Annotated in this window: 49 protein-coding genes (1 of these 49 only partly in view); 25 read left to right on the forward strand and 24 right to left on the reverse strand. The window is 76.0% G+C overall.

From position 1 onward, the window contains the following. The first annotated feature begins 50 nt into the window (after positions 1-50). From D0Z06_RS08820 to D0Z06_RS08830, 3 genes are read left to right on the forward strand one after another with little or no spacing between them, the layout of a single operon-like run. Positions 51-1,991: a proton-conducting transporter transmembrane domain-containing protein gene (locus D0Z06_RS08820; RefSeq protein WP_117377006.1), complete on the forward strand. Its 1,941-nt coding sequence runs from the start codon at positions 51-53 to the stop codon at positions 1,989-1,991. A gap of 4 nt (positions 1,992-1,995) precedes the next feature. Beyond that, on the forward strand, positions 1,996-3,573 hold the full coding sequence (locus tag D0Z06_RS08825; protein WP_117377007.1) for a complex I subunit 4 family protein: 1,578 nt from the start codon (positions 1,996-1,998) through the stop codon (positions 3,571-3,573). Beyond that, a complete protein-coding gene (locus D0Z06_RS08830; protein ID WP_117377008.1) occupies positions 3,570-5,027 on the forward strand; it encodes an NADH-quinone oxidoreductase subunit N in 1,458 nt (485 codons plus the stop codon). Before D0Z06_RS08825 ends, D0Z06_RS08830 begins: the two co-directional genes overlap by 4 nt. A gap of 7 nt (positions 5,028-5,034) precedes the next feature. Here the strand turns inward: D0Z06_RS08830 and D0Z06_RS08835 are convergent, their stop codons facing one another. Together D0Z06_RS08835 and D0Z06_RS08840 are read right to left on the reverse strand one after the other, a co-directional pair. Further along, the gene (locus D0Z06_RS08835) at positions 5,035-6,150 is read right to left on the reverse strand and encodes a glycosyltransferase family 4 protein (RefSeq protein ID WP_117377009.1); all 1,116 of its coding nucleotides are present in this window, start codon (positions 6,148-6,150) and stop codon (positions 5,035-5,037) included. Beyond that, complete coding sequence (locus D0Z06_RS08840; protein WP_147332005.1) at positions 6,147-7,325, reverse strand: hypothetical protein; 1,179 nt, start codon at positions 7,323-7,325, stop codon at positions 6,147-6,149. Before D0Z06_RS08840 ends, D0Z06_RS08835 begins: the two co-directional genes overlap by 4 nt. Before the next feature lie 235 nt (positions 7,326-7,560). Here D0Z06_RS08840 and D0Z06_RS08845 point away from each other — a divergent pair, with 235 nt between their 5' ends. Together D0Z06_RS08845 and D0Z06_RS08850 are read left to right on the forward strand one after the other, a co-directional pair. Next, positions 7,561-10,692, forward strand: a complete 3,132-nt coding sequence (locus tag D0Z06_RS08845) for an arabinosyltransferase domain-containing protein (protein WP_158579922.1) — start codon at positions 7,561-7,563, stop codon at positions 10,690-10,692. 116 nt (positions 10,693-10,808) lie between these two features. Beyond that, complete coding sequence (locus D0Z06_RS08850) at positions 10,809-11,852, forward strand: decaprenyl-phosphate phosphoribosyltransferase (RefSeq protein ID WP_233517544.1); 1,044 nt, start codon at positions 10,809-10,811, stop codon at positions 11,850-11,852. A 58-nt stretch (positions 11,853-11,910) separates the two neighbouring features. On the opposite strand, the gene D0Z06_RS08855 is transcribed toward D0Z06_RS08850, so the two are convergent. From D0Z06_RS08855 to D0Z06_RS08880, 6 genes are all read right to left on the reverse strand, one after another. Next, on the reverse strand, positions 11,911-12,732 hold the full coding sequence (locus D0Z06_RS08855; protein ID WP_117377012.1) for a DUF1028 domain-containing protein: 822 nt from the start codon (positions 12,730-12,732) through the stop codon (positions 11,911-11,913). Between the two features lie 92 nt (positions 12,733-12,824). After that, the gene (locus D0Z06_RS08860; protein ID WP_117377013.1) at positions 12,825-14,927 is read right to left on the reverse strand and encodes an LGFP repeat-containing protein; all 2,103 of its coding nucleotides are present in this window, start codon (positions 14,925-14,927) and stop codon (positions 12,825-12,827) included. After that, positions 14,924-15,457, reverse strand: coding sequence for a hypothetical protein (locus D0Z06_RS08865; protein WP_117377014.1), 534 nt, complete (start codon positions 15,455-15,457; stop codon positions 14,924-14,926). The genes D0Z06_RS08860 and D0Z06_RS08865 overlap by 4 nt, the downstream gene beginning before the upstream one ends. A gap of 158 nt (positions 15,458-15,615) precedes the next feature. Beyond that, entirely contained in the window at positions 15,616-16,284 is a 669-nt protein-coding gene (locus D0Z06_RS08870; protein ID WP_117377015.1) for a CoA transferase subunit B, read from the reverse strand. A gap of 2 nt (positions 16,285-16,286) precedes the next feature. After that, entirely contained in the window at positions 16,287-17,090 is an 804-nt protein-coding gene (locus D0Z06_RS08875) for a CoA transferase subunit A (protein ID WP_117377016.1), read from the reverse strand. Between the two features lie 42 nt (positions 17,091-17,132). Further along, positions 17,133-17,933, reverse strand: coding sequence for a TIGR03089 family protein (locus D0Z06_RS08880; RefSeq protein WP_117377148.1), 801 nt, complete (start codon positions 17,931-17,933; stop codon positions 17,133-17,135). Positions 17,934-17,992: 59 nt separating this feature from the next. Here D0Z06_RS08880 and D0Z06_RS08885 point away from each other — a divergent pair, with 59 nt between their 5' ends. Further along, entirely contained in the window at positions 17,993-18,517 is a 525-nt protein-coding gene (locus tag D0Z06_RS08885; protein ID WP_117377017.1) for a phosphatase PAP2 family protein, read from the forward strand. Between the two features lie 66 nt (positions 18,518-18,583). Here D0Z06_RS08885 and D0Z06_RS08890 read toward each other — a convergent pair whose 3' ends face one another. Continuing rightward, a complete protein-coding gene (locus D0Z06_RS08890) occupies positions 18,584-20,173 on the reverse strand; it encodes an LCP family protein (RefSeq protein ID WP_117377018.1) in 1,590 nt (529 codons plus the stop codon). Positions 20,174-20,413: 240 nt separating this feature from the next. Between D0Z06_RS08890 and rfbB the strand changes: the two genes are divergently transcribed. The 3 genes from rfbB (at position 20,414) to D0Z06_RS08905 (ending at position 24,932) form a co-directional block, all read left to right on the forward strand. Then, positions 20,414-21,436, forward strand: coding sequence for a dTDP-glucose 4,6-dehydratase (gene rfbB, locus D0Z06_RS08895; RefSeq protein WP_117377019.1), 1,023 nt, complete (start codon positions 20,414-20,416; stop codon positions 21,434-21,436). Next, positions 21,433-22,323 carry a dTDP-4-dehydrorhamnose reductase gene (gene rfbD / locus D0Z06_RS08900; protein ID WP_117377020.1) on the forward strand — a complete coding sequence of 297 codons (891 nt, stop codon included), beginning with the start codon at positions 21,433-21,435 and terminating at the stop codon, positions 22,321-22,323. The genes rfbB and rfbD overlap by 4 nt, the downstream gene beginning before the upstream one ends. A gap of 137 nt (positions 22,324-22,460) precedes the next feature. Then, positions 22,461-24,932, forward strand: a complete 2,472-nt coding sequence (locus D0Z06_RS08905; protein ID WP_117377021.1) for an N-acetylmuramoyl-L-alanine amidase — start codon at positions 22,461-22,463, stop codon at positions 24,930-24,932. Between the two features lie 52 nt (positions 24,933-24,984). On the opposite strand, the gene D0Z06_RS08910 is transcribed toward D0Z06_RS08905, so the two are convergent. The 5 genes from D0Z06_RS08910 to D0Z06_RS08930 all read right to left on the reverse strand — a co-directional run bounded on the left by D0Z06_RS08910 (position 24,985) and on the right by D0Z06_RS08930 (position 31,476). Then, positions 24,985-26,301, reverse strand: coding sequence for an acyltransferase family protein (locus tag D0Z06_RS08910; RefSeq protein WP_158579923.1), 1,317 nt, complete (start codon positions 26,299-26,301; stop codon positions 24,985-24,987). A 269-nt stretch (positions 26,302-26,570) separates the two neighbouring features. Next, the gene (locus tag D0Z06_RS08915; RefSeq protein ID WP_117377023.1) at positions 26,571-28,007 is read right to left on the reverse strand and encodes a glycosyltransferase family 4 protein; all 1,437 of its coding nucleotides are present in this window, start codon (positions 28,005-28,007) and stop codon (positions 26,571-26,573) included. Beyond that, positions 28,007-29,287, reverse strand: coding sequence for a glycosyltransferase family 4 protein (locus D0Z06_RS08920; RefSeq protein WP_117377024.1), 1,281 nt, complete (start codon positions 29,285-29,287; stop codon positions 28,007-28,009). Before D0Z06_RS08920 ends, D0Z06_RS08915 begins: the two co-directional genes overlap by 1 nt. Then, the gene (locus tag D0Z06_RS08925) at positions 29,284-30,477 is read right to left on the reverse strand and encodes an ABC transporter ATP-binding protein (RefSeq protein WP_199522215.1); all 1,194 of its coding nucleotides are present in this window, start codon (positions 30,475-30,477) and stop codon (positions 29,284-29,286) included. Before D0Z06_RS08925 ends, D0Z06_RS08920 begins: the two co-directional genes overlap by 4 nt. Then, complete coding sequence (locus tag D0Z06_RS08930; protein ID WP_117377025.1) at positions 30,478-31,476, reverse strand: ABC transporter permease; 999 nt, start codon at positions 31,474-31,476, stop codon at positions 30,478-30,480. 153 nt (positions 31,477-31,629) lie between these two features. On the opposite strand from D0Z06_RS08930, the gene D0Z06_RS08935 reads away from it, so the two are divergent. After that, complete coding sequence (locus D0Z06_RS08935; RefSeq protein WP_117377026.1) at positions 31,630-32,829, forward strand: class I SAM-dependent methyltransferase; 1,200 nt, start codon at positions 31,630-31,632, stop codon at positions 32,827-32,829. Here D0Z06_RS08935 and D0Z06_RS08940 read toward each other — a convergent pair. Next, on the reverse strand, positions 32,822-34,039 hold the full coding sequence (locus tag D0Z06_RS08940) for a glycosyltransferase family 4 protein (protein WP_304999753.1): 1,218 nt from the start codon (positions 34,037-34,039) through the stop codon (positions 32,822-32,824). The two genes, D0Z06_RS08935 and D0Z06_RS08940, sit on opposite strands and share 8 nt — an antisense overlap. On the opposite strand from D0Z06_RS08940, the gene D0Z06_RS08945 reads away from it, so the two are divergent. Continuing rightward, positions 33,987-35,102: a glycosyltransferase family 4 protein gene (locus D0Z06_RS08945; RefSeq protein WP_117377151.1), complete on the forward strand. Its 1,116-nt coding sequence runs from the start codon at positions 33,987-33,989 to the stop codon at positions 35,100-35,102. The two genes, D0Z06_RS08940 and D0Z06_RS08945, sit on opposite strands and share 53 nt — an antisense overlap. Here D0Z06_RS08945 and D0Z06_RS08950 read toward each other — a convergent pair. After that, positions 35,089-36,480 (reverse strand): IS30 family transposase, encoded by a 1,392-nt coding sequence (locus tag D0Z06_RS08950; RefSeq protein WP_117377027.1) that lies wholly within the window; start codon positions 36,478-36,480, stop codon positions 35,089-35,091. The two genes, D0Z06_RS08945 and D0Z06_RS08950, sit on opposite strands and share 14 nt — an antisense overlap. A gap of 189 nt (positions 36,481-36,669) precedes the next feature. On the opposite strand from D0Z06_RS08950, the gene D0Z06_RS08955 reads away from it, so the two are divergent. The 4 genes from D0Z06_RS08955 to glfT1 are packed head-to-tail and all read left to right on the forward strand — an operon-like array spanning position 36,670 to position 40,406. Further along, the gene (locus tag D0Z06_RS08955) at positions 36,670-37,809 is read left to right on the forward strand and encodes a glycosyltransferase family 4 protein (RefSeq protein ID WP_233517545.1); all 1,140 of its coding nucleotides are present in this window, start codon (positions 36,670-36,672) and stop codon (positions 37,807-37,809) included. Between the two features lie 52 nt (positions 37,810-37,861). After that, positions 37,862-38,725 carry a galactan export ABC transporter permease subunit Wzm/RfbD gene (wzm, locus tag D0Z06_RS08960; protein ID WP_117377028.1) on the forward strand — a complete coding sequence of 288 codons (864 nt, stop codon included), beginning with the start codon at positions 37,862-37,864 and terminating at the stop codon, positions 38,723-38,725. Between the two features lie 2 nt (positions 38,726-38,727). After that, positions 38,728-39,492, forward strand: a complete 765-nt coding sequence (gene wzt, locus D0Z06_RS08965; RefSeq protein ID WP_199522217.1) for a galactan export ABC transporter ATP-binding subunit Wzt/RfbE — start codon at positions 38,728-38,730, stop codon at positions 39,490-39,492. Further along, entirely contained in the window at positions 39,489-40,406 is a 918-nt protein-coding gene (glfT1, locus tag D0Z06_RS08970) for a galactofuranosyltransferase GlfT1 (RefSeq protein ID WP_233517546.1), read from the forward strand. Before wzt ends, glfT1 begins: the two co-directional genes overlap by 4 nt. On the opposite strand, the gene D0Z06_RS08975 is transcribed toward glfT1, so the two are convergent. Both D0Z06_RS08975 and glf read right to left on the reverse strand, forming a co-directional pair. Continuing rightward, positions 40,366-42,333, reverse strand: coding sequence for a glycosyltransferase (locus D0Z06_RS08975; RefSeq protein ID WP_117377030.1), 1,968 nt, complete (start codon positions 42,331-42,333; stop codon positions 40,366-40,368). The two genes, glfT1 and D0Z06_RS08975, sit on opposite strands and share 41 nt — an antisense overlap. 8 nt (positions 42,334-42,341) lie before the next feature. Continuing rightward, entirely contained in the window at positions 42,342-43,529 is a 1,188-nt protein-coding gene (gene glf / locus D0Z06_RS08980; protein ID WP_117377031.1) for a UDP-galactopyranose mutase, read from the reverse strand. Between the two features lie 104 nt (positions 43,530-43,633). Here glf and D0Z06_RS08985 point away from each other — a divergent pair, with 104 nt between their 5' ends. Genes D0Z06_RS08985 through D0Z06_RS09000 form a run of 4 tightly spaced genes read left to right on the forward strand, consistent with a single transcriptional unit; the run spans position 43,634 to position 47,415 of the window. Next, positions 43,634-44,572: a glycosyltransferase family 2 protein gene (locus D0Z06_RS08985; RefSeq protein ID WP_233517547.1), complete on the forward strand. Its 939-nt coding sequence runs from the start codon at positions 43,634-43,636 to the stop codon at positions 44,570-44,572. After that, complete coding sequence (locus D0Z06_RS08990) at positions 44,557-45,660, forward strand: mannose-1-phosphate guanylyltransferase (RefSeq protein ID WP_117377033.1); 1,104 nt, start codon at positions 44,557-44,559, stop codon at positions 45,658-45,660. Before D0Z06_RS08985 ends, D0Z06_RS08990 begins: the two co-directional genes overlap by 16 nt. Positions 45,661-45,683: 23 nt before the next feature. Continuing rightward, positions 45,684-46,454: an SDR family NAD(P)-dependent oxidoreductase gene (locus D0Z06_RS08995; RefSeq protein ID WP_117377034.1), complete on the forward strand. Its 771-nt coding sequence runs from the start codon at positions 45,684-45,686 to the stop codon at positions 46,452-46,454. Between the two features lie 58 nt (positions 46,455-46,512). After that, the gene (locus D0Z06_RS09000; protein WP_233517548.1) at positions 46,513-47,415 is read left to right on the forward strand and encodes a DNA-3-methyladenine glycosylase family protein; all 903 of its coding nucleotides are present in this window, start codon (positions 46,513-46,515) and stop codon (positions 47,413-47,415) included. 115 nt (positions 47,416-47,530) lie between these two features. Here D0Z06_RS09000 and rfbA read toward each other — a convergent pair whose 3' ends face one another. From rfbA to cofD, 4 genes are all read right to left on the reverse strand, one after another. Next, positions 47,531-48,403, reverse strand: a complete 873-nt coding sequence (gene rfbA, locus D0Z06_RS09005; protein ID WP_117377036.1) for a glucose-1-phosphate thymidylyltransferase RfbA — start codon at positions 48,401-48,403, stop codon at positions 47,531-47,533. 139 nt (positions 48,404-48,542) lie between these two features. Beyond that, positions 48,543-49,151: a dTDP-4-dehydrorhamnose 3,5-epimerase family protein gene (locus tag D0Z06_RS09010; RefSeq protein WP_117377037.1), complete on the reverse strand. Its 609-nt coding sequence runs from the start codon at positions 49,149-49,151 to the stop codon at positions 48,543-48,545. A gap of 28 nt (positions 49,152-49,179) precedes the next feature. After that, the gene (locus D0Z06_RS09015; protein ID WP_117377038.1) at positions 49,180-50,283 is read right to left on the reverse strand and encodes a coenzyme F420-0:L-glutamate ligase; all 1,104 of its coding nucleotides are present in this window, start codon (positions 50,281-50,283) and stop codon (positions 49,180-49,182) included. Next, a complete protein-coding gene (gene cofD / locus D0Z06_RS09020) occupies positions 50,276-51,226 on the reverse strand; it encodes a 2-phospho-L-lactate transferase (protein WP_117377039.1) in 951 nt (316 codons plus the stop codon). The genes D0Z06_RS09015 and cofD overlap by 8 nt, the downstream gene beginning before the upstream one ends. A gap of 241 nt (positions 51,227-51,467) precedes the next feature. On the opposite strand from cofD, the gene D0Z06_RS09025 reads away from it, so the two are divergent. After that, on the forward strand, positions 51,468-51,806 hold the full coding sequence (locus tag D0Z06_RS09025) for a WhiB family transcriptional regulator (protein WP_117377040.1): 339 nt from the start codon (positions 51,468-51,470) through the stop codon (positions 51,804-51,806). Between the two features lie 295 nt (positions 51,807-52,101). On the opposite strand, the gene D0Z06_RS09030 is transcribed toward D0Z06_RS09025, so the two are convergent. Continuing rightward, positions 52,102-53,133, reverse strand: a complete 1,032-nt coding sequence (locus D0Z06_RS09030) for a hypothetical protein (RefSeq protein ID WP_117377041.1) — start codon at positions 53,131-53,133, stop codon at positions 52,102-52,104. A gap of 102 nt (positions 53,134-53,235) precedes the next feature. Between D0Z06_RS09030 and D0Z06_RS09035 the strand changes: the two genes are divergently transcribed. After that, the gene (locus D0Z06_RS09035; RefSeq protein ID WP_117377042.1) at positions 53,236-54,117 is read left to right on the forward strand and encodes a phosphotransferase; all 882 of its coding nucleotides are present in this window, start codon (positions 53,236-53,238) and stop codon (positions 54,115-54,117) included. Positions 54,118-54,193: 76 nt separating this feature from the next. On the opposite strand, the gene D0Z06_RS09040 is transcribed toward D0Z06_RS09035, so the two are convergent. Continuing rightward, entirely contained in the window at positions 54,194-54,649 is a 456-nt protein-coding gene (locus D0Z06_RS09040; RefSeq protein WP_117377043.1) for a metallopeptidase family protein, read from the reverse strand. A 195-nt stretch (positions 54,650-54,844) separates the two neighbouring features. On the opposite strand from D0Z06_RS09040, the gene D0Z06_RS09045 reads away from it, so the two are divergent. The 4 genes from D0Z06_RS09045 to D0Z06_RS09060 form a co-directional block, all read left to right on the forward strand. Next, positions 54,845-55,195, forward strand: coding sequence for a DUF3499 domain-containing protein (locus D0Z06_RS09045; RefSeq protein ID WP_117377044.1), 351 nt, complete (start codon positions 54,845-54,847; stop codon positions 55,193-55,195). 194 nt (positions 55,196-55,389) lie between these two features. Next, positions 55,390-56,754: a phosphomannomutase/phosphoglucomutase gene (locus tag D0Z06_RS09050; protein ID WP_117377045.1), complete on the forward strand. Its 1,365-nt coding sequence runs from the start codon at positions 55,390-55,392 to the stop codon at positions 56,752-56,754. Continuing rightward, entirely contained in the window at positions 56,751-56,954 is a 204-nt protein-coding gene (locus D0Z06_RS09055; protein WP_255419340.1) for a Trm112 family protein, read from the forward strand. The genes D0Z06_RS09050 and D0Z06_RS09055 overlap by 4 nt, the downstream gene beginning before the upstream one ends. Further along, positions 56,951-57,465 carry the start of an SIS domain-containing protein gene (locus tag D0Z06_RS09060; RefSeq protein ID WP_117377046.1) on the forward strand. Its footprint extends 631 nt past the window's final position, so the window shows 515 of its 1,146 coding nt (coding positions 1-515); it begins with the start codon at positions 56,951-56,953; its stop codon lies beyond the right edge, outside the window. Before D0Z06_RS09055 ends, D0Z06_RS09060 begins: the two co-directional genes overlap by 4 nt.

Genomic DNA, 57,465 nt, shown 5'->3' on the forward strand with positions numbered 1-57,465 from the left:
CACGGCCGCGGAGCTGCGCGGGTGACCGGCACGGCCGCGGAGCCGCGCGGGTGAGCGCCGCCGTCCTCGCCGCGCTGACGGGGCTGCCCACCGTCGCCGGTGCCGCGCTGCTGCTCTGCGGACGGCGCGCCGACCGGGCCGCCGCGCCGGTGGCCGTGGCGGTGACCGCCGCGACCCTGGTGCTGGCCGCCGCGGCCGCGGCGGGCCGGCCGGAGCTCTCCGCCCCGTTCCTCACCACCGTCGAGGGCGGGGACCTGCGGCTGGTCGTCGACGGGCTGTCGGCCGTCCTCGTCGTCCTGGTGGCGGCGGTCGCCCTGCCGGTCACGGTGTTCGCCGCCGCCGGCCTGCCCCGCGACACCGCCCGGGCCCGGTTCGCCGGCCTCCTGCTGCTGTTCGTCGCCGCCATGCTGGTCACGGTCACCGCGGCCACGCTGCCGGCGCTGCTCCTGGCGTGGGAGGTCATGGGGGCGACGTCCTACGCGCTGATCGGCTTCCGCTGGGACGAGCCGGGCAAGCTCGCGGCCGGCACCGTGGCCTTCCTGACCACGCGCGCCGCCGACCTCGGGCTCTACGTCGCCGCCGGGGCGGCCCTGGCGGCGACCGGCAGCCTGGCGCTGCCCGACCTCCGCGCCGCCGCCGGCGGCTGGGCCGACCTGGCCGCGGCCGGCGTCCTGGTCGCCGCGCTCGGCAAGTCCGCGCAGCTGCCGTTCTCGGCCTGGCTGTCCAGTGCGATGCAGGGGCCGAGCCCGGTGAGCGCCCTGCTGCACTCGGCCACGATGGTGGCGGCCGGTGGCTACCTGCTGCTCCGGCTGCACCCGCTGCTGGCCGGGACCGGCTGGGCGGCGACCGCGGCCGCCTGGGCCGGCGCGCTCACCGCGCTCGTGCTCGGGCTGGTCGCGCTGGCGCAGACCGACGTCAAGCAGCTGCTGGCGGCCAGCACCGCCGCCCAGATCGGTTTCGTGGTGCTGGCCGCCGGGGCCGGCGCCACGGCCGGCGGCACCGCCCAGCTCGTCGCGCACGCCGCGGTCAAGGCCGGCCTGTTCGTCGCCGCCGGGGCGTGGCTGACCGCCCTGGGCACCCGGGAGCTGGCGGGGCTGCGCGGCGCCGCGCGCCGGTACCCGGGGGTCGGGGCCGCGGTGACCGTGGCCGCGCTCGCGCTGGCCGGGGTCCCGCCGCTGTCGCTGTGGGCGAGCAAGGACGAGGTCCTGGCCGGGGTGGAGAGCACCGCGCTGCACGCGGTGGGCCTGGCCGCGGCGGTCGTGGCCGCCGGCTACTCCGGCCGGCTGCTGGCCGTGGTGCTCGCCCGGCCCGGCGGGGAGGAGGCCTTCGACAGCGAGGAGCCGGGGACCCGCCGGGTGCCCGCGGCCACGACCGCGGTCGCCGCCGCGTTCGCCGTGCCCGCCGCCGGGCTGGGGGTGCTCGCGCTGCCCGCGGTCGCCGAGGCGCTGCGCCGGCTGCTCGGCGCCGAGGGGGAGCCCGCCCCGACGGGAGGCGCGCTCGTCCTGTCGGGTGCACTGGCCGTCGCCGCGCTCGCCGGCACCGTGCTGGTCGTGCGGGTGCGCCCCGGGCTGGTCCGCGCCGCCGAGCGCGGCCCGCTGCACCGCTGGGCAGGGCTGGGCCGGCTGCTCACCCCGCGGCCGGGCCTCGCGCTGGCCCGAGCACTGGCCGTGGCCGACGACCGCGGCCTCGACCGGGCGGTGCACGCGGCGGCCGGGGGCGTCCGCCGGCTGGCCGCCGCGGTCGCCCGGGCCGACGACGGCGTCCTGGACCGGGCGGTCACCGGGGTCGCCCGGGCGACCCGCCGGGCGGCCGACGGCTCCGCCCGCGCCGACGGCGGCCTGGTCGACGGCGCCGTCCGCGCCACCGCCCGGGCGGTGCGGCGGGCCGGGACGGCCGCCCGCCGCCCGCAGACCGGCCTGCTGCACCAGTACTACGCCCAGGCCGCCGCCGGCCTGGGCGTCCTGCTCCTCCTGCTGCTCGTCGCGAGGTGACCCGGTGCTCCTGACCGTCGTGATCTTCATGCCGCTCGCCGTGGCTGCCGTGCTCGCCGCCGCCCGCGGCCTGCCCGGCCGGACGGCGAGCGCGGTGTGGGTGGTGGCCTCGGCCGTCGACCTCGCGCTCGTCGCCTGGCTGTGGTGGCGTTTCGAGCCGGGCACCGGTGCCTCCGGCGTCGTGAACGGGTTCGCCTCCGAGGTGGACCTGCGGTGGATCCCGACCGTCGACGCGGGCTACCACGTCGGTGCCGACGGGCTGTCGCTGCCGCTCATGGCGCTCACCGGCGTGCTGTTCCTCGCCTGCGCGGTCTACTCGCTGCGGGAGACCGACCGGCCGCGGACCTACGCGGCCCTGTTCCTCTTCCTGCAGACCGCCTGCCTGGGCACCTTCGCCGCGCTCGACCTCATCCTGTTCTTCGTCTTCTTCGACCTCACCATCGTCGGGATGTACTTCGTCATCGCCGGGTGGGGGCACGGCGACGCGCGGCGCAGCGCGCTGACGTTCTTCCTCTACACCTTCGTCGGCTCGCTGGCCCTGCTGGTCGGCTTCATCGGCCTGTTCCTCGGCAGCGAGCCGCGCACCTTCGACATGGTGGCGCTGGCCGCCGACCCGCCGCTGGCCGGATCCCCCGTCGCCGGCGGCCTCGTGCTGCTGGCGATCGGGCTGGGCCTGGCGGTGAAGACCCCGCTGTTCCCGTTCCACACCTGGCTGCCCGACGCGCACACCGACGCCCCCGCCACCGGGTCGGCCGTCCTCGCCGGGGTGCTGCTCAAGCTCGGCACCTACGGCTTCGTGCGGATCGCCATGCCGATCCTCCCGGAGGCCTGGCAGCGCTGGGCGACCGTCGTCGTGGTGTTCGGCGTGGTCAGCGTCCTGTGGGGCGCGCTGGTCGCCCTCGCGCAGACCGACGTGAAGCGGATGATCGCCTACACCTCGGTCAACCACATGGGGTACGTGCTGCTCGGCCTCGGCGCCGCCGGCATGGTGGCCGCCGCCGACGAGGGGGCGCGGACGGTGGCCACCGTGGGCGCGGTCTACCAGATGGTCAGCCACGGCCTGCTCACCGGCGCGCTGTTCCTGCTGGCCGGCGTGCTGTGGTCGCGCGGGCACACCTACGCCTTCGACCGCTGGGGCGGGCTGGCCCGCCCGGCCCCGCTGTTCGCCGCGGCGCTCGCGGTCGCCGCGTTCGGCTCGCTCGGGCTGCCGGGCCTGTCCGGGTTCGTCGCCGAGTTCCAGGTCTTCACCGGAGCCCTGGAGGCGGCGCCGGTCGCGACGGTGATCGCCGTCCTCGGCATCCTGGTCACCGCCGGGCTGTTCCTGCTCGCGCTGCAGCGGCTGCTCACCGGGGAGACCACCGCGCCGTCGCCCGGCCGAGGGCCGGAACCGGCCGGCGGGGGCGAGGGTGCCACCGCCGTGCGGGAGCGCACCGCGGTGCGGGTGGCCGACCTGCGCGCGCCCGAGCTCCTCGCGATCGTGCCGCTGCTCGCCCTCTCGGTCGTCCTCGGGCTGCTCCCGTGGGTGCTGCTCGACGTCATCGAGCCGGCCGCCGCCGCGGTGGTGGAGCTGGTGGGCCGGTGAGCGGCGGCGGCGAGCAGTGGGGCGCCCTCCTGCCGGAGGGTCTGCTCCTGTTGGGCGCCGTCGCCGGGCTGCTCGTGGGCCTGTGGACCCCCCAGCACCGCCAGGCCCGGGTGCGCTGGGTGGTGACGGCGGCCTGCCTGGCCGCGGCCGCGGTGGCGGCCGCGCGGCTGCCCGGCCCGGGCGAGCGGGTCTTCGACGGCGTGTGGGTGGTCGACACCACCACCGGGGTGGTCCGGGTGGTCGTCGCCCTCGCCGTCCCGGTGCTGGTGTGGCTGGCCGTGCCGACGCTGGCCGGCCACCCGCGGGAGACCGAGGCCTGGGTGCTCATGGTGCTCGGCGGCCTGGGCGCGGTCGCCCTGGCCGGGGCGGGGGACCTGCTGCTGCTCGTCGCGGGCTACCTGCTGGCCAGCGTGCCGCTGTACGCGCTCGCCGGCTTCGCAAAGGACGCGCCCGGCGTCGAGGCGGCGATGAAGTACTACCTGTTCGGCGCCTTCTCCGGGGTCCTCCTGCTGCTCGGCGTGGCCGGCCTGGTGCTGGCCGGCGGGGCCGGCGGCTACGAGCACCTGGCCGGGGCGCTGCCGGGCGCCTCGCCGGCGCTGGTGGCCGTCGGCGTGCTCGGCGTGCTCGCCGGGGTGGGCTTCAAGGCCGGCGCCGTCCCCGTGCACTTCTGGGTGCCGGACGTGGCGGCGGGGACGCCGCCGGCCGTCGCGGCCTACCTGACCACCGTGCCCAAGATCGGCGCGGTGGCGGCGGCCTACCGGCTGGTCGACGAGCCGCTGGCCGGGGCGCCGGTCGACGTGCCGCTGGTGGTGGCGGTCGTCGCCGCGGCGAGCATGACCCTGGGCAACCTGGCCGCCCTCGCCCAGACCCACCTGCTGCGCCTGCTGGCCTACTCGACGGTCAGCCAGGTCGGCTACCTGTTCATGGTGGTGGCCGTCGCCGGGCGCTCCGCCCTCGCCCCGGGTGCCCTGGCGGTCTACCTGGCCGGCTACGCGGTCACGAACGTGGGCGCCTTCGCCGCGGTGGCGGCGGCCCCGGCGGCGCGCACGATCACCGACTGGGCGACCGCCGTGGGGCGGCACCGCTGGCTGGTGGTCAGCCTCGTCGTCTGCCTGCTCGGCCTGGTCGGGACCCCGCCGACGGCGGTGTTCGTCGGCAAGCTGGCGGTCTTCGCGGCGGCGTGGGACGGCGGCCTGGCCTGGCTGGTGGTGCTCGCGGCGGTGAACACCGTGGCCAGCCTCTTCTACTACCTGCGCTGGTTCGCCCCCGCCTTCGCCGGCGTCGCGGCGGCGCCCGGGGTGGGGGAGCCCGGCCCGGGCAGCGGGCCCCGGACCGCCGCCGGCACGGCCCAGCGGATCCGGCCAGGACTGCCGGTGGGGGTGCTGCACGCCGCGGCGGCCGGGTCGCTGGCCCTCGGCCTGGCCGCCGGCGGCTGGCTCGCGGTCGTGGCGTGACGGCCGGTCAGGCCCGGCCGGCCACCTCGAGGAACAGCGCCTCGTAGGCGTCGAGCACCGTGCCCAGCGCGTACCGCTCCCGGGCCCGCGCCCGCCCGCGCTCCGGGTCGGGGGGCTCGGCGGCCAGCCGACGCAGCCCGTCGGCGATCGCGCCGACGTCCCGCGGGGGGACGACGACGCCGAAGCCGGTCTCCTGCACCGGTGTCCGCACCCCCGGCAGGTCGCTGGCCAGCACCGGGACCCCGGCCATCATCGCCTCCACCTGCACGATGCCGAAGGCCTCGAAGGCGTTGACCGACGGCAGCGTGAACACGTCGAGCGAGGCGTACAGGTCGGCGATCCCGTCGTCGGTGAGGAACCCGAGCAGCCGGACGCGCGGGTCGCCGTCGACGACCCGGCGCACCTCCTCGACCACCGACCCGCCGGCCACCTCGGCGAAGTCACCGCCGATGAGCAGCCGCGCGTCGGGGTCGTCGAGCGCCCGGAAGGCCCGCACCAGGTGCTGCAGCCCCTTCTCCTCGACGATCCGGCCGAGGAATCCCACGTGCAGCCCGTCGCCCTCCCGGAACCGCGGGGTGCCGGCCGGCCGCTCCCGGCAGGGCGGGGGGATCGCCGCCGTCCGCCCGGCCATGGCCGGCCACAGCCGGCTGTGCCGCGCGTAGTCGTCGCTGGACACGACGACCCGGTCGCTGCGCCGCAGGGTGCGCCGGCTGGCCGCGTCGACGCCGAGGGTCTGCACCCGGTTGAGCGCCCCCGGCGGCAGGCTGACGTCGCAGTGGTAGGTCGTCACCAGTCGCCCGGCCCCGGTCAGCAGCCCGGACTCGGGCATCGGCAGGTGCAGGTTGGTCACCGAGGCGGTGCGCGCCGCGGCCCGCACCCGGCCGACCAGCGCGGGGCTGAGCACGCCCTTGCCGAGGCGGGCCACGACCGGCGCCCGGTCGACCTCCACCCCCCGCAGCTCCTCCCGCTCGGGCAGGTCGCGGTCGTGCCGGCTGGTCACCACCCGCACCCGGTGCCCGCGGGCGGCCAGGCCCTCGGCGACGTCCCGCGCGACGTTGGTCAGCCCGCTGACGTAGGGCGCGTAGTAGTCCAGGGCGACGAGCAGGTCCAGCGTCGGGGTCATCCCCGGTCTCCGTTCGGGTCGGCGCCGGCGGCGGCGGGGCTGCGGGCAGGGACCGGCGGGCGGCGCAGCAGCAGGGCGAGGCTGACCACGAAGGCCGCCCCGGAGCCGATCGCGAACGCCAGGCCCGCGCGCGGGACCAGCCCCGGGACGGCGGCGAACACGACCGCGGCCACGGCCAGCCCCGCCGTCCAGGTGAGCGCGACGTCGCGGTGCCGCGCGGCGGCCAGCAGCGCCTGGGCGGTCACCAGCAGGCCGAGGTAGAGCCCGCTGCCGGCCGCCAGCAGGGCCATGGCCCCGCCGTCGAGGACGTAGCGGTCGCCGAAGAGCAGCCGGACCAGCAGCGGGCCGGCGACCCACCCCAGCAGGGCCCCGGCGGCGGCCAGCCCGGCGACCGCCCCCGCCGTGCGCAGCGCGAGCCGGCGGACGCCACCGGGGACCTCGGCGGCCCCGGTCAGCGCCGGCACCAGGGCGCCCTGCAGCGGGACGGCGACGAACAGCGGCAGCCGCACCAGGGTGAAGCCGGCCACGAACTGGGCGGCCAGGACCCGCTCGTCCGGCCCGGCGGCCGCCGCCGTGACCAGGACCGGGGCGGCGTTGAGCAGCGCCTGCCCGCAGAGCGTGCCCACCAGGAGGTGGCCGATCGCGGCGGCCTGCACCGGCGGCCCCGGGTCCGGGGCGCCGGAGCGCCCGCGGCGCAGGAGCCACGCCAGCAGCGGGACGTGGGCGAGCACGACGGCGGCGACCAGCGTCCAGCCGAGGTCCGCGGCGGTGCCGGCGGGGCCGAGGACGACGACGACCCCGGCGAGCAGGCAGCGCACGAGCGCGTCGAGCAGCAGGACGACGCCGTGCGCCAGCAGCCGGCCGCGCCCGAGCAGGAGCCCGCGGAGCACGAACTGCGGCCCCGACGCGAGCACCAGCACCACGAGCGCCCCTAGCAGGGCCGGGCTGCCGCCGAGCACCGGACCGAGCAGCGGCCAGCCGGCGAGCAGCACCAGCAGCGTGAGACCGGTCACGCCCGCGGCTGCCCGGACCGTGCCCGGCGGCAGCGGTGCGCCGTCCGGGCGCAGGTGCACGACGCGGGCGAGCTCCAGCTCGAGGGGCAGGAAGGCCCCCAGCCCGATCACCAGGGCCACCGACCAGAAGGCGCCGAAGACGGCGTACTCGGGTGCTGGCACCGCCCGGGCGACCACGGCAAGGTAGAGGTAGGTGAGAATGCCCGAGACGACGATGCAGGCCGCGACCCAGCTGAGCGAGAACGCCAGCCGCGGGCTCCGGCGGCTCAGGACCCGGCCTCGTGCGCGCCTCGGTGCCGCTGGTGCCCGGTTCCCACGGCGACCACGGTAGCGGCGCGCGCCGGGGCGGGACGACAGGGTGGCGGGCAGGGACGGGGAACGGGGAGGACGGGCGCGCGTGGACGTGATCGACCCGGCGCGGGCGGGTGAGCGGGCCCCGGACCCGGCGCCGGCCGGCCGCCGCGGCCGCGTCCGCTCCCTGCTGCCGCTGCTGGTGGCGCTGGTCGCCGTCCTCGGCGCGGTGCTGCTCCCGCTGGCGCCGGTGCGCATGGCCCTGCCGACGGTGAGCTGGCCGCAGGAGCCCACCCGCCCCACCTCGACGATGCTCGAGCTGACCAACCAGACGCCGCGCGCCCTCGACGTGCGGTTCAGCTGCGCCGCGGTGCGCGCCGCCGGGGAGACCGGGGACGGCCTGCTGCTGTCGACCCTCGTCCCGGGCCAGCCGGCCGCCGACACCGAGGGGCTGCTGGTCACCGCGCGGGACGGCCGGCTGGGCGTGCTGCTGCGCGGCGTCCCGCTGCTCGACGCCCCGGTCCCGGCCGGCGACTGCACCCACCGGCTCCGCGTGGACGGCGAGGGCGCTCTCCTGGAGCGCGACGGCACGGTGCTCGCGTCGGTGGACGAGGACGTGCGGCCGGACGTCGACGTCCTGGCCACCGGGGTCGCCGCGCTGCCGGGGGACGGCGACCTGCGGGTCGTGCTGGAGGTCGACGCCCAGTTCAACACCACCCCGACCGCGGCCAAGCTGGCCCTGTCGGTCACCGTCACCGCCGCCGCGCTGGCCTGCCTGCTGCTGCTCGCCCGGGCCGACCGCCGCCGCGGCCCGCCCGAGCCCGACCCCGGCCGGCCGGCGCGGGCCGGGTGGCCCGGCGCCGTCGTCGACGCCCTGGTCGTCGGTGCGGTGCTCCTGTGGTGGTTCCTCGCCCCCGCCTCCGACGACGACGGCTACTACGCCGCGATGGCCCGCAACGCCGGGGTCGAGGGCCAGGTCGGCAACTACTACCAGCTGCTCAACCAGTCCTTCACGCCGTTCACCTGGTTCTACCGGGCGCTGGGCTGGTGGCAGGAGGTCGGTGACAGCCCGGTCGTGCTGCGCGTCCCGGCCCTGGTCGTCGGCCTGCTGACCTGGGTCCTGCTGCGCCGCTACGTCAGCCGCCCGGGGGCGCTGCCGGCCGCCGTCCGGGACGGCCGCGGCGGCCCCGCGGCCGCGGTCGTCCTCACCGGGGCCACCTTCCTCGCCTGGTGGCTGCCCTACGGGATGGGCGTGCGCCCGGAGGCGATCGTCGGGGTGCTCGCGCTGGCGGCGCTGACCGGCGTGGTCACCGGACTGCGCCGCCGCCGGCTGCTGCCGGTGGGCCTGGGCTTCGCCGCGGCCGCGCTGGCCGCCGCCTGCCACCCGACCGGCCTGGCGGCCCTCGGCCCGGTGCTGGTGGCCCTGCCCCGGCTGGCCGGGCTGGTCCGCGAGGGCGCCGACCGGCTGACCGCGCTGACCCGCACCGCGCTGCTCGTCGCGCCCGGGGCCCTGGCCGCCGTGGCCGCCTTCGCCGACGGCACGCTCAACGACTTCCTCCGCGGGCAGGAGATCTTCCTGTCGGTGCAGGAGCAGGACGCCTGGTACGACGAGTTCCAGCGCTACGCCTTCCTGCTCAGCGAGATCCCGATGGGCTCCTACGCCCGCCGGACCGCCGTCCTGCTCGGTCTGCTGGCCCTCGTGTGGTTCCTCGCCCTGGCCGTCGCCGCGCGGGTCCGCGACGTCGCGGTGCCGCTGCCGCTGCTGCTCGCCGGCTCCTCGCTCGGGGCGGCGTTCCTGCTGCTGTGGATCACCCCCAGCAAGTGGACCCACCACTTCGGCGCCCTGGCCGGCGTGGGCCCGGCGTTCCTCGGGCTCTTCCTGGTCTCGCTGCCCTGGCTGGTCCGCCGGGTGACCCGGGACCGCCCGGCCGGGATCGGCGCGCGGGTCGCCGTCCTCGGGTCGCTGGTGCTGGTCTGCGCGCTGGCGTTCCGCGGCCCCAACCAGTGGGCGTACAGCTGGCTGCCGGGGATGCCGCAGCCCATGGTGGCGCCCTACCTGGGCCCGGTCGAGCTGGGCAGCCCGGTGGTGTGGGCGCTGGTCGTCCTCGCGGTGCTGGGCGCGCTGACCCTGCTGCGCCGACGCACCGGCCGGACCGCGGACCGCACCTGGGTCGCCGTGCCGGTCGCCGTCCTCGTCTTCCTCGGGACGTCGCTGACCTACCTGCTGGGCAGCTTCTCCTACGCCACGCTCACCACCCTCGACGGCTGGTCGCCCTGGGCCGACGCCGTCACCGACCCGCTCGCGACCGACTGCGCGGCCGCGAGCGGGATCGAGGTCCACGACGTGACCGCCGGCGACCCCCTGCCCGCGGCGTCGCAGGTCGCCGGCGACGCCGCGCCGGAGGCCGTCCCGCCGGAGGCGTTCGCCACCGGCGCCGGGTGGTTCGGGGTGAGCCCGCCGCCGTGGGCGGACGGCGGGGCGGGCGGCGGTGCGGCGCCGCAGGTCTGGGGCAGCCTCACCGGCCCGGCGGAGGAGGACACCACCGGCACGCTCACCACCGGGTGGTACGAGCTGCCCGCCGGCGCGGAGGGGGAGGCCCCGGTCGTCCTGGCGGCCGGGCAGCTCGCCGGCGGCAACGGGCTGCAGGCCGAGTACGCGGTCACCGGCCCCGGCGGGACGCCCCGGGTCACCGGCGCGCAGGAGCTCACCGACGCGGTCGGCTCGACGGCCTGGCGCAGCTTCGTCCTCGACCCCGCGGCCGCCGGCGCCGGCGCCGCGGACCTGGTCCGCCTGGTGGCCGAGGACCGGTCGGGCGGAGCCGGCGGCTGGCTGGCCTTCGCCGCCCCGGTGCTGGCGCCGGCGGTGCCGCTCGGGCAGTACCTGCCCGAGGACGCCGCGGTGGCGACCGCCTGGCAGATCGCCTTCCTCTTCCCCTGCCAGCGGCAGCCCGGGATCCGGCTCGGCATCACCGAGCCGGTCACCCACGGCGTCGTGTGGCGCCCCGGCCCGGGCGGCTGGGGCCTCGCGGACAACACCTGGCAGGTGCCGCGCGGGGGGCTGTTCGCGCCGGTGCAGCGCACCTCCGGGGTGACCGAGCTGCCCACCCGGTTCCCCGCCTGGCCCGACGTCCGGGACGTGCAGGTGTTCGAGTTCGACCTGCCCTACCCGACCGGCGGCTACGACCTGACCGTCGACCGGGCCACGCGGGGAGGCTGGTCGGGTCCGCCGACCGGGTGAGCCGGGCGTGTCCTCGCCCACGCGGCACCCGGTCCACTGGCGTCGGCGGCCCGCGACGGGGAGGCTCGGCGGGGGCCGCGCCGCGGCCCGCGACCCGGGAGACGACAGGAGGGCCAGTGGACGTCGAGGGGGAGACCCGCAGCACCGCGGTGCGCCACGACGGCGGCACCCGGGCCGACGGGGGCGGGACGGTGCGCTACCGGGGCAACGTCGTCGTGGACCCGGCGGCCCCCGCCGCCGCCCCGACCCCCGCCCCGGCCGCCGCCCCGCCGGCGCCCCGCACCACCGCCGGCGTGCTCGGCGGGCTGGTGCGCACCATGCGGCCGCGGCAGTGGGTCAAGAACGTGCTGGTCTTCGCCGCACCCCTGGCGGCCGGCTCCATCCTCGACCCCGACGTCCTGCTCCCGACCCTGGTCGCCTTCGGGCTGTTCTGCCTGGTGGCCAGCGGGGTGTACCTGCTCAACGACGTCCGTGATGTGGAGGAGGACCGCCGGCACCCGGTGAAGCGGTTCCGGCCGGTCGCGGCCGGGGTGCTGCCGCCGCCGGTGGCCGTGGTCGCCGGGGTGCTGCTCCTCGCCGGCGCGCTGGTCGCGGCGGTGCTGCTCACCCGCCCCGCGCTCGCGGCCGTGCTGGGCAGCTACGCCGGCATCTCCCTGGCCTACGCCTACTTCCTCAAGGACCAGCCGGTCATCGACCTCGCCGTCGTCGCCTCCGGCTTCCTGCTCCGCGGGGTGGCCGGTGGCGCCGCCGCCGGCATCGCGCTGTCCCAGTGGTTCCTGCTGGTGGCCGCCTTCGGGGCGCTGTTCATGGTGGCCGGCAAGCGGTACGCCGAGCTGGTCGCGGTGGGGGAGCAGGCCGCCACCCGGCGCTCGCTGAAGGAGTACTCGGCCAGCTACCTGCGGTTCGTGTGGAGCCTCTCGGCCGGCGTGACCTGCACGGCCTACTCGCTGTGGGCCTTCGAGCTCCGGGAGGACTCGGCCGGGTTCCCCTGGCAGACGATCTCCATCGCGCCGTTCGTGCTCGCCCTGCTGCGCTACGCCGTGGACGTCGACCGCGGCGAGGCCGGGGCGCCGGAGGAGATCGTGCTGCGCGACCGGGTGCTGCTCGGGCTCGGGACGGTGTGGGCCGTCCTCGTCTGCCTGGGCGTCTTCACCGGCTGACCACCTCGGGCGCCGCGGGGAGCGTGCGGGGGAAGGCTACCGGGGCCCGGGGCCCGGGTCAGCCGAGCAGCCGGGACACCGCCGCGAGCCGCCGGTCGCCGGCCATCGCGGCCAGCCAGGCCGACCAGCCGGGCCGGTCCCGCAGTGCCTCCAGCGCCGCCCGCGCCGCGGCCCGGTCACCCCGGCGGGAGGCGGCCAGCGCGGCGTAGAGGTCCCGGGCGCCCTCGGGGGCGAACAGCGCCAGGTGCTCGTAGTCGCCCTCGTCGTAGGCCCGGTGCAGGTTGCGCAGCATCCGCAGCTGGGCCACCGGGTCGCCCGAGTCGTCGACCCGCAGGTCGATGCGGATCCCGTCGTCCTCCTCGCCGGCCGGCTCGCCGCTGACCACGAGCAGCGCCGCCGACTGCCGGCCGCGCACGTCGCCCCCGGCGTCCTGACCGGCGGTCAGCGCGGCGAGCAACCGGTCGGCCAGGTCCCCGGGCGCGGCGGTCCAGGCCCGCAGCATCGCGGGCAGCACCTCGGCCGAGGCCAGCATGTTGCCCTGCACGCCCACCTGGTCCCCGAGCAGGTGGCCGCTGACCGGGAACGACCCGCGCCCGGTGTCCGCCGCGACGGCGCCGGTGGCGTCGAGGACGGCGATCTGCCGGTCGACGTCCTCGGCCGCGTGCGCCGCCGCCCGGACCAGCTCCGCGGGCTGCCGGCCCGCCTCCAGCCCGGCCAGCAGGCTGCCCCCGAGGCCCCGCCGGCTGCGTGCCTGGACGGCGACCACCCCCACGCCGGGCCGCGCGCCGGGCACGGCCCGGCCGACGGCGAGGATGCACGAGGAGACGGCGATGCCCAGCTCCCCGGTCGCCGGGTCCCGGGCGACGACGGAGAAGGTCACGCCGCCGGCGCCCCGGGTCGCCGGTGCACGACCAGCGCCCCGGATCGCCGGTGCACGACGGTGGCGGGGGGTCCGGCGCTCACGCCCCGAGCCTAGGGGCCGGTGACCTGCCCGCTCGCGCGCGAGTAGGTCAGCGTGCCGCCCTGGAAGCGCTGCCGCAGGCCGCCCTCCACGGTCCGCGCGGGCTCGAGCGGGTAGCCCAGCGGGCCGGAGACCCCGCCGGCCGCGGTCCAGGCCTCGAGGAACGGGGCGGTGACCGGCTGCGCCCCGGTCGCGGGGGACCACAGCACGGTGCCGCGCACGAAGGACTGGGACGAGCCGCCCCCGGGCAGGCCGTACGCCTCCTCGCCGGTCGGGTACCCGAGGGTGCCCCACTCCCAGCCGGTGGCGACCCACGCGGTCCGGATGCCGCCGCGGACCACCTGGGCGCCGGTCCGCTCGGTCCAGTAGACCGACCCGCCGTCGAACACCTGGTAGCAGCCGCCGTCGGCGAGCCCGCACCGGGTGTCGGTCGTCGGGTAGCCCAGCAGGCCGCCCTCGGCGCCCAGGGCGCGCCAGCGGTCGCGGACCGGTCCGCGGAGCACGAATGCCCGGCTGCCGGTCCAGGAGATCGTGCCCCCGCTGAACTCCTGCCGGCAGCCGCCCGAGGGCAGGCCGCAGGTCTCGCCGCCGAGCGGGTAGCCCAGGGCGCCCCACTCGGCGCCGGCGGCCTGCCAGGCGGTCCGGATCCCGCCGTAGACCGGGTGCGCCCCGGTGGCCGGGCTCCAGTAGATCGAGCCGCGCTCGAACTGCTGGTAGCACCCGCCGCCGGCCAGCCCGCAGATCGTGTCGTGCAGCGGGTAGCCCAGCCCGGCCTCCCGGCGGAGGAGCCGCCAGCGCTCGGCGATATCCCCGGACACCACGCGGGCCCCGCTCTGCGCGGTCCAGACGACGACGCCGTGCTCGAACGGCGACAGGCAGCCCCCGCCACGCATCCCGCAGGACTCGTCGGCCGTGGGGTAGCCCAGCGGGCCGTTCTCGCTGCCGGTGCGGGCCCAGCGCTTGCGGATGTCGCCGCGCACCATCCACGCGGGCCCCCCGGCCGTGGCCGCGTAGAGCGCCGCCCCCTGGTAGATCTGGTAGCACCCGCCGCCGGCGAGCCCGCAGACGACGTCCATCAGCGGGTAGCCGACCCCGGCGGTCTCGTACCCGAGCGCGCGGTAGCGGTCCCGGAAGGGCCCGCCCGGGACGATCCACGCGCCGCTGCCCGGCGACCAGTACACCGACCCGCCGGCGAAGCGCTGGTAGCACCCGCCGTGCAGCAGCCCGCAGACCAGCGCGGAGGAGACCTCGCCGAGGGGGCCGGTCGCGCCGCCCGAGGAGGTGTAGCGGGTCCAGATGGCCGAGCCGCCGACCGACTGGGTGGAGCCGAACCAGTCGGTGAAGTAGTTCCAGAAGTTGCGGTTGCCGTACGAGGAGCACGAGTCCCCGGTGCCGTACCCGGCCGTGAGGGCGGCCTGGTTGGGGCGGTAGGGCGTGTAGTTGTACAGCCCGGCGGTGGCCTGGTTGACGATGTAGACGTCCGACCGCCCGCACGTCGCCTTCGGGTGGTACAGGATCGAGTTGACCCGGCCGGCCCGGTAGCCGTACGAGGTCGGCTGGGCCGCGTAGCGCTGGTACTGGCGGGCGGCGCTGTAGAGCTGGTTCACGAACCCCGCGTAGAGCAGGTCGCAGGGCGCGGTATCCGGGCAGGCGAAGCCGGTGGCCTTCTGGTAGCGGGTGGCGCTGGGGTTGGTCCCGGTGACGAGCCCCTGCTCCTTCTGCAGCAGGACCAGCAGCACCCGCGGGTTGGTGGAGCAGGACCGGGCGACCTTGGCGATGATCGTCGCCGCGCTCTCCCGCGCGGCCCCCTGGTAGCCGTCGCAGAGGTCGTCCGCGGCCCGGGTCACGGTGTCCTGGACGTGGTCCTTGAGGCAGGGGCTGCCGTCGGTGCCGCGGACGCAGCGGGCCCCCTTCGCCTCGAGGAAGGCCTGGATCGCCGGGGCGTCCATCGCCAGCGCGTCCCAGAAGACCGCGTCGCTGATGATGTTGCCGGGGTCGAAGTACTGCAGGTCGGCGGCCCGGGTGGTGCCGGCCGGGTCCGGGCCGAGCACGGGGACGGCGACCGCGGCCGCGGCCACGACGAGGCCGACGGCCAGCCGGAGCAGGCGCCTCACGGGACGACGACCTCGAACGGTTCGGAGACCGCGGTGGAGGTGGGCGAGGAGTAGGCGACGCTGCCGTCCCACGTCCCGGGGGCGAGCTGGTCACCCGGGACCGCGAGCAGCGAGCAGGCCGTCGACGTGGCGTCGGCCGAGGCGGGGGAGGAGGTCTCGACGGCGATCCCGTCCCGGGACAGCGTGAGGACGCAGGAGCCGGTGTCCTCGACCACACCGGGGACGTAGCCGGCGGCCTCCACGGTGCCGTCCACCTCGGCCCACCCGGCATAGGTGAGGACCAGGTCCCCGCCGGTGACGGGGGCGGGGGTCTCCACCACCGGGGCGTCGGTCGCGACCGCGGTCGGCTCGGGCCGGACGGGCACGGGCGCGCCGTAGGTGCCCGGGGCGGCGGCCTCGGGGGTCGGCGTCCCGGAGGCGGACGGGACCTCCGCCGCCGGGAGGCGCATCCCCCCGCTGACGGCGAGGCCGGCGCCGGCGACGAGTGCGACGGCGCCCAGGCCGAGGACGATCCGGCGGCTCCGGGCCATGGCTGTATCCACTCCTGCTGTCCCGTGCGGCCGCGAGCGCGGCCGCGGGGGCTGCCGGGGCCGTTCCGGCCACCGGTGGTCGCAGGGAGGTTACTGCTCGGAGTCGCCCGATCACCGCAGCGACATGGGAGTGGGACGGACGAGGCCGTCCCGCCTGGTCAGACGCCGGCCGGCAGGCGCATCCCGGGGACGTCGTCGGGCACGGTCAGGGGGGCGCCGGTCTTCTCCACGACCTCCTCGGGGCTCACCCCGGGCGCGGTCTCGACGAGGAGGAACCCGCCGGGCGTGACGTCCACGACGGCGAGGTCGGTGATGACGCGGTCGACGCAACCCTTGCCGGTCAGCGGCAGGGTGCACTCCTCGACGAGCTTGGGGGACCCGTCGCGGGCGACGTGCTCCATCATGATGATCACGCGGCGGGCGCCGTGGACGAGGTCCATCGCGCCGCCCATGCCGTTGACCATCTTGCCGGGGATGAGCCAGTTGGCCAGGTCGCCGCGGGGGTTGACCTGCATCGCGCCGAGGACGGCGAGGTCGAGGTGCCGGCCGCGGATCATGGCGAAGCTGGTCGCCGAGTCGAAGAACGACGCGCCCGGCAGGATCGTCACCGTCTCCTTGCCGGCGTTGATGAGGTCGGGGTCCTCCTCGCCCTCGTAGGGGTAGGGGCCGACGCCGAGGATGCCGTTCTCCGAGTGCAGCACCACGTGCACGTCCTCGGGGATGTGGTTGGGCACGAGGGTCGGCATGCCGATGCCCAGGTTGACGTAGGCGCCGTCGGTGAGGTCGGCGGCCACGCGGGCGGCGAGCTGGTCGCGGGTCAGGGTCATGGTCAGTTCCCCTCGGTCGTGAGCTCGTCGCCGCCGGCGGCCGGGGTGGCCGGCGCGGGGCGGGGGCGGGTGGTGCGCCTCTCGATGGACTTGCCCTCAGGCCCGACCTCCACGACGCGGTCGACGAACACCCCGGGCAGGTGGACCTGCTCGGGGGTGATCTCGCCGGGCTCCACCAGCCGCTCGACCTCGGCGATCGTGACCCGGCCGGCCATCCCGGCCAGCGGGTTGAAGTTCATCGCCGACTCGTGGAAGACGAGGTTGCCGTGCCGGTCGCCCACCGCGGCGCGCACCAGCCCGAAGTCGGCGGTCAGGCCGGTCTCCAGCACGTACTGCCGGCCGTCGAACTCGCGGATCTCCTTGGGCCGGGAGGTCTCGACGACGTTCCCCTCGCCGTCGTAGCGCACCGGGATGCCGCCGTCGGCGACCATCGTGCCCACGCCGGTCGGGGTGTAGAAGGCCGGGATGCCCGCCCCGCCGGCGCGCAGCCGCTCGGCCAGCGTGCCCTGCGGGGTCAGCTCGACCTCCAGCTGGCCGGAGAGGTACAGGCGGGCCAGCTCCTTGTTGCCACCCACGAACGAGGAGATCGTGCGCCGGATCCGCCCGGCGTAGAGCAGGACGCCCAGCGCCTGGTCGTCGACGCCGCAGTTGTTGCTGATGGTCGTGAGGTCCTTCGCGCCCTGCTGCAGCAGGGCGTCGATGAGGACCACCGGTACGCCGCACAACCCGAAGCCGCCGACGGCGAGCACCGCGCCGTCCCCGATGTCGGCGACCACCTCGGCCGCCGAGCCCACCACCTTGTCCACGCGTGCACCACCGTCCGTCCGGGCGGGCTGGGGCCGGCTCGATCAGCCGGGGCGGCCCAGCTCGCGGATGCCCTCGATCGTGGCGCCGAGCGTAGCCGTGACCCGTTCCCCGGCCGCACGGGCGGGCAGCTGCGCCGGGTCGGCGCCGCGGACGAGGACCACCGACGCCCCGGCCGCGAGCGGGGCGAGCAGCCAGGCGACCGGCCCCGCCTCCGCCGCCGTCGCGGTGTCCACGAGCAGCCGGTCGCCCGGGACGACGCCCAGCCGGCCGGCCAGCTCCTCCGCGGCCGCCACCAGCCCGCCCAGGGTCAGCTGCAGGCTGCCGGTCACCAGCCCGGGGTCCCCGGCGGCCGCCGGCTGCCACGGGGTGAAGACGTCCCCGTGGGCCCGGACCTCGAGGGCGAAGTCGCGCGCCGGCCCGGCGTAGCCGGTCATCCCCGCGCCGAGCGGGTGCAGCGAGAGGCCGAGCAGCTCGGGGACGCCGGCGTCCTCCAGGGGGGCCAGCCGGTCCTGCGCGGCGAGGACGACGGCGACGTCGTCGAGCCGGCCGTCGTCCTCGGCCGCGGTGTCGAGCACGGCGGCGCCGCAGCTCCACACGCCGAGCAGGACCGCGGCCGTCTGCCAGTGCACCGGCAGCGCGACGGCCACCGTGCCGCCGGGCGCCACGTCGAACTCCTCCTGGAGCAGGTTGGCGGTCTTGGCCACCCAGTTGGCCAGCGTGGCCGCCGACAGCTCGACCCGCGAGCCGACGGCGTCGTCGTAGTCGGTGAGCAGGGGCGCGGCCGCGTCGCGGCGCAGCGCCCGGGCGAGGAGGTCCGCGGGGAGGGCGGCGGGCTGTGGCACGGCCCCAGCCTGGCAGGCCGGGACGGCGCCGGCCGCCGGCACCCCTACAGTCGGCCGGCGTGCTGACCGGACTCGACCACCGCCTGCTGATCGTCACCCGCCGGGTCCTGGGCGGGACCCCGGCCGTCCCGCTCGCGCGCGGCCTGTCGGTGTTCGGCGAGCACGCGATCGGCTGGCTGGCCGTGGCGGGCGCCGGCTGGCTGACCGGCCGGCACCGGCGCGAGTGGGTGGAGGGGGCGGCCGGCGTGCTGGCCGGGCACGCGTCCGGCGTCGTCCTCAAGCGGCTGGTCCGGCGCCGGCGGCCGCTGCTGGCCGAGGTCCCCGCGCTGGTGCGCACCCACCCCAGCTCGCTGTCCTTCCCCAGCGCGCACAGCTGCTCGACGGCGGCGGCCGCGGTCGGCTACGCGCCGCTGCTCGGCCGGCCGCTCATGGGCACGCTGCTCGGCGGCATGCTGGTCTCCCGGGTGCTGCTCGGGGTGCACCACCCGAGCGACGTCGTGGTCGGCGCCGCCGTGGGCGCGGCCGCCGCCCGCGGCACCCGGGCCGTCCTGGCCCGGGCCCGCCGCGCCGCCCACCCCACGTGACACGCGGCCCGGGCCCGCCGCGTCGCCCCCCGAGCGTGCGAGGGGTGAGGAGGACCGGGTCCTCCCTCAGTTGATGCAGTCGGTGTCGGCCGCGGTGAAGCTGTCCTCGCCCTCCACCGGCTCGGACGGTGCGGCCGGCGCCGGCGGGGTGACCGCCTGGCCGACCCCGTTGAAGTCGCTGCCGAGGACCAGGTGGACGGTGCCGGTGGCCGCGTCCTCGCTCTCCGCCGTCGTCGCCCCCGGGATCTGGTCGGCCAGCGTCCGCGCCAGCGCCTCGTCCCCGGCGGCGTGCCGGATCTCGGTGACCTCGTAGTCGGTCGCGTCGGCGTTGCCGGTGCTGGTCACCGTGAAGCCGGCGCCCTCCAGCTCCGCGGCCGCCTCGGCGGCGAGACCCGGCACGCCCGAGCCGTTGAACACCTCGACCGACACCTCGGACGGCGCCACCGTCTCCGGCGCGGCGGGGGTCTCGGCGGCCGGTGCCTCGGCCTCCGGCTCGGCAGACAGCTCGGCGAAGAACTCGTGCAGCGTCTCGGTGTCCTCCAGCCGGAGGATGTAGCGGTCCTGGTCGTCCCGGTCGTCCCCGACGTAGGGGAGGGTCTGGAACTCGATGCTGCCGGCGGTGACCGACTGCATCTGGCCGGCCAGCGCGAACAGGTCCAGGGACTGGTCCACGGTCAGCGACTCGGCGGCGGCCTGCACGAGCTCGCGCTGCTTGCCGAGGTCGAGCAGGACGTTGTCCGAGAGCATCTTGCGGATCATCCCGGCGATGAAGGTCTGCTGGCGGATGATCCGGTCGAAGTCGCCGCGCGGCAGGCCGTGCCGCTGGCGCACGAAGGCCAGGGCCTGCTCGCCGCTGATCGTGGACTTCCCGGCGGGCAGGTCCACGCCGGAGAAGTCGTCCTGCGCGGCCTGGCAGAGGTTGACCTCCACGCCGCCGACGACGCTGGAGAGGTTGAAGAAGCCGAGCAGGTCCACCTCGGCGTAGTGGTCGATCATCAGGCCCGACAGCTGGCTGACGGTGCGGATGAGCAGCTGCGCGCCGGCCGCCTGCCGCTCGGCGGCCGTGGCGCCCTCCTCCGGCTCCTGGTACCCGTAGGCGTAGGCGGCGTTGAGCTTGTCCCACCCGTGGCCGGGGATCTGCACGTAGGAGTCGCGGGGGAAGGAGACGAAGGAGGCGCGCGACCCGTCGGCCGGGACGTGCACCAGGATCATCGTGTCGGTGTTCTGACCGGAGTCGCTCCCCGTGCTCAGCTGCGAGGCCTGCTCCTCGCTGAGGGACGCCCGGCTGTCGTTGCCGACCAGCAGCAGGTTCATCGCGGCGCGCTCGTTGCCCGAGCCGTCGTTGCCGTCGACGGGGATGGCGTCGGTCCGGTTGACGCTGGCGTCGGCGACCTGCCCGAGGTACCAGCCCCAGCCGCCGGTGCCCAGCAGCACGACGGAGAGCGCGCCCGCGACGACGCGGACGGCGGTGGCCGCGCGGCTGCCCCGGGAGCGCCGCGGGCGCCGGCCGGCGGCCGGGCCGCCCCCCGCCTCGGCGGCCGCGCCCTCGCGCGCCGGCGACCCCTCGGGCTGCCGATGGCGGGCCGGGCGCCCGGCGCGGGGGTCCAGTCGCCCGGGGAGCGGACGGCCTCCTCGGTCGCTCGGCTCTCGGCTCACGTCGTGTCCTCACTGCTGGTCGCGCCGACCACGGCACGGGTCGGGCCCGGGCCCGTCGCGCCGTCGGCGTCGTGGCGTCTCGGGCGATGGTAGGTGCGTCCGCCGGCCGTCCCGGCCACCGACGTGCCCGCACCCTCGCGTGCGGTCCCGGACGGCCCAGCGGACCCACCCGTCACGCGCCGGGCGACTCACACCGCGGGAGGATGCAGACGGGGCCGCGCGCGGGGGAGCATGCCTGCCATGCGCATCCTCGTCACCGGCGGGGCCGGCTTCATCGGCTCCCACTACGTCCGGACGATGCTGTCCGGTGGCTACCCCGGCTTCGAGGACGCCGAGGTGACGGTGTTCGACAAGCTGACCTACGCCGGCAACCTCGCGAACCTGGCCCCGGTCGCCGACAACCCGCGCTACCGGTTCGTGCGGGGCGACATCTGCAGCCAGGCCGACCTCGACGCCGCCGTCCCCGGGCACGACGTGGTGGTCAACTTCGCCGCCGAGTCGCACGTCGACCGGTCCATCCACGGCGCGGCCGACTTCGTGCTCACCAACGTCCTCGGGGCCCAGCAGGTGTTCGAGGCCGCGCTGCGGCACGGCGTCGGCCGGGTGCTGCACGTCTCCACCGACGAGGTCTACGGCTCCATCGACGAGGGCTCCTGGCAGGAGGACCACCTGCTGGAGCCCAACTCCCCGTACTCGGCGGCCAAGGCCGGCAGCGACCTCATCGCCCGGGCGTACGCCCGGACCTACGGGCTGAACATCTCGATCACCCGGTGCAGCAACAACTACGGGCCGTACCACTTCCCGGAGAAGGTCATCCCGCTGTTCGTCACCAACCTGCTCGACGGGCACCGGGTGCCGCTCTACGGCGAGGGGGCCAACGTCCGCGACTGGCTGTTCGTCGACGACCACTGCCGCGGCATCCAGCTGGTCCTCGAGAAGGGCCTGCCCGGCGAGTTCTACAACATCGGCGGCGGCCGGGAGCTGTCGAACAAGGAGCTCACCGAGAAGCTGCTGGAGGCCACCGGCCGCGACTGGGGCTACGTCGAGAACATCGTCGACCCGCGCGGCGGCGGACACGACCTGCGCTACTCGGTGGACTACTCGAAGACCGCCGCGCTCGGCTACGCGCCGCGCACGACCTTCGAGGACGGCCTCGCGCTGACCGTCCGGTGGTACCGCGACAACCGCGCCTGGTGGGAGCCGCTCAAGGCGGCCGCCGCGACGGCGCACCGGAAGGCGGGCTCGCAGGACGCCCGGGCGTGAGCGGGGGCACGCGCACCGCCTGGCTGGTCACCGGCGCCCGCGGCCAGCTCGGCCACGACCTGCTCGAGGTGCTCGCCGGTCGTCCCGGGGACGACGTCACCGCCGTCAGCCGGGCCGAGGTGGACCTGACCGACGAGGCGTCGGTGCGCGGCGCGGTGGGGCGCTGGCTGGACGGCGTCCGGGCCGACCGGGCCGTGGTCGTCAACGCGGCCGCCTACACCGCCGTCGACGCCGCGGAGACCGACGAGGGCACCGCACTGCTGGTCAACGGCCGCGCGCCGGGCTGGCTGGCCGAGGAGCTCGCCGGCCGGGGCCGGCTGGTGCACGTGTCCACCGACTACGTCTTCGACGGTCGGGCGAGCCGGCCCTACCCGGTCGACGCCCCGACCGCGCCGCGCTCGGCCTACGGCCGGACCAAGGCCGCGGGGGAGCGGGCGGTGGCCGCGGCCGGCGGGGACGCCTGCGTCGTCCGCACCGCCTGGGTGCACGGCCGCCACGGCGGCAACTTCGTCCGCACGATGACCGCGCTCGAGGCGTCGCGGGAGACGGTCTCGGTCGTCACCGACCAGGTCGGGGCGCCGACCTGGTCGGCCGACCTCGCCGCCTGCCTGGTCGAGCTCGGCCTCCGGGAGGACGCCGTCCCCCCGGTGCTGCACTGCACCAACGCCGGGCAGGTCAGCTGGCACGGCCTCGCGCAGGCGGTCTTCGAGGAGCTCGGCGCCGACTCCGCCCGGGTGCTGCCGACGACGACGGAGGCCTTCCCCCGCCCCGCCCCGCGGCCGGCCTACTCGGTGCTGGACCTGTCGGCCTGGCACGCCACCGGCCTGACCCCGCCCCGCCCGTGGCGGGCCGCGCTGCACGCCGCCATGGCGGCCCGCCCGGCCTGACCGGCGGGAAGGCGGCGGCGGGTCGGGCACGGCGGGTTGCCCGGTCGCCTCAAGCCCGCCCCCGCTGCCGCCGATGACTGTGGTGCACCTGGTGCCCCTTGGGCACCCCCGCTCCGCAGCACTCGGAGGACTTGTCCGTGCGACGCATCCTGGTCGGCTCGACCGCGTTCCTCACCGCGACCGCCACCGTCCTGGTGCTCCCCGTCTACGCCGCCCCCGTCCCCGCCCCGCACCCCGTGGCCGCGACCACCGAGGAGCTCCCGATGGGGTCGGTGGAGGCCCCCGCCGCCGAGGCCGACGTGCAGGCGGGCACCACCGAGCCGGTGGACGGGCTCGCCGGCGACGCGCCCGTGCTGACCCTGCAGCAGCTCGACGTCGAGGAGTTCTCGCTCGTGGGCGTCACGTGGGCGCCCGACCCCGCCGTGACCGACACCCTCGTGCAGATCCGCGTCCGGGACGCCGACGGCTCCTGGGGCGCGTGGACCGAGCTGGAGGTCGAGGAGGCCCAGCAGAGCCCGGACGCCGACGCCGGCGCCGCACCCCGCGGCGGCACCGCGCCGCTGTGGACCGGGCCCAGCACCGGCGTCGAGGTGGAGCTCGTCACCCGGGCGGGGGCGGCGCCCACCGACGTGCAGGTCGACCTCGTCGACCCGGGGGACAGCGCGGCCGACGCCGCGCTCGAGACCCCGGCGATCACCGACACGGCCGACGCGGCCACGGCGATGCCGCCGGTCTACTCGCGGGCCCAGTGGGGGGCCGACGAGCACATCCGCACCTGGGACCCGCAGTACGCGCCGACGATCAAGGCCGCGACGATCCACCACACGGCCGACAGCAACGCCTACTCGGCCGACGACGTGCCGGCCATCATGCGTTCGATCTACCGCTACCACGCGGTCAGCCGCGGCTGGGGCGACATCGGCTACAACGTGATCGCCGACCGGTACGGGCGGCTCTGGGAGGGCCGTTACGGCGGCCTGGCCAGCACGGTCGTCGGTGCGCACGCCGGCGGCTGGAACTCCGGGACGTTCGGGGTGTCCATGCTCGGCAACTACGAGCAGGCCGAGCCGCCGCGGGTGATGCTCGACGCCGTCGCCGACATCATCGCCTGGAAGTTCTCGCTCTACGGGGTCGACCCCCGCGGCACCGCGACGATGACCGGGGGCGGGGGCACCTCCAAGTACCCGGCCGGCAGCACCGTCACGCTGCCCACCGTCTTCGCCCACCGGGACGTCGGGTACACGGCCTGCCCGGGCCGCTACGCCTACGCCCGCATGGCCGACGTCCGGGCACGGGTCGCCGCGCAGGTCGACCTCAGCATGTCCGCGATCGAGCGGCGGTACGCCGCCGATGCGGGGCTGCGGTCCTGGCTGGGTGCCCCGGTCGGGAGCGAGCGCTCGGGCAACGGGTTCGCCTGGCAGGAGTACGAGCACGGGCGGCTGTACTGGTCCGCGGCCACCGGGGTCCGGTTCGTGCGGGGCGACGTGCTGGCCGCGTGGCTGGCCGCGGGCGGGCCGGGCGTGCTGGGCGTGCCGACCACCGACGAGGGCCCGGCCGGCGAGTGGGGTGCCTACCAGCACTTCAGCAAGGACGCGTCGATCTACTGGACGGCCGAGACCGGTGCGCAGGTCGTGCGCGGGGGCATCCGGAGCCGGTGGCTGGGCCTGCGGGCCGAGTGGGGGCTGGGCTTCCCCCGGACCGGGGAGGTCGCCGTCCCGGGCGTGCCCGGGGCCGTCGTGCAGGAGTTCGTCTCCGGGCGGGTGTTCTGGTCGCCGTCGACCGGCGCGCACCCGCTGCGGGGCGGGATCGGCGAGGCGTACACGGCCGGGGGCGGGCCGGCCCGCTTCGGCGTGCCCCTGGGTGGGGAGGTGACGGTCCGGAACGGGGCCGCGACCCAGGAGTTCTCCCGGGGGTACTCGCTGGTGTGGACGACGTCGGGCGTGCGGCTGGTGGCCGGGGGCATCCGGGAGGCGTGGCTGGCGCGCGGCGGTGCCGACGGGGCCCTGGGGCTGCCGCGGGGCGACGAGGCCGACACCCCCTCCGGCGGGGGCCGGTTCAGCGCTTTCGCCGGCGGGACGATCGTGTGGTCGCCCACGTCGGGCGCCGTGGTGCTCACCGGCGCGATCGGGCGGCGCTGGGAGGCCGCCGGCGGGCTGGAGTCCTCGCTGGGCCTGCCGACCGGTCCGCAGCGGGCGACCTCCGGCGCGCCGGGCCAGCAGGTCCGGTTCCGGTCGGGGGCGGGCATCTACCAGACCACCGGCGCCTCGCACGCCTTCCTCGTCCGCGGCGGGGTCGGCGACCTCTGGACGGCCCTGGGCGGTCCGTCGGGGCTGGGCCTGCCGGTGACCGACGAGACGGCCTTCCAGAACCGGGCGGGCGTCTACCAGGTCTTCGCCCGCGGCAAGGTGATGTGGTCGGCGACCACCGGGGCGCACCCGGTGTACGGGGCGATCGGTGCGGCCTACGACAAGGCCGGGGCCGAGTGGTCCCGGCTGGGCCTGCCCACCCGTGGGGAGTACGCCGTCGCCGGCGGCACCCGCGCCGACTTCCAGCACGGCACCATCACCTGGAACGCCACCACCGGCGCGGTGACCATCCGGTACCGCTGACCGGACGCCGACGCCGGAGGGCCCCGCTGCACGGCGGGGCCCTCCGCCGTCGTCAGGCCGGGGTCGCCACCCGCTCGTCGCGCTCGGCGGCCGGCTGCGGCCCGCCCGCCGGCGGCGCCGCCGCGGCCCGCCGCGCGCGGTACCGGCCGGTCACCTGCCGGCCCAGGAGCTGACCGGGCTTCTCCACCCAGTGGTAGGTGAGGACCGACGCCGCCAGGGTGAGGGCGAGCATCGTGGCGAACGCGGCCACCGGCGGGAGGGCCGGCCTCGGCAGCAGCAGCACCAGCGCGTGCACCAGGTAGACCGAGTAGCTGATCGTGCCGAGGTAGACCAGCACCCGGGGGTAGGCCCGACCGCGGAGCAGGAAGAGCGCACCGAAGACCAGGTACGCCGAGACGAACGTGCCCGCCTCGGTCCACCACTGCGGGGTGGCGCCGGTCGTCGCCTCGGGGGCGCCGACGTGGTAGCAGAACTGCACGACGACGATGCCGACGACGGCGAGGCCGAACACCCCTGCGGCACCCCGCCCGTCCAGCTGCCCCACGTCGTACCGGTAGAGCGCGGTGCCGACGAACATCGAGGCCAGCAGCAGCAGCGCGAACCACAGGTCGTGCGGCCGGTTGAGGACCAGCAGCAGGACGGCGGCGGCGAGGACCAGGGCCACGAGCCGCTCGCGGCCGGCCAGCCGGGGGACGACGACCACCGCGGCGATCGCCAGCAGGCCGAGCACCACCGCCGGCCAGGACTGGATCTGCGTCTGCACGAGGAAGAACGGGACGAGCGCGCCGCCGGCCACCAGGGCGGTCACGACCAGGCCGGTGGCGATGCCGGCCGAGCGGCGGTGCCAGCCCAGCATGAACAGCACGGTCATCAGCAGGTAGAAGACCATCTCGTAGCCGAGGGTCCAGGAGGCGCCGATGACCAGCGGCCGGGTCGTGAAGACCTGCAGCATCGTGGTGTTGAGCAGCGTGTCGGTGACCGGCCGGTAGCCCGCGCCGGGCGTGGCCCACGGGGTGGCGAAGGCCGCGACGGCGACCAGGAGCACCGCGAGGTACAGGGGGAAGAGCCGGAACACCCGGCCGATCCAGAACTCCGCGAGGTCCCCGCGGCGCTCCATCGACGCCGGGATGATGAACCCGCTGCAGAGGAAGAAGACGAGCACGCCGAACTCGCCGGGCCGCCACCAGGTGTGCGAGAAGACGACTACCTCGGGCCAGACGTGCTCGGCGAGGTGCTGGACGGCGACGACGAGGGCCGCGACGCCGCGGAGGGCGTCGAGGAACTCCAGCCGGCCGTTGCGCGAGCGCGCGGCGTGCACCCGGTCGCCCGCGTGCGTCGCCGGGGCCACCGTCTCGGGGGTCGTCGTCACAGGGCTCCTCACGCTCAGGGGTCGGACCGGCCCGGCTGCGCGCGATCGGTCGGCTCGGGCACCGGCCCGGCGGAACACCCCGCTCCGACCCGGGGGCGGCATCGGAGGAGGACGCTACCGGGACAGACCGGTCCGTCCCGTCGCCGACGGGGTGGCTGGTTCTCCCGGTACGGGAGGTGCGAAATGCTCCGTCTGGGGCCGCCGGCGCCGCCCCGGGACGCAGCGAGGCCCCGGCACCTGGTCGGGTGCCGGGGCCTCGGTCGGCGGGGTCAGCCCGGCGTGGTGGCGCCGGGTCCGCCCGCCGACGGGGTGGACCGACCACCGCTCGCCGCCGGGGTCTCCTCCCGGAGGCGCTGGATCTCGGCGGCGACGACGTCGAGGCTGTTGGCGGTCGCGGCCTGCAGCTGGTCGACCCGGGACGCCAGCGGCAGGATCAGCCACCCGGTCAGCCGCTGGACGAGCCGCTTGACCACGGGCGCTCCCGGCCGGGTGGACGTCGCCGGCGGGACGACGTACGGCGGCAGGCGCCGGACCATCCCCGCGGTGCGGTCGACCGGGGTCGCGCCCTGCGCCCGGCCGGGGCCCTCGACGGCCCGGAGGGCCCGGGCGGCGCTGCCCCGGACGAGCGCCGCCCGGGCGGAGACCGTCGCCTGCAGGTCCGCCCACCCGATGTCGTCGGTGATGTCGGTGCCGACGTCGCCGAGCCGCAGGGAGACCTGCGCGGCGGCGGCCATCTCGGCGAGGAGGGCCGCGTCGTCGTCGACGAAGACGACGTCGCGCCCCCCGGCCTGCTGCTCCAGCCCGCCGACCCGGGTGGCGATCACCCGCCGGTCGAAGAGGGCGGCCCGCTCGAGCACCCCGGAGGACCAGATCTCCCGGTAGGGGAGGACGACGGTGTCGGAGGCGAGGATCCACCGGTCGAACAGCTCGTCGGAGACGTACCCGGTGTGCAGCCGGGCCCCCTGGGTCTGGTCGGTCAGCAGTTCCAGTTCCGCGAGGTGGGCGAGGAACTCCGGCTCGTCGAGCCGGGTCGAGCCGACCACGTCCAGCCGCGCCCGCGGGGCGTCGAGCGCGGCGAAGGCACGGACGGCCCGGTCGAAGCCCTTGTGCCGCTGGATGAAGCCGATGCAGAGGAACACGAACTCGTCGGGAGCGATGCCGAGCGAGGCCCGGGCCTCCTCCCGGCTCATGGCCGTCCGCCGCCGGAAGGACCGGCCGTGCTGCTCGACGCGGGTCCGGCCGATGTCGACCGGCACCGCCTCGAGGAACGCGTCCCGCTCGCGCTCGGAGTGGAACACCAGGGTCGCCCGCGAGAACGCGGCCCGTGCGGCCCGGCGGCGGGAAGGCGAGCGCAGGACCTCGGCGTACTCGTACTCGTGCACCCAGACCTCGACCTCGGGCACGAGCCGGAAGACACCGGCCATCGCGAGGTCGATCGACGAGCGGTCGACCACCGAGCTCGACCGGTAGAAGAAGGCCGGGTGCCACTGGATGACGATCTTGTCGAAGCCGCGGGCGCGGCGGGCCAGGGCCGCCCAGGCCCGCGGACCGGCCATGAAGTCGATGTGCAGGTGGGCCGCGGACGGCTGGGGGGACACCACCACCACGTCGTGCCCCTGGCGCATCAGGTCGGCGACCGCCTGGGCGGCGTAGTTCGCGATGCCGTCGCGCTGCGGCGGGTAGGGGCTGATCACCAGGATGCGCATCAGGCGCCGCCTCCCGTCCGCGCGGCGCCGACCCGGTCCGCCACCGGCGGCGCCCCGCCGGCCGCGCCGGTGGGCGGCGGGGTCCAGTCGACGATCGACCGCTCGATCCCGTCGAGCACGGTGTCCCACTGGTAGCGGGACAGCACGTACTCCCGCCCCCGCCGGCCCATCTCGTCGGCGATCCGCGGGTGCCCGAGCAGGACGGCGAGGCTCTCGGCGAACTCGGGGGCGTCGTCGTACAGGAGGCCGCCGCGGCTGGTCTCGACGTGGTGCCGCACCACGCCGCCCTCGCCGATGCCGACCACCGGCCGACCCGCCAGCCAGGACTCCATGATGGTGCGGGAGAACGCCTCGTAGCGGGACGGCTGCACGTACGCCAGCGCACCGGCGTAGGCGTCGTCGCGCTCGTCGTCGGGCAGGAAGCCGACGTCCACGACGCGGTCCTCCAGGCCCTGCGGGGGGCGGACCTCCCCGGCGCCCATGGTCACCAGCGCCAGGTCCAGGCCACGCCCGAGCACGGCCGTCCGGAAGTGCTGGAGGAGCTCGTCCCAGCCCTTGGCGCCCTCGCGGCGCCCGGCGTAGAGGACGTAGGGCCGGGTGATCCCGTACCTGGCTCGGAAGGCCTCCGGGTCGTAGCCGGAGGGGACCTCCACACCGCACCCCACCACGGCGTGCGGGGCCAGCTGCGGGAAGAGCCGGTGGGCCAGGTCGTGCTCGGGCTCGGTCTGCAGGAAGAGCCCGGCGACCCCGGACAGGAGCGGGCGGTAGATCTCCTGGTAGGCGGCCGGCTCGTCGTGCAGGCAGGTCCACAGCAGGGACCGCTCGGGTGCCACCTGCGAGCAGGCGTAGGAGGGCCAGAACAGGTAGGGGCCGAAGACCAGCGCCCGGTACCGCTCCGCGTGCAGCAGCAGGTGGTGGTACAGGCCCGGGACGCGGACGTCGTCGTTGATCCACCGCTCCTGCTCGGTCAGCGTGAGGCGGTCGCCGGCGAGCATGCGGTGGCCCAGGTCGGAGCGCTCGGTGCCGGGCGTCGACTTGACCGCCTCGAACCGGCGCACGGTCAGCCCGTCCTCGACGCGGCACCCGACCGGCTGGTCGTTGGTCCAGCTGAAGTAGTCGGTGGCCGCCGTGGTCAGGACCTCGACGTCCCACCCGCGGCCCTGCAGGCCCTGGGCGATGTGCCGGAGGACGATCTCGGCACCACCGACGATCTCCGGGCCGAACCGGGCGGGGACGACCGCCACGCGACCGGCGCGGTCGACAGCTCCCACCGTGCTCATCGGACCTCGACCTCCGGCTCGAGGTAGACCGGCCCGACCTGCTGGCGGTCGGAGTAGACCTTGAAGTTCGCCACTCTGTTCTTCCTCGCGTACTCGATGCCCTCGCGGCTGTGGACCGCCACGGTGAGGTGGTAGTGCCCCTCGCCCAGCGTCAGCTCGGGGATGCGGAAGCGCACCGTGCGGTGCCCGGTGACGGGCTCCAGGTGCCGGCCCAGCATGCTGCTGTTGACCCCGTAGCAGAGCTGGTCGAGGTGGTTCTCGATCGCGATCCCGCTCACCCAGTCGTCGGTGCGGCTCGCCGAGGCGACGTCGAACTCGAAGACGCAGGGCTGGCCCGGGGTCAGCCGCGAGATCGGGGCGCCGGAGGTGTCCAGCAGCCGGACGTCGCCGATGGACATCGCCCCGTTGCCCTCCTCGGCGTCGGGGATGTCCCGCGCGGCGGCCTCGGTCACGGCCTGTTCCTGCCAGGTGTCGCGGATGATCCGCACGGCCTCCACGGGGTCGCCGTCGACCACCGTGCGGCCGTGGTCCAGCAGGACGACCCGGTCGCACAGCTCCCGGACCAGGTCCAGCCCGTGGGTGACGAAGACGATCGTGCGACCCTCCCGCTGGAAGGTCTTGATCTTGTCGAGGCACTTGCGCTGGAAGGCCTCGTCGCCGACCGCGAGGACCTCGTCGATGAGCAGGATCTCGGGGTCGACGTGGATGGCCACCGAGAAGGCGAGGCGCACGTACATCCCGGACGAGTAGAACTTGACCTGGGTGTCGATGAACTTCTCGATGCCCGAGAAGGCGACGATGTCGTCGAAGTACCGGTCGGTCTGCTGCCGGCTCAGGCCGAGGATCGCGGCGTTGAGGTAGACGTTCTCCCGGCCGGTGAGGTCCCCGTGGAAGCCGGCGCCGAGCTCCAGCAGGGCGGCCATGCGCCCGCGCCGGCGCACCGATCCCTCGGTCGGCGTGAGGATCCCGCCGACGACCTTCAGCAGGGTCGACTTGCCGGAGCCGTTGTGCCCGATGAGGCCGAGCGTGGTGCCGGCCGTCACGTCGAAGCTGACGTCCCGCAGGGCCCAGAAGTCCGTCGTGTTCGACCGGGTGGTCCTCCGGTTGACGACCATCTCCTTGAGCGACTTGTTGGAGTTGATCCGGAAGCGCTTGCTGACGTTCTCGACGCTGATGACCGTGGGGTTCACTCAGAGCTCCTGGGCGAAGTCGCCCTGCACGCGGGCGAAGTAGCGTTGCGCCAGCCACAGGAGACCGGCTCCGACGAGGAGCAGCACACCCAGGCGGGGCCAGAGGTCGGCCTGGAACATGTACTCGGGGCCCATGGTGTAGAACGCGCGCTGGAACGCGGCGATGACGTTGAGCATGGGGTTGGCCAGGTAGGCGGTCAGCAGGGCCTGGTGCCCGTTGGCCGCGAACGCGTTGAGCGGCAGGGTGATCGCGTAGACGATCGGCACCAGCCAGAACAGGGCGAGCAGGATGACCTCGATGAGGTGCTGGAGGTCGCGCAGGTACACGGTGGCGGCGGCCAGGAACAGGCCGAGCGCGGTCGCCCACACGATGCAGACCACCAGCGCCAGGGGCACGAGGGCGAGGTCCCAGGTCGGGGTCACCCGGTGGCCGGTGACCGCGGCGAGGCCGAGGGCCAGCAGCAGCACCACCAGCTGGAAGAGGAAGTTGACGATCGAGGCCCCGACGACCGACAGCGGGAAGATCTCCCGGGGGAAGTAGGTCTTCTTCAGCAGGCCGCCGTTGCCGACGATGCTGCCGGTGGAGCCGCCGACGATGTCGGTGAACAGCCCCCAGACGACCAGGCCCGAGAAGATGAAGATCGCGTAGGCCGGCTGGGTGTTGCCGAGGAACAGCGTGAACGCCACGTAGTAGATGACCAGCTGGATCATCGGTCGGACCAAGGTCCAGAAGAAGCCGAGGACGGAGTCCTTGTACTTCACCTTGAGCTCTTTTCGCACCAGCTGTGCCAGCAGGCCCCGGTAGGACCAGATGTCCCTGACGTCACTGGAGAAACCACCGAGGAATGGCCGCCGGGCGTGCACGACCGTCATCGGCAGTTGCGCCACGTCGACGTCGGTGTGGCCGCGGTGCTCCAGCGTCGTGGCGGTCGACTCCCGGTTGCGCGGCTTCTCCGGGGACGTTCCTGCAGGCAGGGGCGTCGCGGTGGTGGAAGGCATGCGGATCCTGTTCTGACGGCGGGAGACGGCTCCGGGGGGTGTCGGGCGGTCCGCGATGGTCGCCGTGTCCGTCGGCCGTCGAGGGTAGCCGGGGGGAAGATGACACCCGGCCCGTCGAGCGAGTGCGGCGGGTCACCGACACGAGGAGGCGATGTGACCGACGCCGGCCCCCACGAGAACCCGCGGACCCGTGCCCGCATCGCCGGGCGGGTGCTCCGCCGCCTGCCGGTGGTCCGGCGCCTGGCGATCGGCAGGGTGGGGCCCCTGGAGGCCGGGCTCGCCGGCGCCCGGGCCGAACTCGCCCGGCTCGGCGCGGCCGTCGCCGACGTGCGCAGCGCCGTGGAGCAGGTGGCCGCCGACCTGGGGCACCTCCGCGCGGACGTCGCCGCGGTGTCGCACAACCACGAGCTGCTCAAGGGCGAGCTGTGGGACACCCGGGTCGAGCTGAGCGCCGGTCGCGTCGGGGAGGTGCGCGAGCAGGTCACCGCCCTCGACCGCCGGCTCCGTCGGGCGGAGCGCTCGGCCCGCGCGGTGCCGGCGGGGCCCGCGGTGGCCGACGCCGGCGCCGCGGCCGCGTCGGCGCAGCCGGCCGGACCCGCGGACATCTCCTCGACGCTGTTCGACTACGTCGGCTTCGAGCGCCGGTTCCGCGGTGACCCCGAGGTGATCAACGCCGTCCTGCACGACCGCTACGCCGCCGTCCTGCGGGAGCACCAGCCGGTCGTCGACATCGGGTGCGGCCGGGGGGAGCTGCTCGAGCTGCTCGCCCGGGAGGGGGTCGAGGTGGTCGGCGTGGAGCCCGACCCCGGCATGGCCGACGAGGCCCGCGCCCGGGGCCTCGAGGTGCACCAGGTCCTGGCGCACGAGTACTTCGCGACGGTCCCCGACGACAGCCTGGGGGCGGTCATCAGCACCCACGTCGTCGAGCACCTGCCGCTCGACGTGCTCGTCGACTTCCTGGAGACCAGCGCCCGGAAGCTGCGCCCCGGCGGGGTCTTCATCGCCGAGACCCCCAACCCGGCCACGCTGGTCGTGCTCGGCTCGCACTTCATCATGGACCCGACGCACGAGTGGCCCCTGCACCCGGACCTGCTGCGCTTCCTGAGCGAGTCCGCGGGCTTCCGCGAGGTCCGGACCGAGTTCTTCTCCCCGGCCACCACCCTCCAGCTGCCGCTGGGCGGCGGGCCGGACCCCGCGGCGCCGGAGCTGGCCGCCCGGGTCGACGAGGGGTTCGCGCGGCTCAACCACGTCCTGTTCGGCCCCCAGGACTACGCCGTCCTCGCCGTCGCCGGCCCGTCGGCCGGAACGCCGGCCGAGGGGGCCGACGCGGACCCGGCGGAGAGCCTCAGCTGAGGGCGCGGCGGTAGGCGGTGCGCGTGCGCTCCGCGCACCGCTCCCACGTCCAGGCGCTGGCGTGGCTCCGGCGGGAGCCGGGATCGCCCGGGAGCGTGCCGTCGACGGCCTCGACCAGGGCGTCGACGAGCTCCTCGGCCGACCCGGTCAGCCGGGCCGCGCCGCCCAGCACCTCCCGCGTGACGGGCAGGTCGGAGGCGATGACCGGCACGCCGCAGGCCAGCGCCTCGAGCGGGGGGAGCCCGAAGCCCTCGTACCGCGAGGGGAAGACGAGGGCGCGGGCGCCCGCCACCGTGCCGCGCAGGTCGTCGTCGGCGAGGTAACCGGTGAACCGCACCGCACCGGCGGGGAAGGGGTCCAGCTCCAGGGCGGCCCCCCAGCCCTCGGGGCCGACGAGGACCAGGGGCGGTGCCTGCGGGCGCACGGACAGCAGCGCCCGGTAGGCGGTGAGCAACCCGGGCAGCCCCTTCCGGGGCTCGATCGTGCCCACGGCGACCAGGTAGTCCTCCGGCAGCCCCAGGCGGCGCCGGTCGCCGGGCCCGGGTGGCGTCGCCCGGGACCACGCCTCGTCGACCCCGAGCGGGGTGACGGTGACCCGGTCCTCGGCGAGCCGGTAGGTCTCCCGGAGCTCGGCCGCGACGGCCGCGCTGGGCACCACGACCTGCGCGGCCCGGGCGATGCTGCGCGGGACCAGCTCCCGGTAGGCCGCCGAGGACCGCGCGACGGTGTCCGGGTGGTGCAGGTAGGCCAGGTCGTGCACGGTGACCACCCCACCGGCCCGCCCCGTCGGCGGGAGGGTGAAGTTCGTCCCGTGGAAGACGTCGGACCGCCCGGCCAGGAGCGTCACGGGCACGAGCTCCGACCGGGACCACACCAGGCGCAGCAGGCGGGCGGGCGCCGGGCGCGGCCGGGCGGCGGCCCCCGCGGGCACGACCGCCGCGAGCCCCCGGCCGCCGCGCAGGGTGAAGGCGGTGACCCGGACGTCGTCCCGGGCGGCGTCCCCCGTGGTGGCGACGAGCGCGCCGAGCAGGCCGGACACGTAGCGCCCGACGCCGGTGGGGCGGCCGAGCAGGGGGGTGCCGTCCAGGCCGATCCGGATGCGGGCCTCCTCGGGTCTGCCGACGCCCGGGAGCCCCTGATCCCTAGGCTGGGGCCCCGTGCGCGTGGCGATACTCCTGGAGCAGATGCTCGCACCCGTACCCGGGGGCACGGGCCGCTACTCCGCCGAGGTCGCCACCGCGCTCGCCGAGACGGCCCCCCGCGGGGCGGCGGTGACCGGGTGGACGGCGTGGCACCGCCGCACCGGCGCCGCCCGGCTGCCCGGGGTCGCCGGACCCCGGCGCCTGGCGCTGCCGCGCCGCCCGCTGGCGGCGGCGTGGGAGCGGGGCCGCGGACCCCGGCCGCGCGGCGCCGACGTCGTCCACGCCCCGACCCTGCTGGTGCCGCCGGCCGGCGACCGGCCGCTGGTCGTCACCGTCCACGACGCGGTGCCGTGGACCCACCCGGAGACGCTCACCCCGCGCGGCGCCCGCTGGCACCGCGCCATGGCCGAGCGGGCCGCGGCCACCGCGGCGGCCGTCGTCGTGCCCACCGCCGCGGTGGCCGACGAGCTCGGTCGGGTCCTGCCGCTGCGGCGTCCCCCCGTGGTGGTGGGGCTCGGCGTCAGCGGCCGGCTGGCCGAGCCGGCCGACGCCGACGACCGCGCCCGGCGGCTGGGCCTGCCCGGCGGCCCGTTCCTGCTCACCCTGGCGACGCTCGAGCCGCGCAAGGGGCTCGACGTCCTGCTCGCCGCGCTCGCCCGTCCCGAGGCCCCCGACGTGCCGCTGCTGCTGGCCGGTGCTCCCGGCTGGGGCGGGGTGGACCCGGTCCGGTCGGCCGCCGAGGCGGGGCTGCCGGCCGGCCGGGTCCGCCACCTGGGCCGCCTCGGCGACGACGACCTGGCCACCGTCCTGCGTCGGGCGACCGCGCTCGTCGCGCCGAGCCGCGCGGAGGGGTTCGGGCTGCCCGTGCTGGAGGCCATGGCGGCGGGGACCCCCGTGGTCAGCTCCGACGCCCCCGCGCTGGCCGAGGTCGGCGGCGGGGCCACGCTCACCACACCGGTCGGCGACCCCGCCGCCCTGGCGGCCGCCCTCGGCCGGGTCGTGGACGACGCCGGGCTGCGCGCGCAGCTGGCCGCGGCCGGCCGCCGCCGGAGCGGCGCGTACTCGTGGTCGGCGGCCGCCCGCACCCTCTGGGACCTCTACCGGACGCTGCCTGGGCTCAACCGGTGGTAGCAACACCTGCCTGGTGCAGTGATCGTAGGTGCTCGTCCAGGACCTCCGCGGGGGTCTTCCAGCCGAGCACCTTGCGGGGTCTGCTGTTGATCGCGGCCTGAACGGCGAGCAGGTCGGGCAGGCTCCAGCGGGACAGGTCGGTGCCCTTGGGGAAGTACTGCCGCAGCAGCCCGTTGGTGTTCTCGTTCGTGCCCCGCTGCCAGGGGGAGTGCGGGTCGGCGAAGTAGACGGCGATGCCGGTGTCGACCCTGAACTGCGCGTGCGCGGACAGCTCCTTGCCCCGGTCCCAGGTCAGCGACCGCAGCAGCTCGGCGGGCATCGTGCTCATCGTCGTGGTGAGGGCGTCCTTCATGGCGATCGCGCCATAGCCGCCCAACGCAGGCCCGTTCTTGACCGGCGGGACCAGGCCGTGCCCGGGTAGGCGCGGCAGGTGCACCAGCAGCGTGTAGCGACTGGCCCGCTCCACGACGGTGCCGATCGCCGACCGGTTCAGGCCGATGATCAGGTCGCCCTCCCAGTGCCCAGGGACCGCGCGGTCGGCGGCCTCGGCCGGCCGCTCGCTGAGCACCACGTCGGCGGTGACGTGGCCCTGCGGCCTGTTCCGGGCGCGTTCCCGAGGCTTGCGCAGCGCCCGGCCGGTACGCAGGCAGGCCACCAGCTCCCGCTTGAGCGCCCCCCGACCCTGGATGTAGAGCGCCTGGTAGATCGCCTCGTGGCTGATGCGCATGTCGGCATCGTCGGGGAAGTCGACCACCAGCCGCCGCGAGATCTGCTCCGGGCTCCACGCCCTCGCCCAGCGCCGATCGGCGCGATGCGGCTTGTTCAGGCCCTTCCACGTCGTCGCCGGCCCGGTAGCCGGGCTGCCGTCGGGGCGCTGCAGCTGCCCGCTGAGCCGCTCCTGGACGTAGTGCTGCAGCCGTGGGTTGGTGGCGAGCTTGGCCGGCTTGGGACGCCGGGCGGCGGTCTGGGCCTTCCACTGCGCGACGGTGGCCCGGTACTCCCTCTTGCCGCCGCGGGTGGCGGCGTTGCGCCGCAGCTCCCGCGAGATCGTGCCGGGGTCACGCCGGAGCTCACGGGCGATCGCCCGCACCCCGACGCCCCGGGACTTGAGCAGCGAGAGTTCCTCCCGCTCGGAGAACGACAGGTACCGGCCGGTGGGCTCGGCCAGGCTCAGCGGCGGCATGCCGCCAGCGTGGCGAAACCAGCGGGAGCCGACCGGCGTGGACACGCCGACCTCGAGCGCGGCGTCCTCGGTGCGCTTGCCCTGCGCGATCAGCCGCCAGAAGACGCGCTCCACGTGCCGGGCCGGCATCGGCCGCCCCGGCGAGCGCATCGCCGGCCGCAGCGCCCGATCGGCCTGCTGCTGACGTCGTCCCATCGCACACCTCCGTGATCAAGAGGTGTTGCGACGACCGGTGGAATCCGCCCTGTGAGCCGCGGTCCGAGTGCCCCCTGGGGTCGGTGTGAAGGGAGCACTGCGTCACGTGACGACGCGCCCACGGCACGTCACCGGATCGCCCCGCGGCGTCCGTACCGTCGGGGCACACCCGAGCGAAAGGGAGCCGCCGTGGCCGCCACCACCGGGCCCCGCGTCCTGCTGGACGCCACCGCCGTCCCCGCCGACCGGGGCGGTGTCGGCCGCTACGTCGACCAGCTCGTCCCGGCCCTGGACGCCGCGGGCACCGACCTGGTCGTCGTCTGCCAGCAGCGGGACGTCGAGTACTACGGCAAGCTCGCCCCCTGCGGGGACGTCGTCGCGGCCCCGGCCGCGGCGTCCCGGCGCCCCGCGCGGCTGGTGTGGGAGCAGACCGGCCTGCCCCGGCTGGCCGAGCGGCTCGGGGCCGACGTGCTGCACTGCCCGCACTACACGATGCCGCGGCGCAGCCCGGTCCCGGTCGTCACGACGCTGCACGACGCCACGTTCTTCACCCACCCCGACGTGCACCAGCCGGTGAAGCGGGCCTTCTTCCGCCGCTGGACGACCTCTTCGCTGCGCCGCGCCGCGCGGGTCGTCGTCCCCTCGCAGGCGACCCTCGACGAGCTGGCCCGCGTCACCGGCGGCGTGCGCGGCCAGGTCGACGTCGCCCACCACGGCGTGGACCCGGCGACGTTCTCCGTGCCCGACGTCGAGCACGTCCGGGCCGCCCGCGAGCACCTCGGGCTGCGCGCGTCGAGCTACGTGGCCTTCCTGGGCACCATCGAGCCGCGCAAGAACGTGCCCTTCCTGGTCGAGGGCTGGCGCCGCGCGGTGGCCGGCCTCAAGGACCCGCCGGCCCTCGTGCTCGCCGGCGGCCGGGGCTGGGACACCCGCATCGACGAGGCGCTGGCCGCGGTGCCGGCCGGCCTCGAGGTGCTGCTGCCCGGGTACCTGCCGCTGGAGCTGCTCGCCGGCTTCCTCGGCGGCGCGGAGGTGGTCGCCTACCCCAGCCTCGGCGAGGGCTTCGGGCTGCCGGTGCTCGAGGCCATGGCCTGCGGCGCCCCCGTGCTGACCACCACCTCGCTGGCGCTGCCCGAGGTGGGCGGGGACGCCGTCGCCTACACCGACCCCACCGCCGCCGGCATCGCCGCGGGGCTGGCCGCGCTGCTGGCCTCGCCCGGACGGCGGGCCGAGCTGTCCCGCGCGGCGACCACCCGTGCGAGCGGCTTCACGTGGGCCGCGTGTGCAGAGGCGCACCGGCGGACGTACGCTCGCGCGGTAGCGGCCTGACCTCCCGGTCGGTCGCTGGGCGGCGACCGGCACGTGAGGAGGGGGGCCTGTCATGGCGGCTCCCCCGAAGGTCCCCGCGGTCCTCGACCCGGTGACCGCGCCCAGCATCTCCTTCGCCCGGGCGATCGACGACCTGCGCCGCGGCTGGCAGCAGCGGTCCCTCTGGGGGCACCTGGGCTGGCAGGACATCCGGCAGCGCTACCGGCGCTCGGTGCTCGGGCCGGTGTGGATCACCATCAGCATGGCGGTCACCGCCGTCGCCCTGGGGATCCTCTACGCCGGCCTGTTCGACCAGGACCTCGACGTGATGCTGCCGCACGTCCTCGTCGGCTTCATCGTCTGGGCGTTCATCAGCGGGTGCATCGCCGAGGGCTCCGAGGTCTTCATCGCCAACGAGGGCCTGATCAAGCACCTGCCCGCGCCGCTGTCGGTGCACGTCTACCGGCTCGTCTGGCGCCAGCTGCTGTTCTTCGCCCACAACATGATCGTCTACGCGGTCATGCTCGTGTTCTTCCCGCAGGACCTGAAGTGGACCGCGCTGGCGGCCGTCCCGGCCATCGCGCTGCTGGCGCTCAACGGCGCCTGGGTCGCCCTCGCCGTCGGGGTCATCACGACCCGCTTCCGCGACATCCTGCCGATCACGCAGAGCGTCGTGCAGCTGATGTTCTTCCTGACGCCGATCGTCTGGATCTACGACCAGCTGGTGAACAGCCCCAACCCCGCGATCGCCGAGCGGGCCCGGCTGGCCGAGTTCAACCCGTTCCTGCACTTCGTCGAGATCGTCCGCCAGCCCCTGCTCGGCCAGGACCAGGTCTGGCGGCACTGGGTCGTCGTCCTCGCCATCACCGTCGTCGGCTGGGTGGCGGCGCTGCTCGTCCTCCGCCGCTACCGGTCCCGCGTCTCCTACTGGGTGTGAGCGTGTCCCAGAGCACCGGCGGACCGGTCAGCATCGTCACCAAGGACGCCTGCGTCGACTTCCCGATCTTCGACGCCAAGAGCCGCTCGCTGAAGAAGACCGTCGTCGGCCTGGTCGGCGGGAACATCGACAGCGGCGCCAGGATCCCGGTGATCGAGGCGCTGCGCGACGTCACCCTCGACCTCCAGCACGGGGCCCGGGTGGGCCTCGTCGGGCACAACGGCGCCGGCAAGTCGACCCTGCTGCGGCTGTTGTCGGGCATCTACGAGCCGACCCGGGGCGTCGCGGAGATCCGCGGCCGGGTGGCCCCGGTGTTCGACCTGGGCGTGGGCATGGACCCGGAGATCTCCGGCCTCGAGAACATCATGATCCGGGGCCTGTTCCTCGGGATGACCCGCAAGCAGATGGAGCAGCGGGTCGACGACATCGCCGACTTCACCGAGCTCGGTGACTTCCTCCGCATGCCGCTGCGCACCTACTCGACCGGCATGCGGGTGCGGCTGGCCCTCGGCGTGGTCACCAGCATCGACCCCGAGATCCTGCTGCTCGACGAGGGCATCGGCGCGGTCGACGCCGCGTTCCTCGAGAAGTCCAAGCAGCGGCTGGTCGAGCTGGTCGAGCGCTCCGGGCTGCTCGTCTTCGCCTCGCACTCGGAGGAGTTCCTGCGCCAGCTCTGCGACACCGCGCTGTGGCTCGAGCACGGCCGGATCAAGGCCCAGGGGGACCTCGACGACGTCCTGCGCCGGTACGGGGGGCAGCCGCTGTGAGCGCCGCGCCCCGCAACCGCATCCTGGCCGACGACGTCGTCATCGCGGTCGTCGTCACCAAGGACCGCCCGGCGACGCTGGCCGCCAGCCTCGAGGCCATCTGCGCGCAGACCCGGCCGGTGGACCACGTGGTCGTGGTCGACAACGGCGACGACCCGAAGGTCGCCGAGATCGTCGCGGACCTGCCCGTCCGCGGCACGTACGTGCCGTCGAAGCGCAACCTCGGCGGCGCCGGCGGGTTCGCCCTCGGCATGCTCACCGCGCTGGCGCTGGGCGCCGACTGGGTGTGGTGCGCCGACGACGACGGCCGCCCCGCCGACGACGCCGTGCTCGAGACGCTGCTGCTGGAGGCCGTCGGCCTCTCCCTCGACGAGATCTCCCCGATGGTGCTCGACATGCACGACCCGCGGCGGCTGGCCTTCCCGCTGCGCCGCGGGCTGCGCTGGCGCCGGTGGCACGCGGACTTCCGCGGCGTCCGGCTGCTGGACGGCTACGCCTCGCTGTTCAACGGGGCGCTGTTCCGCTCCAGCGCGCTGGAGGTCATCGGCGTCCCCGACTACCGGATGTTCTTCCGCGGCGACGAGACCGAGATGCACCGCCGGCTGATGCGCTCGGGCCTGCGGTTCGGCACCTCGACCGGCACCGCCTACCTGCACCCGAGCGGCACCGGCGAGTTCAAGCCGATGCTGCGCGGGGCGTTGTCCGCGCAGTACCCCGAGGACGACGTCAAGCGGTACTACACCTACCGCAACCGCGGCTACCTGATGGCGCAGCCGGGGATGCGGTGGATGCTGCCGCTCGAGTGGCTGCGCTTCAGCTGGTACTTCCTGCTGCGCCGGCACGACCCCGAGGGCTGGCGCGAGTGGCGCCGGCTCACCCGCGCCGGTCGCTCGGAGCGCTTCGACCGTCGGTGACCCCGAAGGCCTGCGCCCAGCTGGCCGGCGCGGTCAGCTCCTCCAGGTGGGCCCGGTACACGCGCTGCAGCCGGGGGAACTCCCGGTAGAGCCGGGCGTGCAGGCGCACCGACCGGCGCAGCATGGACCAGAACGTGGCCGGCTCGCGGCGGCGGAAGGTCACCCCCCGGCCGTCGGCGGTGCCGACCGTGGCGCTGTCGAGCCGGGAGAGCAGGAACCAGCGGGCGTCCTGCGCGCTGATGTTCAGCTGCGGGCGCTGGGTGGTCTCCTCCCGCGGCGGGCGCACGTTGTGCGCCAGCGCGGCCAGCAGGGTGCGCCCGATGGTCAGCGGGGTCACCGGCGGCTTCATGAAGCGCTCGGCCCGCGTGCCGCTCATCGAGGGCAGCGGGAGGTCCGAGGAGGAGGGGACGACGACGCCGTCGGGGTGGTCGCCCTGGTGCTCCAGCGCGGTGGGCAGCGCGGTGGGCAGCAGCGGGAACAGCCGCTGCGGCCCGGCCAGGAAGTCCTCGTAGGCGCGGTGGTGCAGCCCGGCGGTGGCGTACTGCATCATGATCAGGAACTTCAGGTCGAACTTGAAGGTGTCCCGCAGCAGCTGCCCGCCGCGCTTGTACTGGCTGTGCAGGGCCGCGGCGACCAGCCGGTTGCGGGTGTGGAAGTAGGCCTGCCAGCCGGCGGTGTCGTCCTTGTCGCTCCAGGACAGGTGCCAGACCGCGACGCCGGGCATGGTGGCGGTCGGGAAGCCGTGCTCGCCGGCGCGCAGCCCGTACTCGGCGTCGTCCCACTTGATGAAGACCGGCAGCGCCAGGCCGAGCCGCTCCACCGCGACGCGGGGGACGAGGCACATCCACCAGCCGGTGTAGTCCACGTCGACCCGGCGGTGCAGCTGCGGGGTCCGGCGCAGGCTCTTCTGCGCGAAGTCGTGCGCGTACTCGGTGTTGGGGGCCGCCCGCCAGAAGAACTTCTCCGGCGCCACGACCTCGCCCATGGTGTGCAGCACCGAGCGGTCCTGCAGGGCCAGCATCTGGCCGCCGACCAGCATCGGGCGCTTGGCGAACCGGGCGACCGCGAAGGCCCGGGCCACGCTGTCGGGCTCGAGGATGACGTCGTCGTCGAGCAGCAGGTGGTGGGTGGCGCTGGTGTGCTCCAGCATCTCGTACATCGTGCGGGAGAAGCCGCCGCTGCCGCCGAGGTTGGGCTGCTCGACCAGCCGCAGCCGGTCGCCGAGCGCCTCGGCCGCGGCGGGGTAGCCCCCGGCGTCGCGGACCTTCTTGGTGCCCTGGTCGGCGACGACGACCGTGTCGATCAGGTCGCGCACGACGGGGTCACCGGCCAGCGCGGCGAGGGCGTTCACGCAGTCGTCGGGGCGGTTGTAGGTGCAGATGCCGACCGACAGCCGCGCCTCGCCCGCGGGCGCCTGCGGGGCCCACCACGCCGCCCGGTGCACGGTGACCGGGGCGTCGTCGGCGGTGACGTCGAACCAGTACCAGCCGCCGTCCTCGAACGGGGTGAGGTCGAGCTCGAACTCCAGGGCGCGGTCGTCGCCGGAGGCGGTCGACCCGGTGACGTGGATGATGCTGCCGTCGGCCTTGGACCGGTAGACGTCGACCCGGCCGGGGCCGGAGAGCCGCATGCCGAGGACGACCTGGTCCAGGACGGTCCAGCGGCGCCAGTAGCTGGCCGGGAAGGCGTTGAAGTAGGTCGCGAAGGAGACCTCGCCGCCCGCCGGCACGGTCACCTCGGACCGGTCGCGGACGCGCACCCGGCGGGTGCGGTCCTCGTCGACGTAGAGGGAGCGGACCTTCAGCGGGTCGCCGGGCCGCGGGAGGATCACCCGCTGCAGCAGCGTGACCGCCTTCCCGGTCGCGAGGTCGGCCGCCGAGGGGTCGCTCACGCGCTCCGGGGACACCGGGGAGTCGGTGGTGGTCATCGCGGTGCTCAGTCCTCCAGACGGCCGTCGAGGGAGGCGCCCTCGGCGAAGTACGGGCGGATGCGGTTCTCGTACATGGTGAGGGCCGAGCCGATGGCCATGTGCATGTCGAGGTACTTGTAGGTGCCCAGCCGGCCGCCGAAGAGCACCTGCTTCTCCGCGGCCTCCTTGGCGGCCAGCTCCCGGTAGCGCTCCAGCTTGGCGCGGTCCTCGGGGGTGTTGATCGGGTAGTACGGCTCGTCGCCGGTCTCGGCGAACCGGGAGTACTCGCGGACGACGACCGTCCGGTCGGCCGGGTACTCGCGTTCCGGGTGGAAGTGCCGGAACTCGTGGATCCGGGTGTAGGGGACGTCCTCGTCGGCGTAGTTCATCACCGACGTCCCCTGGAAGTCGCCGGTCGGCAGCACCTCGGTCTCGAAGTCCAGGGTGCGCCAGCCCAGCTCGCCGGCCTCGTAGCCGAAGTACTTGTCGATGGGCCCGGTGAAGACGACCGGGACGTCGGCGGGCAGGTCGGCGCGGACGTCGAAGAAGTCGGTGCCGAGCCGGACCTCGACGAGCTCGTGCTCGGCCATGCGGGTCAGCCAGGCGGTGTAGCCGTCGACCGGGAGGCCCTCGTAGGTGTCGTTGAAGTAGCGGTTGTCGAACGTGTACCGCACCGGCAGCCGGGCGATGACCGCGGCGGGCAGCTCGGTGGGGTCGGTCTGCCACTGCTTCTTCGTGTAGCCGCGGATGAACGCCTCGTAGAGCGGCCGGCCGATCAGCGAGATGGCCTTCTCCTCGAGGTTGGCCGCCTCCCGCGTCTCGATCTCGGCCGACTGCTCGGCCACCAGGGCCCGCGCCTCGTCGGGGGTGAAGCTGCGGCCGAAGTACTGGCAGATCGTGGCCAGGTTGATCGGCAGCGAGTAGGTCTGCCCGCGGTAGGTGCTGAAGACCTTGTGCTGGTAGCCGGTGAAGCCGGTGAACTGGTTGACGTAGCGCCACACCCGCTCGTTCGAGGTGTGGAACAGGTGCGCGCCGTACCGGTGCACCTCGATGCCGGTCTCGGGCTCGGCCTCGGAGTACGCGTTGCCGCCGATGTGGTCGCGCCGGTCGAGGACGAGGACCCGCTTGCCGAGCTGGGAGGCCACCCGCTCGGCGACGGTCAGGCCGAAGAAGCCCGAGCCGACGACGATCAGGTCGGGAGCGCCGGATGCCATGTCGCTCGACAGTACCGGCGTCGGGCCGCGCCCACCGCCGCGGTCCCGGTGGTCACCCGAACGGCGCCGGACGGTCACGGGCCGCTGTCGTTAGGGTTCCGTGCGTGGACCAGGGGACGGCGCGGGAGCCGCTGCGCGTGGTCGCTGTGACGTACTCCCCCGGGGAGGCGCTCGCCGGGTTCGTGGCGACCCTCCGGACGGCGACCAGCCGGCCGCTGGACGTCGTGCTCGCCGACAACGGCTCCACCGACGGGGCGCCGGAGCGGGTGGCGGCCGGGTCCCCCGACGTCCGCGTGCTGCGGACGGGGGGCAACGTCGGCTACGGGGCCGCGGTGAACGCCGGCCTGGCCGACGCCCGCACTGGCTGGGCGCTGGTGGCCAACCCCGACGTCCGCTTCGAGCCGGGCGCGGTGGACGAGCTGCTCGCCGCGGCGCGGCGCTGGCCGCGGGCGGCGACGGTCGGCCCGGCCATCCGCACCCCGGACGGCGCCCTCTACCCGTCGGCCCGCGACCTGCCGCGGCTGTCCACCGGCGCGGGGCACGCGCTGCTGGGCTGGGCCTGGCCGGCCAACCCGTGGACGGCGCGGTACCGGCGCGAGCGCGAGGCCCCCCGCGAGCGCACCGCCGGCTGGCTGTCGGGGTCCTGCTTCCTCGTCGACCTGACCGCCTTCCACTCCGTCGGCGGCTTCGACCCCGGCTACTTCATGTACTTCGAGGACGTCGACCTCGCCGAGCGGCTGGGGCGGCGCGGCTGGCTGCACGTCTACGTGCCCGCGGCGGTCGTCGTGCACGAGGGCGGCCACGCCACCCGGCGCGACCCGCACCGGATGCAGCGGGTGCACCACACCAGCGCCCTGCGCTACCTGGCCGGCCGGTACCCGCACCGCCGGCACGCGCCCCTGCGCGGGGCGCTGCGGGCCGGCCTGGGCGGCCGGATGCTCGTCTCGTACGTCAGCGGCCGGGTGGCCGCGGGGGCGCGGTTCCAGCGGCAGGCCGACTCCGTCGGCCGGGGGGATGGGGAGGTGCCATGCGGCACGCGGTGATCATGGCCGGCGGGTCGGGGACCCGGCTGTGGCCGCTGTCCCGGGCCGACCGGCCCAAGCAGCTGCTGGACATCGTGGCCGACGACGGGGCGGCCGGCGGGGCGCACAGCCTGCTCACCGAGGCCTGGGACCGGCTGGTCGCCGTGCTGCCGGCCGAGAACGTCTGGGTCTGCACCGCCGCGCGCTACGGCGAGCAGGTCCGCGCCGCCCTGCCGGGGCTGGGCGCCGACCGGCTGGTGCTGGAGCCGGTGGCCCGCGACACCGCCAACGCCGTCGGGCTCACCGCCGCCCTGGTGGCCGACGTCGACCCGGACGCCGAGCTCGCGGTCGTGAGCGCCGACCACGTCATCCGGCCGGTGGAGACCTTCGCCGCGACGCTGCGCACGGCCTACGACGCGCTCGCCGCCCGCCCCCGGGCCCTGGTCACCCTGGGCATCCGGCCGACCGCCCCGGCGACCGGGTTCGGCTACGTGCAGCGCGGCGCGGCGACCGAGGTGCCCGGGGTGGCCGAGGCCGCCTCCTTCCGGGAGAAGCCCGACCGCGCGACGGCCGAGGCCTACCTCGCGTCGGGGGAGTACCTGTGGAACTCCGGCATGTTCGTGTGGCGGGCGCGCACTGTCCTCGACGCGCTCGCCGACCACCTGCCCGAGACCGCCGCCGGGCTGGAGCGCATCGTGGCCGCCCCGGCCGGGCCGGCGCGCGACGCGGTGCTGGCCGAGGTCTTCCCGACCCTGCCGAAGATCAGCGTCGACTACGCGGTGCTCGAGCCCGCGGCCACCGAGCCGGGCCGGGTGCTGGTGGCCGACCTCGATGTCGACTGGCTCGACGTCGGCTCCTGGCCGGCGCTCGCCTCGACCCTGGCCACGGCCGACGGGAACGCCGTGCACGGGCTCGTGGTGAGCCTCGACAGCGCCGGCAACGTCGTGTTCAGCGCCGACCCGGGTCACCTGGTGGCGCTCGTCGGCGTCCGGGACAGCGTCGTGGTGCACACCGCCGACGTGACCATGGTCTGCCCCGTCGGAGACTCCGAGCGGGTCAAGCAGCTGCTCGCCGCGGTGCAGGAGCGGCACGGGTCACAGTTCAGCTGAACGACCTGGCTAGCCTGCCCGGCATGAAGAACTTCGACGTCGCCGCCGTGGTCTCCGGCGGGGCCTCCGGGCTCGGCGAGGCCACCACCCGCGCCCTGGTCGCCCGCGGGGCGGCCGTGACCATCCTCGACCTCCAGGAGGACAGGGGGGAGAAGCTGGCCGCCGAGCTCGGCGGGCACACCACGTTCGTGCGCACCGACGTCACCGACGAGGCGTCGGTGGCGGCGGCGGTCGCCGAGGCGACCGGCAAGGACCGGCCGCTGCGGATCGCGGTCAACTGCGCGGGCATCGGCTGGGCGCAGCGCACCGTGGGCAAGGGCAACGTCGCGCACGACCTCGACCCGTTCGTGAAGACCGTCATGGTCAACCTCGTCGGCACCTTCAACGTGCTCCGGCTCGCGGCCGCCGCCATGGCGGCCACCGAGCCGGGGGAGGACGGCGAGCGCGGCGTCGTGGTCAACACGGCCTCGATCGCCGCCTTCGACGGGCAGATCGGGCAGGTGGCCTACTCGGCGTCCAAGGGCGGGATCGTCGGCATGACGCTGCCGGCCGCCCGCGACCTCTCCGGCGTCGGTGTCCGGGTGTGCACCATCGCCCCCGGCCTGGTGGACACCCCGCTGCTGGGCAGCCTGCCGGAGGAGGCCCGGGCGGCCCTGTCGGCGGGGATACCCTTCCCGAAGCGCCTCGGCCGGCCGGAGGACTTCGCCGAGCTGGCCCTGGACATCGTCGAGCACGGCTACCTGAACGGCGAGGTCATCCGGATGGACGGCGCCCTGCGCATGGCCCCCCGCTGACCTCCCCGTCCCTCTTCCCCGGGGAGCACCGCTGAGCACCACCACCGTCGACGCGCCGGTGTTCACCGACGTGTGGCGGCCGCACTGGCCGCTGGACCTCCGGCGCGTCCTGTCGCCGAGCCTGCGCGGGGCCGCGGACCCGACGCTGCGCTTCACCCCCGACGGGGCGTGGCGCACCGCCAGCACACCCGACGGGCCGGCCACGGTGCGCGTCGTGGTGGGCGGCGGTGAGGTCCGGGTGGCGGCGTGGGGCCCCGGGGCCGAGCGGGCGGGGTCCGCGGTGCCCGGCTGGCTGGGCGCCGCGGACCGGCCGGAGGAGTTCGACCCCGGGCAGCACCCCCTGGTCGTCTGGCTGCACCGCAACGCCCCGTGGCTGCGGCTGGGCCGGACCGGCTGCACCTGGGACGCCCTGGTGCCCGCCGTCCTCGAGCAGAAGGTGACCACCGTCGAGGCGCACCGGGTCTTCCGGGCGCTGCTGCGGCTGGCCGGGGAACCGGCGCCCGGCCCGGCGCCGGAGGGCATGCGGGTGGTGCCCACCCCGGCACGGGTCCTGGCGGTGACCGACTGGGAGTGGCACCGGTGCGGCCTGGACGGCGCCCGCCGCCGCGCGCTGCGGGCGGTCACCTCGGTGGCGTCCCGGCTGGAGCCCTGCCCGGGGTGGGACGCCGCGACGCTGTCCGCCCGGATGCGCACGGTGCCCGGCATCGGCGTCTGGACGGCGGCCGAGGTGGTGCAGCGGGTGTTCGGCTGCCCGGACACCGTCAGCTACGGCGACTACCACCTGAAGAACCTGGTCGGCTGGTCACTGGCCGGCCGGAAGACCGACGACGACGGGATGATGGAGCTGCTCGAGCCGTGGCGCGGGCAGCGGCAGCGGGTCGTCCGGCTGCTGACCATCGGCGGCAGCCGCCCGCCCCGGCGCGGCCCGCGCGTGGCGCCGACCGACTACCGGCGGATCTGAGGAAGGACCCCGTCCTCCCCACCCCTCGCAGGCTCGGCGCGGGACCCGGGCGAGCGGCCTCCCTGCAGGGGCCCGCCGCGAGCTCGCGAGCGGTGGGGGGCAGGGAGGTCCTTCTTCAGACCAGCGGGTCGTCGAGCAGGCCGAGCAGGTAGTCGCCGTACCCGCTCTTGGCCAGCGGCTCGGCGGCGCGCCGCAGGCCGTCGTCGTCCAGCCAGCCCTGCCGCCAGGCGACCTCCTCGATGCAGCCGATCTTGAGCCCCTGCCGCTCCTCGACGACCGAGACGAACTCGGTGGCCTGCCGGAGCGAGGCGAAGGTCCCGGTGTCCAGCCAGGCGGTCCCCCGGTCCAGGACGGTGACGGTCAGCCGGCCCGCGCGCAGGTAGTGGTCGTTCACCGCCGTGATCTCCAGCTCCCCCCGGGCGCTGGGCCGGATGCCGCGGGCCACCTCCACGACCGAGCCGTCGTAGAAGTACAGCCCGGGCACCGCGTAGGAGCTGCGCGGCCGGGCCGGCTTCTCCTCGATCGACAGCACCCGCCGGTGGTCGTCGAACTCCACCACGCCGTAGTCCTGCGGGTTGGCGACGTGGTAGGCGAACACGTGCCCCCCGTCGGGGTCGGGCAGCCGGCCGAGGGCGGTCCCGAGCCCGGCGCCGTAGAAGATGTTGTCGCCCAGCACCAGGGCCGCGGAGGAGCCGTCGAGGAAGTCCGCGCCGATGAGGAACGCCTGGGCCAGGCCCTCGGGGTGCGGCTGGACGGCGTACTCGATGCGCATCCCCAGGCGCGACCCGTCGCCGAGCAGGGCGCGGAAGGCGTCGCGGTCCCCGGGCGTCGTGATGACCAGGATCTCGCGGACGCCGGCCATCATCAGGGTGGACAGCGGGTAGTACACCATCGGCTTGTCGTAGACCGGCATGAGCTGCTTGCTGACCGCCTGGGTGATCGGGAAGAGGCGGCTGCCGGTGCCCCCGGCCAGGATGATCCCCCGCATGGTGGGGGACCGTACCGAGCGCGCGGTGCCGCAGCCGGTCCCCGGGCTCGGGCCCACCCCGGAGGGGGGAGCCGCGCGGCCGCCGTCGGCGCGGCGGGGAGCCGGGGCGGCGCGGCGCGGCGCCGGGGTGGCGCGGTGCTCAGCCGCCGGCCGCGCGCAGCTCGGCGTAGCGGGCGAGGCACTGCTCCATCGTCGGCAGCAGGCCCTGGTCCCGGGCCTGCTCGAGCGTCGGGGCGGCCTGGTCCTTGGCGGAGAGCTCGAAGTCCACGTCGGCCGGCCACGGCAGGTCCAGCGCCGGGTCGAGCGGGTGGACGCCGAACTCCCGGCCCGGGGAGTAGCCGGTGGACACCAGGTACGTGACGGAACTGCCCTCGGCCAGGGACACGAAGGCGTGCCCGAGGCCCTCGGCCAGGTACACCGCCCGAGGCTGCTCGCTGTCGAGCAGCACGCTGTCGTGGACGCCGAAGGTCGGGCTCCCGACCCGCACGTCGACGACCACGTCGAGGACCCGCCCGGCCGGGCAGTACACGTACTTGGCCTGCCCGGGCGGCACCAGCGCGAAGTGCACGCCGCGGAGGACGCCGCGGGCCGAGACGCTGTGGTTGGCCTGGGCCAGCGGGAGCGGGTGGCCGGTCGCCGCGGCGAGCACGTCGGCCCGGTACCACTCGGTGAACCGGCCGCGGAGGTCGCCGTGGGGGACCAGGTCGAGGACGTAGCTGTCGGGCACGGCGAGCTCACGGACGTCCACGGGCCCGACGGTAGCGAGCCGACCGCCCTCAGGTCGGCGGCGAGCCGAGCCACAACCTCCCGACGAGTGAGCTGCCGCCCGGCGTGCCCACGGGCTCCCAGCGCGTCGTCCAGCCCTCGGCGTGCAGCTGGACGACGACCGCGCCGAGCAGCGCGCCGAGGTTGAGCGCCGTGGTGGTCGTGGCCCGCTCCTGCAGGTGGACGTCGACCACCCCGTCGCCCTCCCCGCCGTAGCGGACCACCACGGGGAACTCCGGGAGCGCGGCGACGGCCACCCGGAAGGCCTCGGCGACCGCGTCGAGCTCGCCGGGCCGCGGCACCAGGTCCGCGCCGGGCGCCCGGGAGCCGACGAGGTCGCGGCTGCCGTAGGGGAACAGGTCACCCGGCCCGAGGCGGACCAGCGGCCGGGTGCCGGCGTCCTCGGCGGGCGGGTCGAACGCCAGCCCGCGGACGACGGCCACCGGGACCCCGGCGAGCTTGCCCTTGACCAGGTCGGCCGCGGCGGCCAGCTCGTCGACCAGGGCCACCTGCGTGGTCTCCAGCCGGTTGCCGTGGGCGTCGACGTCCCCCCGGTGGTCGATGAGCGCGGCGATGCCGGCCGAGCCGACGGCGACGTCGGTGAGCCCCTCCCGCCAGGTGCGGCCGAAGGTGTCGCTGACGACCACGGCGACCTGCACGCCGAGCAGCGCGCGCAGCCGGTCCCGCAGCGCCCGGGCCGAGGCGTCGGCGTCCTCGGGGAGCAGCACCAGGGCGTCGCCGGCCACGTTCGAGGCGTCGATGCCGGCCGCGGCCACCACCCAGCCGTGCCGGGTCTCCACGATGCGCAGCGGCCCGCGGCGGGCGACGACCCGCACGGTCTCCGCCTCGACCGCCCGCTGCCGCGCGGCCTCGCGGTCGGTGCCGGGCTCGACCCGCACCAGCCGGCCCTCGGCCTTGGACACCACCTTGGAGGTCACGACGACGACGTCGCCGTCGGCCAGCCAGGGTGCGGCGCCGGCGACCGCGTCCGCGAGGTCGTCGCCCGGGGCGAACTCGGGCAGCCCGCGCACCGGGAGGACGGTGATCCCGGTCGGTGGTGCGGCCCCGCCCTGAGCCTGCGAGGGGTGGGCAGGACGGGGGCCCTCCTCAGACACCCGACGCGTCCAGGGCGGCGCGCGCGAGCGCCGCCGTCGCGTCGGGGTCGCTCATCAGCAGCGGCACCCGCCGGACGTCCACCCCGGGCACGTCCGCGGTGTCGTCGGGGGCCACGAGCCAGGCGTCCAGCAGCCCGCCGGCGGAGCGGGCCCCGTAGTGCCGCCCGACGCCCTCCGCGCTCACCTCGACGCCGATCGCCGGCAGGCAGCGGTCGGCCATGCCGCGCACGACGGCGCCGCCGATCACGGGGGAGACGCCGACGACCTTCCCCCGCGTCGCGCGGACGGCGTCCCGGATCCCCGGCACGCCGAGCACCGTGCCGATCGACACGACCGGGTTGGACGGGGCCAGCAGCACCGCGTCCGCGGTGGCCAGCGCCTCCACGGCGCCCGGCGCCGGCCGGGCGGTGTCGACGCCCACCTGGACGAAGGCGGCCGGCTCCGGGGCCGCGCGGTGCCGCACCCACCACTCCTGGAAGTGCAGGGCCCGCTGGCGGCCGTCCTCCGGGTCGGTGACCACCACGTGGGTCTCGACCCGCTGGTCGCTCATCGGCAGCAGCTCCACGCCGGGCTGCCAGCGGTCGGCCAGCGCCGCGGTCACCTGGGAGAGCGGGTAGCCGGCGTCGAGCATGCGGGTACGCACGAGGTGCGTGGCGATGTCCCGGTCGCCGAGGCCGAACCAGGTCGGCTCGGCGCCGTAGGCGGCCAGCTCCTCGGTGACCGTCCAGGTCTCCCCGGTGCGGCCCCACCCGCGCTCGGGGTCGATGCCCCCGCCGAGGGTGTACATGACGCTGTCCAGGTCGGGGCAGATCCGCAGCCCGTGCATCGTGACGTCGTCGCCGGTGTTGACCACGGCGGTGATCGACGACGGGGGTGTGACGGCCCGGAGTCCGGCCAGGAAGCGGGCTCCGCCGATGCCACCGGCGAGGACGACGATCTGCACGAAAGTCATCGTGCCCGATGGGCAGTTGTCGACTGTTCGCCGGGCGTGTCGAGGGTCCGCACGAGATGTGACGAACACCTTGTGACGCGTGGGGTGCGTGTGGCCGGGCGCTTACACCGCGCAAAGTTGACGGCCACGGAGCGACACGCGTGTAATTCCGGCGGTGTCATCGAGCGGTCAGCGGCCCGGGAACGTCCCGAGGAGCGCGCTCCGGGACGAGAGCGAGAGGGGACGCGTCGTCATGGCAGAGGTCTCGTGGCTGAGCGACTACGTCAGTGCTTCCGAGCGGTCGGTGGACCCGACCCCGGGCGGGCCGGGGCAGGTGTTCACCGGCCTGTGGAGCATCGGCCTGGAGGCCGACGCGCAGTCCTGGCAGGAGCGCGCGCTGTGCGCCGAGACCGACCCCGAGGCGTTCTTCCCGGAGAAGGGTGGCTCGACCCGCGAGGCCAAGCGGATCTGCACCGGCTGCGAGGTCAAGGCCGAGTGCCTCGAGTACGCGCTGGCCAACGACGAGCGCTTCGGCATCTGGGGCGGGCTCTCCGAGCGGGAGCGCCGCCGCCTCCGTCGCCGGGCCGTCTGACGAAGGACCCCGTCCCTCTCACCGCTCGCAGGCTCGCGGTGAGCCTCCGGACGGGGCCACCCCCCCACCACTCGCAGGCTCGCGGCGGGACCCTGCAGGAGGGCCGCCCGTCCCACTCACCGTGGTGGGACCCCGTCCCCCTCGCACGTTCGGGACGGGGCCGGGGCGGGGCCCGGGACGGGGCCGCGGCGGGACGCCGCAGCAGGACCGGCACACGGCGCCGTGTGACACCACCGGACGACCCACCCGCAGCCGCCGACGCACCCGCGTCGGCGGCTGCGGCGCTGCCGGGGGGTCAGCCGACGACCCGGAGCACGTCGACCCCCGGGCCGCCGCGGGACCCCGCCCGGTCGGCGCCGAGGAAGAACGTGCCGGTGGCCGGTGCGGTGCCCGCCCGCAGCGGGCCGTCCGCGGCCACCGTCACCGTCACGTCGTAGACCCGGCCGGTGTAGGTCGCCGGCCCGCCCAGCGGGCGGGTGTAGGTGGGGAACCGGCCGGTCAGCCGCAGCCCCGGCCCCTCGCGCTCGACGCCCAGGGCCGGCGTGGGCAGCTCCGCGTACGCCGTCCGGGTGCGCACGCAGCCGGCCTCCTCGGGGTCGTCGGGCGCCTCGCCGGCCAGGCAGTTCCAGGTGTCCAGGCGGAGGTGGGCCAGGGCCGCGGTCACCGGGTCCCCGGTCGCGGTCACGCTGACCGACGGGTAGGCCACCGTGACGCCGACCGCGTGGCGCTCCAGCACGACGCCCCCGAAGGCCAGCCGGGCGGCCAGGCCGTCGGTGCCCAGCGGGACCGACCGGGCGGCCAGCGCGCCGGCGCCCCCCTCCCCGGGCAGCGGCTCGGCCGGGACGCCGGGCAGGTCCGGGGGAGGGGCCGGCGGGACCGGCGGCCCGGGCGGCGCTCCCGCGCCGGGGGTGGTCCCGGCGACCGGGGGTGGGTCGCCGGCCGGGGCCGCAGCCCCGGTGCTGCCGGCGACCACGGCGAGCGCCGCGACGAGGGCGAGCGCGGCCCCGGCCATCGTGACGACCGGGCGGGCGGCGTCCGGGGCACGTCCCCCGCTGCCCGGGGGGCGGGCCGGGGCGGGCGGGGGCGGTGGCTCCTCCGCGGCCGTCCCGGGCGGTGCGGCCAGGAAGCCGGGCAGGTCGTCGTGCGCCCAGCGCGGCCCCGCGGCCGCGGGTGCCGGCCCGCCCGCCTCCGCCGGCGGCCCCGGCGGCGGCTCCTGCCGCGGGTGGCGGCGGGCGGCCCGGGCCGCGGCGACCCCGAGGACGGCGAGGGCCGTCAGCGCGACCGCCAGCACCACCCAGGGCACGGCGGCCGGTGCGGAGGACTCCATCGCCGCCCAGCATCGCAGCCGCCCGCGGCCGGGCCGGGGAGGTGCGCGGGGCCGGTCGGTGCCGCGCTGCGGCCTGCCCGGCGGGCTGGGAGCATCCCTGCGATGACCGGCAGCAGCGCACGCGAGGGGGTCGTCCGCGACCGCGTGGCCGCGTTGCTCGCCGAGCTGGGCGTGGCGCAGCCGCTGACCGGGGTCACCGACCACGCGGCGTCCCTCGGCGTCGTCCAGGGCGTGCTCGCCGACCGGGTCGTCGATCTCGCGGTCACCGAGAGCGGCAGGCGGCGGCTGCGCGCGGAGCTGCGCGGGCGCCGCTGGGCCGAGGACCGGCGGGTGGGCGTCCCCGAGGTGCTCGCGGCCGCCGAGGACGGCCGCTGGTTGCTGTCCCGCCGCATCCACGTGGTCCCGCCCGGAGGGCCCGAGTGGGCCGAGCGCGCGGTCGAGGCCGCGATCCGCATCGCCCCGCTGCCCGCTCCGCCCGAGGACCCGTGGGCGCCGCCGGCCGGCCCCGTCCTGCGCCGCGCGCGGGCGTCCGTGGCCGACGCCGGCCGCCTCGTGCGCGCCGGGGTCCGGCGCGGTGAGCTGCGCGCGGTCCGTGCCGCCGCCGCGCAGCTGCCGCTGTCGGAGGTGACCCACGGCGACCTCCGCGCCGCCAACGCCGTCCTCGGGCCCGACGGCGGCCTCGTCGTCCTCGAGTGGACCGGCGTCCGCCCCGGCCCCCGGCACCGGGACCTGCTGACCCTCTGGTGCTCCACGCCGGGCGAGGAGGACCGCGCCGCGATCGCCCGCGTGGTCCTCGACCGGACCGCGGGCTGGGAGGAACCGGACGTCGGGCTGCTGTGGCACGCCGTGGCGCTCGAGCAGCTCGCCGCCCGGGTCGTCCGGCCCGACCGCGGCGACGGCCTCGACCTCGCCTTCTGCCGGGCCCGGCTGGCCGAGGCGCGGGGCATCGCCGCGGAGCTCGGCAGCCCCGCCGGCCCCGGCTGAGAAAGGACCCCGTCCTCCCCACCCCTCGCAGGCTCGGGGCGGTGCCCTGGACGGGGCCGCGGGGGCGGCGCCGTGCTCAGCCCGTGGGGTCGATCTCCTCCGGGTCGCGGCCCAGCAGCACCGCGACCTGGTCGACGACGACGTCGCGGACCAGGTCGGCGAGGTCGTCGCGGTCGTGCGCGCGCAGCTCCAGCGGCCGGCGGTAGACGACGATCCGCGGGGGGACCTCGCGGCCGTTCTCCCGGTGCGCGGGGAGGACCCGGGCCAGCGGGACGCTGCCGTCGTCCAGGACGTCGGAGTCGAGCACCACCTCGTCGGGGCTGGTGTGCTCGACCCAGGGCACGTCCTCGACCGCGAACTCGACGCCGGCCAGCTCCTGCTCCCACCGGCGCTCGAGGTCCTCGACCGCGTCGAGCACCAGGTCGTCGAACTGCTCCCCGCGGCTGCGCGCCAGCGGCACCCCGTCGGGCACGAGGCGCCCGCGCAGGCCGCGGCCGTGCCGGTCGCGACGGGATCGGGTGGGTCGGCTCATGGCGGGGGAGAGCCTACGACCCCGGGCCGCCGGCCACCGCGCCGCGCGGGTCGGCCGCGGCGGGGCCCCGGGGCCGTGGTGCACGGGGCCGTGGTGCAGGGTGGGGCTGCTGCTCCTGGGTGGGCCGGAAACCCGGTGTGCCTCCTGTCGCCCGGGAGGGGACGCGTCTACTGTGCCGTTCGTGAGGAACCGGTGGTGAGGCAGTCACGTCGCTGCTCGCGCAGCGGCTGCGCGCAACCGGCGGCGGCGACCTTGACCTACGTGTACGCCGAGTCGACCGCTGTCGTCGGCCCGTTGGCGACCTTCTCGGAGCCGCACAGCTACGACCTCTGCGAGTTCCACGCCGAGCGCCTGACCGTGCCCCGGGGGTGGGAGGTGGTCCGGCACGAGATCGACGTGGAGGACACCGGCCCGACCGGGGACGACCTGCTCGCCCTCGCCGACGCGGTGCGCGAGGCCGCCCGCCCCGAGCCCCCGCGCAACCCGGCCGACGACGGCTCCGGCACCCGCCGCGGCCACCTCCGGGTCCTGCCCGACCTGACCTGACCCGCGCTCCGGCCGGCGGGGTGCCCCCCGGACCCGGCCGACGGGCACCCCGCACCGCCGGATGACCGCGGCCCGCGCGTGCCACGGCGCCCGGGCCCCCACCGCCACCGCGCGTCCCCGCCCGCCTGGCTAGGGTCCTGCTGGCGCCGTCGGCCGACTCGGCTGCCGGCCGAACCACACACGAAGGTGTCGCCATGTCTGGTCTGTCGTCCATCGTCAAGGCATACGACGTCCGCGGGGTGGTCCCGGACGAGTGGGACGAGGACGTCGCCCGCCGGCTCGGGGCCGCCTTCGCCGAGCTGGCCGCCACCGAGGACGGCGCCACGGCGCTCGTCACCGCGCACGACATGCGTGAGTCCTCGGTGCCGCTGTCGCGGGCCTTCGCCGAGGGGGCGCTCTCCCGCGGGGTGGACGTCGTCGAGGCCGGCCTGGGCTCGACCGACCTGCTCTACTTCGCCTCCGGCTCGCTCGGCCTGCCCGGGGCGATGTTCACCGCCAGCCACAACCCCGCCCGGTACAACGGCATCAAGCTGTGCCGGGCCGGGGCGGCACCGGTCGGCCAGGAGTCCGGCCTGGCCACCGTGCGCGAGCTCGCCGAGCGCGACCGCTACGACCGCGACCCCGGCCGGATCGGCACCGTCGAGCAGCGGGACCTGCTCGAGGGCTACGCCGCCCACCTGCGCACGCTGGTCGACCTGTCGGCGATCCGGCCGCTGACGGTGGTCGTCGACGCGGGCAACGGCATGGGCGGGCACACCGTCCCGGTGGTCCTCGCCGACCTGCCGCTCACCGTGCTCCCGATGTACTTCGAGCTCGACGGCTCCTTCCCCAACCACGAGGCCAACCCGCTGGACCCGGCCAACCTCGTCGACCTGCAGGCCGAGGTCCGCCGCACGGGGGCCGATCTCGGGCTGGCCTTCGACGGCGACGCCGACCGGGTCTTCGTCATCGACGAGCGGGGTGAGCCGGTGAGCCCCTCGGCGATCACCGCGCTGGTCGCCGTCCGGGAGCTGGCCAAGGGGCACGGGACGACGGTGATCCACAACCTGATCACCTCGCGGGCGGTGCCCGAGATCGTCCGCGAGCACGGCGGGAAGCCGGTGCGCACCCGGGTCGGGCACTCGTTCATCAAGGCCGAGATGGCGCGCACCGACGCGGTCTTCGGCGGGGAGCACTCGGCGCACTACTACTTCCGCGACTTCTGGCGCGCCGACACGGGCATGCTGGCCGCCATGCACGTGCTCGCGGCGCTGGGGGAGCAGAGCCGGCCGCTCTCGGAGCTCACCGCCGCCTACAGCCGCTACGCCGCGTCGGGGGAGATCAACTCGACCGTCGCCGACGCGGGGGAGCGGACCAAGGCCGTCCGGGCGATGTTCGACGGCGAGGACGGCGTCACGGTCGACGAGCTCGACGGGCTGACCGTCGACCTGCCCGACGGCTCGTGGTTCAACCTGCGGGCCAGCAACACCGAGCCGCTGCTGCGGCTCAACGTCGAGGCGCCCGACGCGGACCGCATGGCCGCGCTCCGCGACCGGCTGCTGGAGGTGGTGCGCGCATGACCGGTCCCCTGGGGCTGGACCCCGCCCTGCTGGAGATCCTCGCCTGCCCCGACACCCACCACAGCCCGCTGGAGGTGGACGAGGCGGCCGGTGAGCTGCTCTGCACGACCTGCGACCGGGCCTTCCCGGTGCGCGACGGCATCCCCGTGCTGCTGCTGGACGAGGCGCGGCACCGCAGCGAGGGCGACCCGACGTCATGACCTCGCCGGAGCTGGCCGAGGAGGTCCTCGACGACCTCGAGCTGCTGCGGGTCCGGGACCCGCGCGGGCTGCTCCCGGCCGTCGCCGGGGCCGGCGCCCAGGTGCGGGAGACCGCCCGGCTGACCGAGGAGGCGCAGCTGTCCCGGGTGACCGGTGGGGGCCGCCCGCGCGGCCTGGTCATCGTCGCCCGCCGCGAGGGCGCGGTCGCCGCGTCGGTGCTGCGCGCGCTGCTCGGGCCCTCGAGCCCGGTCACGGTGGACGTCGTCCCCGGCCCCGACCTGCCGGTGTGGACCGGCCCCAGCGACATCACCGTGGTCGCCACCCGCACCGGCGCCGGGCGCTACGCGGTCACCCCGGCCTACGAGGCGGCCCGCCGCGGGGTCTCGCTGGTCGGCATCGGAGCCGACGACGCGCCGCTGCGCGCCGCCTGCTCGACCGCCCGGGCGCCCTACGTGCCGCTGCCGCGGTCGCGGGTGCGGCACACCACGCTGTGGTCGCTGCTCACCCCGCT

It is taken from the genome of Geodermatophilus marinus (genome assembly GCF_003428645.1).
Taxonomy (GTDB): Bacteria; Actinomycetota; Actinomycetes; order Mycobacteriales; family Geodermatophilaceae; genus Geodermatophilus.

Bases quoted from the DNA above. Each gene is read 5' to 3' on its own strand.
- D0Z06_RS08835 (WP_117377009.1), bottom strand. From the start codon at position 6,150: ATGACCCCGACGCTGGACCTGCTCGTCGCCCTGGACTACTACGCGCCC.
- D0Z06_RS08865 (WP_117377014.1), bottom strand. From the start codon at position 15,457: ATGGCCCGGAGCCGCCGGATCGTCCTCGGCCTGGGCGCCGTCGCACTC.
- D0Z06_RS08870 (WP_117377015.1), bottom strand. From the start codon at position 16,284: ATGACCCTGACCCGCGACCAGCTCGCCGCCCGCGTGGCCGCCGACCTC.
- rfbB (WP_117377019.1), top strand. From the start codon at position 20,414: ATGCGCATCCTCGTCACCGGCGGGGCCGGCTTCATCGGCTCCCACTAC.
- D0Z06_RS08915 (WP_117377023.1), bottom strand. From the start codon at position 28,007: ATGCGCATCCTGGTGATCAGCCCCTACCCGCCGCAGCGCGACGGCATC.
- D0Z06_RS08920 (WP_117377024.1), bottom strand. From the start codon at position 29,287: ATGAGCACGGTGGGAGCTGTCGACCGCGCCGGTCGCGTGGCGGTCGTC.
- D0Z06_RS08930 (WP_117377025.1), bottom strand. From the start codon at position 31,476: ATGCCTTCCACCACCGCGACGCCCCTGCCTGCAGGAACGTCCCCGGAG.
- D0Z06_RS08950 (WP_117377027.1), bottom strand. From the start codon at position 36,480: ATGGGACGACGTCAGCAGCAGGCCGATCGGGCGCTGCGGCCGGCGATG.
- wzm (WP_117377028.1), top strand. From the start codon at position 37,862: ATGGCGGCTCCCCCGAAGGTCCCCGCGGTCCTCGACCCGGTGACCGCG.
- D0Z06_RS08975 (WP_117377030.1), bottom strand. From the start codon at position 42,333: ATGACCACCACCGACTCCCCGGTGTCCCCGGAGCGCGTGAGCGACCCC.
- glf (WP_117377031.1), bottom strand. From the start codon at position 43,529: ATGGCATCCGGCGCTCCCGACCTGATCGTCGTCGGCTCGGGCTTCTTC.
- D0Z06_RS08990 (WP_117377033.1), top strand. From the start codon at position 44,557: ATGCGGCACGCGGTGATCATGGCCGGCGGGTCGGGGACCCGGCTGTGG.
- D0Z06_RS08995 (WP_117377034.1), top strand. From the start codon at position 45,684: ATGAAGAACTTCGACGTCGCCGCCGTGGTCTCCGGCGGGGCCTCCGGG.
- rfbA (WP_117377036.1), bottom strand. From the start codon at position 48,403: ATGCGGGGGATCATCCTGGCCGGGGGCACCGGCAGCCGCCTCTTCCCG.
- D0Z06_RS09025 (WP_117377040.1), top strand. From the start codon at position 51,468: ATGGCAGAGGTCTCGTGGCTGAGCGACTACGTCAGTGCTTCCGAGCGG.
- D0Z06_RS09030 (WP_117377041.1), bottom strand. From the start codon at position 53,133: ATGGAGTCCTCCGCACCGGCCGCCGTGCCCTGGGTGGTGCTGGCGGTC.
- D0Z06_RS09035 (WP_117377042.1), top strand. From the start codon at position 53,236: ATGACCGGCAGCAGCGCACGCGAGGGGGTCGTCCGCGACCGCGTGGCC.
- D0Z06_RS09040 (WP_117377043.1), bottom strand. From the start codon at position 54,649: ATGAGCCGACCCACCCGATCCCGTCGCGACCGGCACGGCCGCGGCCTG.
- D0Z06_RS09050 (WP_117377045.1), top strand. From the start codon at position 55,390: ATGTCTGGTCTGTCGTCCATCGTCAAGGCATACGACGTCCGCGGGGTG.
- D0Z06_RS09055 (WP_255419340.1), top strand. From the start codon at position 56,751: ATGACCGGTCCCCTGGGGCTGGACCCCGCCCTGCTGGAGATCCTCGCC.